At 67.5% G+C, this 55,884-nt stretch carries 55 protein-coding genes and 1 pseudogene (1 of these 56 cut by a window edge); 23 read left to right on the top strand and 33 right to left on the bottom strand.

The window, feature by feature from the left end:
• Window positions 1-111: 111 nt before the first annotated feature.
• Window positions 112-1,317 carry a glycogen synthase gene (gene glgA / locus AC1DGD_RS03430; protein ID WP_476850944.1) on the bottom strand — a complete coding sequence of 402 codons (1,206 nt, stop codon included), beginning with the start codon at window positions 1,315-1,317 and terminating at the stop codon, window positions 112-114.
• 102 nt (window positions 1,318-1,419) lie between these two features.
• Here glgA and glgC point away from each other — a divergent pair, with 102 nt between their 5' ends.
• The 3 genes from glgC to AC1DGD_RS03445 all read left to right on the top strand — a co-directional run bounded on the left by glgC (window position 1,420) and on the right by AC1DGD_RS03445 (window position 4,969).
• The gene (gene glgC / locus AC1DGD_RS03435; RefSeq protein WP_476850945.1) at window positions 1,420-2,835 is read left to right on the top strand and encodes a glucose-1-phosphate adenylyltransferase; all 1,416 of its coding nucleotides are present in this window, start codon (window positions 1,420-1,422) and stop codon (window positions 2,833-2,835) included.
• Between the two features lie 61 nt (window positions 2,836-2,896).
• Entirely contained in the window at window positions 2,897-4,405 is a 1,509-nt protein-coding gene (locus AC1DGD_RS03440) for an SDR family NAD(P)-dependent oxidoreductase (protein WP_476855899.1), read from the top strand.
• Between the two features lie 96 nt (window positions 4,406-4,501).
• Entirely contained in the window at window positions 4,502-4,969 is a 468-nt protein-coding gene (locus AC1DGD_RS03445) for a pyridoxamine 5'-phosphate oxidase family protein (RefSeq protein WP_079549614.1), read from the top strand.
• 34 nt (window positions 4,970-5,003) lie between these two features.
• Here the strand turns inward: AC1DGD_RS03445 and AC1DGD_RS03450 are convergent, their stop codons facing one another.
• Window positions 5,004-5,447 (bottom strand): universal stress protein, encoded by a 444-nt coding sequence (locus AC1DGD_RS03450; protein ID WP_476855900.1) that lies wholly within the window; start codon window positions 5,445-5,447, stop codon window positions 5,004-5,006.
• 309 nt (window positions 5,448-5,756) lie between these two features.
• Here AC1DGD_RS03450 and AC1DGD_RS03455 point away from each other — a divergent pair, with 309 nt between their 5' ends.
• Complete coding sequence (locus tag AC1DGD_RS03455) at window positions 5,757-6,488, top strand: response regulator (RefSeq protein WP_026538734.1); 732 nt, start codon at window positions 5,757-5,759, stop codon at window positions 6,486-6,488.
• A 33-nt stretch (window positions 6,489-6,521) separates the two neighbouring features.
• Here AC1DGD_RS03455 and AC1DGD_RS03460 read toward each other — a convergent pair whose 3' ends face one another.
• Window positions 6,522-8,222 carry a GAF domain-containing sensor histidine kinase gene (locus AC1DGD_RS03460; protein ID WP_476855901.1) on the bottom strand — a complete coding sequence of 567 codons (1,701 nt, stop codon included), beginning with the start codon at window positions 8,220-8,222 and terminating at the stop codon, window positions 6,522-6,524.
• Window positions 8,223-8,379: 157 nt separating this feature from the next.
• On the opposite strand from AC1DGD_RS03460, the gene AC1DGD_RS03465 reads away from it, so the two are divergent.
• A complete protein-coding gene (locus tag AC1DGD_RS03465) occupies window positions 8,380-8,877 on the top strand; it encodes a pyridoxamine 5'-phosphate oxidase family protein (RefSeq protein WP_476850950.1) in 498 nt (165 codons plus the stop codon).
• Between the two features lie 106 nt (window positions 8,878-8,983).
• Here AC1DGD_RS03465 and AC1DGD_RS03470 read toward each other — a convergent pair whose 3' ends face one another.
• From AC1DGD_RS03470 to AC1DGD_RS03480, 3 genes are read right to left on the bottom strand one after another with little or no spacing between them, the layout of a single operon-like run.
• Complete coding sequence (locus AC1DGD_RS03470; protein ID WP_476855902.1) at window positions 8,984-9,835, bottom strand: transglutaminase family protein; 852 nt, start codon at window positions 9,833-9,835, stop codon at window positions 8,984-8,986.
• Window positions 9,832-10,758 carry an alpha-E domain-containing protein gene (locus AC1DGD_RS03475; protein ID WP_026266338.1) on the bottom strand — a complete coding sequence of 309 codons (927 nt, stop codon included), beginning with the start codon at window positions 10,756-10,758 and terminating at the stop codon, window positions 9,832-9,834. The genes AC1DGD_RS03470 and AC1DGD_RS03475 overlap by 4 nt, the downstream gene beginning before the upstream one ends.
• Window positions 10,751-12,352: a circularly permuted type 2 ATP-grasp protein gene (locus AC1DGD_RS03480; RefSeq protein ID WP_476849648.1), complete on the bottom strand. Its 1,602-nt coding sequence runs from the start codon at window positions 12,350-12,352 to the stop codon at window positions 10,751-10,753. Before AC1DGD_RS03480 ends, AC1DGD_RS03475 begins: the two co-directional genes overlap by 8 nt.
• A gap of 142 nt (window positions 12,353-12,494) precedes the next feature.
• Here AC1DGD_RS03480 and AC1DGD_RS03485 point away from each other — a divergent pair, with 142 nt between their 5' ends.
• A complete protein-coding gene (locus tag AC1DGD_RS03485) occupies window positions 12,495-13,520 on the top strand; it encodes a YeiH family protein (protein WP_476855903.1) in 1,026 nt (341 codons plus the stop codon).
• Window positions 13,521-13,554: 34 nt separating this feature from the next.
• On the top strand, window positions 13,555-16,197 hold the full coding sequence (gene pepN, locus AC1DGD_RS03490; RefSeq protein ID WP_476855904.1) for an aminopeptidase N: 2,643 nt from the start codon (window positions 13,555-13,557) through the stop codon (window positions 16,195-16,197).
• Between the two features lie 142 nt (window positions 16,198-16,339).
• Here the strand turns inward: pepN and AC1DGD_RS03495 are convergent, their stop codons facing one another.
• The 5 genes from AC1DGD_RS03495 to AC1DGD_RS03515 form a co-directional block, all read right to left on the bottom strand.
• Window positions 16,340-17,449, bottom strand: a complete 1,110-nt coding sequence (locus AC1DGD_RS03495) for a lipoate--protein ligase family protein (protein WP_476855905.1) — start codon at window positions 17,447-17,449, stop codon at window positions 16,340-16,342.
• A gap of 133 nt (window positions 17,450-17,582) precedes the next feature.
• Window positions 17,583-17,840, bottom strand: a complete 258-nt coding sequence (locus AC1DGD_RS03500) for a type B 50S ribosomal protein L31 (protein WP_018772953.1) — start codon at window positions 17,838-17,840, stop codon at window positions 17,583-17,585.
• 169 nt (window positions 17,841-18,009) lie between these two features.
• Window positions 18,010-18,819: a TrmH family RNA methyltransferase gene (locus AC1DGD_RS03505; protein ID WP_476855906.1), complete on the bottom strand. Its 810-nt coding sequence runs from the start codon at window positions 18,817-18,819 to the stop codon at window positions 18,010-18,012.
• Between the two features lie 33 nt (window positions 18,820-18,852).
• Entirely contained in the window at window positions 18,853-19,638 is a 786-nt protein-coding gene (locus tag AC1DGD_RS03510; RefSeq protein WP_476849642.1) for a sulfite exporter TauE/SafE family protein, read from the bottom strand.
• An 18-nt stretch (window positions 19,639-19,656) separates the two neighbouring features.
• The gene (locus tag AC1DGD_RS03515) at window positions 19,657-20,442 is read right to left on the bottom strand and encodes an ABC transporter ATP-binding protein (protein ID WP_476855907.1); all 786 of its coding nucleotides are present in this window, start codon (window positions 20,440-20,442) and stop codon (window positions 19,657-19,659) included.
• A 132-nt stretch (window positions 20,443-20,574) separates the two neighbouring features.
• Between AC1DGD_RS03515 and serB the strand changes: the two genes are divergently transcribed.
• Window positions 20,575-21,507, top strand: coding sequence for a phosphoserine phosphatase SerB (serB, locus tag AC1DGD_RS03520; RefSeq protein WP_476855908.1), 933 nt, complete (start codon window positions 20,575-20,577; stop codon window positions 21,505-21,507).
• Window positions 21,508-21,605: 98 nt separating this feature from the next.
• On the opposite strand, the gene AC1DGD_RS03525 is transcribed toward serB, so the two are convergent.
• The 3 genes from AC1DGD_RS03525 to AC1DGD_RS03535 all read right to left on the bottom strand — a co-directional run bounded on the left by AC1DGD_RS03525 (window position 21,606) and on the right by AC1DGD_RS03535 (window position 23,964).
• Window positions 21,606-22,382, bottom strand: a complete 777-nt coding sequence (locus tag AC1DGD_RS03525) for an SDR family oxidoreductase (protein WP_476855909.1) — start codon at window positions 22,380-22,382, stop codon at window positions 21,606-21,608.
• Between the two features lie 148 nt (window positions 22,383-22,530).
• Complete coding sequence (locus AC1DGD_RS03530; protein ID WP_476855910.1) at window positions 22,531-22,950, bottom strand: Hsp20/alpha crystallin family protein; 420 nt, start codon at window positions 22,948-22,950, stop codon at window positions 22,531-22,533.
• Between the two features lie 288 nt (window positions 22,951-23,238).
• On the bottom strand, window positions 23,239-23,964 hold the full coding sequence (locus AC1DGD_RS03535) for a beta-ketoacyl-ACP reductase (RefSeq protein WP_230008961.1): 726 nt from the start codon (window positions 23,962-23,964) through the stop codon (window positions 23,239-23,241).
• 150 nt (window positions 23,965-24,114) lie between these two features.
• Between AC1DGD_RS03535 and AC1DGD_RS03540 the strand changes: the two genes are divergently transcribed.
• The 4 genes from AC1DGD_RS03540 to AC1DGD_RS03555 are packed head-to-tail and all read left to right on the top strand — an operon-like array spanning window position 24,115 to window position 26,231.
• The gene (locus AC1DGD_RS03540; RefSeq protein WP_028275536.1) at window positions 24,115-24,579 is read left to right on the top strand and encodes a DUF3099 domain-containing protein; all 465 of its coding nucleotides are present in this window, start codon (window positions 24,115-24,117) and stop codon (window positions 24,577-24,579) included.
• On the top strand, window positions 24,576-24,869 hold the full coding sequence (locus AC1DGD_RS03545) for a hypothetical protein (RefSeq protein ID WP_476855911.1): 294 nt from the start codon (window positions 24,576-24,578) through the stop codon (window positions 24,867-24,869). Before AC1DGD_RS03540 ends, AC1DGD_RS03545 begins: the two co-directional genes overlap by 4 nt.
• On the top strand, window positions 24,870-25,748 hold the full coding sequence (locus tag AC1DGD_RS03550) for an SURF1 family cytochrome oxidase biogenesis protein (protein ID WP_476855912.1): 879 nt from the start codon (window positions 24,870-24,872) through the stop codon (window positions 25,746-25,748).
• A 3-nt stretch (window positions 25,749-25,751) separates the two neighbouring features.
• The gene (locus AC1DGD_RS03555) at window positions 25,752-26,231 is read left to right on the top strand and encodes a YbaK/EbsC family protein (protein ID WP_476855913.1); all 480 of its coding nucleotides are present in this window, start codon (window positions 25,752-25,754) and stop codon (window positions 26,229-26,231) included.
• Window positions 26,232-26,301: 70 nt separating this feature from the next.
• Here AC1DGD_RS03555 and AC1DGD_RS03560 read toward each other — a convergent pair whose 3' ends face one another.
• Window positions 26,302-27,900: an ABC-F family ATP-binding cassette domain-containing protein gene (locus AC1DGD_RS03560; protein ID WP_476855914.1), complete on the bottom strand. Its 1,599-nt coding sequence runs from the start codon at window positions 27,898-27,900 to the stop codon at window positions 26,302-26,304.
• Between the two features lie 315 nt (window positions 27,901-28,215).
• Here AC1DGD_RS03560 and AC1DGD_RS03565 point away from each other — a divergent pair, with 315 nt between their 5' ends.
• The 3 genes from AC1DGD_RS03565 to AC1DGD_RS03575 are packed head-to-tail and all read left to right on the top strand — an operon-like array spanning window position 28,216 to window position 30,295.
• Entirely contained in the window at window positions 28,216-28,863 is a 648-nt protein-coding gene (locus AC1DGD_RS03565) for a biotin transporter BioY (RefSeq protein ID WP_476855915.1), read from the top strand.
• A complete protein-coding gene (locus AC1DGD_RS03570) occupies window positions 28,860-29,666 on the top strand; it encodes an energy-coupling factor ABC transporter ATP-binding protein (protein WP_476855916.1) in 807 nt (268 codons plus the stop codon). Before AC1DGD_RS03565 ends, AC1DGD_RS03570 begins: the two co-directional genes overlap by 4 nt.
• Entirely contained in the window at window positions 29,663-30,295 is a 633-nt protein-coding gene (locus AC1DGD_RS03575; protein WP_476849632.1) for an energy-coupling factor transporter transmembrane component T family protein, read from the top strand. The genes AC1DGD_RS03570 and AC1DGD_RS03575 overlap by 4 nt, the downstream gene beginning before the upstream one ends.
• 78 nt (window positions 30,296-30,373) lie before the next feature.
• Here AC1DGD_RS03575 and AC1DGD_RS03580 read toward each other — a convergent pair whose 3' ends face one another.
• The 7 genes and pseudogenes from AC1DGD_RS03580 to AC1DGD_RS03610 all read right to left on the bottom strand — a co-directional run bounded on the left by AC1DGD_RS03580 (window position 30,374) and on the right by AC1DGD_RS03610 (window position 36,269).
• Entirely contained in the window at window positions 30,374-31,363 is a 990-nt protein-coding gene (locus AC1DGD_RS03580; protein ID WP_476855917.1) for a cyclase family protein, read from the bottom strand.
• Entirely contained in the window at window positions 31,360-31,617 is a 258-nt protein-coding gene (locus AC1DGD_RS03585) for a hypothetical protein (RefSeq protein WP_476855918.1), read from the bottom strand. Before AC1DGD_RS03585 ends, AC1DGD_RS03580 begins: the two co-directional genes overlap by 4 nt.
• A gap of 12 nt (window positions 31,618-31,629) precedes the next feature.
• Window positions 31,630-32,967 carry a TRAP transporter large permease subunit gene (locus AC1DGD_RS03590; protein ID WP_476855919.1) on the bottom strand — a complete coding sequence of 446 codons (1,338 nt, stop codon included), beginning with the start codon at window positions 32,965-32,967 and terminating at the stop codon, window positions 31,630-31,632.
• Between the two features lie 81 nt (window positions 32,968-33,048).
• Window positions 33,049-33,837 (bottom strand): NAD(P)-dependent oxidoreductase, encoded by a 789-nt coding sequence (locus tag AC1DGD_RS03595; RefSeq protein ID WP_476855920.1) that lies wholly within the window; start codon window positions 33,835-33,837, stop codon window positions 33,049-33,051.
• A 77-nt stretch (window positions 33,838-33,914) separates the two neighbouring features.
• Window positions 33,915-34,196: pseudogene (locus AC1DGD_RS03600) on the bottom strand (tripartite tricarboxylate transporter substrate binding protein); the annotation flags it as partial.
• Window positions 34,197-34,260: 64 nt separating this feature from the next.
• Window positions 34,261-35,763 carry a tripartite tricarboxylate transporter permease gene (locus AC1DGD_RS03605; protein WP_476855921.1) on the bottom strand — a complete coding sequence of 501 codons (1,503 nt, stop codon included), beginning with the start codon at window positions 35,761-35,763 and terminating at the stop codon, window positions 34,261-34,263.
• Between the two features lie 2 nt (window positions 35,764-35,765).
• Window positions 35,766-36,269 (bottom strand): tripartite tricarboxylate transporter TctB family protein, encoded by a 504-nt coding sequence (locus AC1DGD_RS03610; protein WP_476855922.1) that lies wholly within the window; start codon window positions 36,267-36,269, stop codon window positions 35,766-35,768.
• Window positions 36,270-36,391: 122 nt separating this feature from the next.
• Between AC1DGD_RS03610 and AC1DGD_RS03615 the strand changes: the two genes are divergently transcribed.
• Complete coding sequence (locus AC1DGD_RS03615) at window positions 36,392-37,195, top strand: IclR family transcriptional regulator (protein ID WP_476855923.1); 804 nt, start codon at window positions 36,392-36,394, stop codon at window positions 37,193-37,195.
• Window positions 37,196-37,390: 195 nt separating this feature from the next.
• Here the strand turns inward: AC1DGD_RS03615 and AC1DGD_RS03620 are convergent, their stop codons facing one another.
• Entirely contained in the window at window positions 37,391-38,545 is a 1,155-nt protein-coding gene (locus tag AC1DGD_RS03620; protein ID WP_476856039.1) for a thiolase family protein, read from the bottom strand.
• Window positions 38,546-38,663: 118 nt separating this feature from the next.
• Complete coding sequence (locus tag AC1DGD_RS03625; RefSeq protein ID WP_476855924.1) at window positions 38,664-40,076, bottom strand: class I adenylate-forming enzyme family protein; 1,413 nt, start codon at window positions 40,074-40,076, stop codon at window positions 38,664-38,666.
• Between the two features lie 58 nt (window positions 40,077-40,134).
• Between AC1DGD_RS03625 and ypfJ the strand changes: the two genes are divergently transcribed.
• Window positions 40,135-41,022 (top strand): KPN_02809 family neutral zinc metallopeptidase, encoded by an 888-nt coding sequence (gene ypfJ, locus AC1DGD_RS03630; RefSeq protein ID WP_476849629.1) that lies wholly within the window; start codon window positions 40,135-40,137, stop codon window positions 41,020-41,022.
• Between the two features lie 69 nt (window positions 41,023-41,091).
• Here the strand turns inward: ypfJ and AC1DGD_RS03635 are convergent, their stop codons facing one another.
• The 7 genes from AC1DGD_RS03635 to AC1DGD_RS03665 form a co-directional block, all read right to left on the bottom strand.
• Window positions 41,092-41,688 carry a hypothetical protein gene (locus tag AC1DGD_RS03635; RefSeq protein ID WP_476855925.1) on the bottom strand — a complete coding sequence of 199 codons (597 nt, stop codon included), beginning with the start codon at window positions 41,686-41,688 and terminating at the stop codon, window positions 41,092-41,094.
• Window positions 41,689-41,869: 181 nt separating this feature from the next.
• Window positions 41,870-42,202 (bottom strand): metal-sulfur cluster assembly factor, encoded by a 333-nt coding sequence (locus tag AC1DGD_RS03640; protein WP_018772973.1) that lies wholly within the window; start codon window positions 42,200-42,202, stop codon window positions 41,870-41,872.
• A gap of 13 nt (window positions 42,203-42,215) precedes the next feature.
• A complete protein-coding gene (gene sufC / locus AC1DGD_RS03645) occupies window positions 42,216-43,013 on the bottom strand; it encodes a Fe-S cluster assembly ATPase SufC (RefSeq protein WP_026537381.1) in 798 nt (265 codons plus the stop codon).
• Window positions 43,014-43,101: 88 nt separating this feature from the next.
• Window positions 43,102-43,461, bottom strand: a complete 360-nt coding sequence (locus tag AC1DGD_RS03650; protein WP_223917407.1) for a non-heme iron oxygenase ferredoxin subunit — start codon at window positions 43,459-43,461, stop codon at window positions 43,102-43,104.
• A gap of 31 nt (window positions 43,462-43,492) precedes the next feature.
• Window positions 43,493-44,779 (bottom strand): Fe-S cluster assembly protein SufD, encoded by a 1,287-nt coding sequence (gene sufD / locus AC1DGD_RS03655; RefSeq protein ID WP_476855926.1) that lies wholly within the window; start codon window positions 44,777-44,779, stop codon window positions 43,493-43,495.
• Window positions 44,779-46,242, bottom strand: a complete 1,464-nt coding sequence (sufB, locus tag AC1DGD_RS03660; RefSeq protein ID WP_223917411.1) for a Fe-S cluster assembly protein SufB — start codon at window positions 46,240-46,242, stop codon at window positions 44,779-44,781. The genes sufD and sufB overlap by 1 nt, the downstream gene beginning before the upstream one ends.
• Window positions 46,242-47,105, bottom strand: coding sequence for a helix-turn-helix transcriptional regulator (locus AC1DGD_RS03665; protein ID WP_476855927.1), 864 nt, complete (start codon window positions 47,103-47,105; stop codon window positions 46,242-46,244). The genes sufB and AC1DGD_RS03665 overlap by 1 nt, the downstream gene beginning before the upstream one ends.
• Before the next feature lie 171 nt (window positions 47,106-47,276).
• On the opposite strand from AC1DGD_RS03665, the gene AC1DGD_RS03670 reads away from it, so the two are divergent.
• The 5 genes from AC1DGD_RS03670 (at window position 47,277) to AC1DGD_RS03690 (ending at window position 52,285) form a co-directional block, all read left to right on the top strand.
• Entirely contained in the window at window positions 47,277-48,245 is a 969-nt protein-coding gene (locus tag AC1DGD_RS03670; protein ID WP_028275511.1) for an ABC transporter ATP-binding protein, read from the top strand.
• Window positions 48,242-49,054, top strand: a complete 813-nt coding sequence (locus AC1DGD_RS03675) for an ABC transporter permease (protein WP_476855928.1) — start codon at window positions 48,242-48,244, stop codon at window positions 49,052-49,054. Before AC1DGD_RS03670 ends, AC1DGD_RS03675 begins: the two co-directional genes overlap by 4 nt.
• A 7-nt stretch (window positions 49,055-49,061) precedes the next feature.
• Window positions 49,062-50,006 carry a COX15/CtaA family protein gene (locus AC1DGD_RS03680; RefSeq protein ID WP_476855929.1) on the top strand — a complete coding sequence of 315 codons (945 nt, stop codon included), beginning with the start codon at window positions 49,062-49,064 and terminating at the stop codon, window positions 50,004-50,006.
• A 307-nt stretch (window positions 50,007-50,313) separates the two neighbouring features.
• Window positions 50,314-50,817, top strand: coding sequence for a hypothetical protein (locus AC1DGD_RS03685; RefSeq protein ID WP_476855930.1), 504 nt, complete (start codon window positions 50,314-50,316; stop codon window positions 50,815-50,817).
• A gap of 307 nt (window positions 50,818-51,124) precedes the next feature.
• On the top strand, window positions 51,125-52,285 hold the full coding sequence (locus AC1DGD_RS03690; RefSeq protein ID WP_476855931.1) for an acyltransferase family protein: 1,161 nt from the start codon (window positions 51,125-51,127) through the stop codon (window positions 52,283-52,285).
• Between the two features lie 59 nt (window positions 52,286-52,344).
• Here the strand turns inward: AC1DGD_RS03690 and AC1DGD_RS03695 are convergent, their stop codons facing one another.
• Both AC1DGD_RS03695 and AC1DGD_RS03700 read right to left on the bottom strand, forming a co-directional pair.
• Complete coding sequence (locus AC1DGD_RS03695; protein ID WP_476855932.1) at window positions 52,345-53,292, bottom strand: threonine/serine dehydratase; 948 nt, start codon at window positions 53,290-53,292, stop codon at window positions 52,345-52,347.
• Window positions 53,293-53,422: 130 nt separating this feature from the next.
• The gene (locus AC1DGD_RS03700; RefSeq protein WP_026266346.1) at window positions 53,423-54,385 is read right to left on the bottom strand and encodes a heme o synthase; all 963 of its coding nucleotides are present in this window, start codon (window positions 54,383-54,385) and stop codon (window positions 53,423-53,425) included.
• A 497-nt stretch (window positions 54,386-54,882) separates the two neighbouring features.
• On the opposite strand from AC1DGD_RS03700, the gene tkt reads away from it, so the two are divergent.
• Window positions 54,883-55,884: the 5' end (the start) of a transketolase gene (gene tkt / locus AC1DGD_RS03705; protein ID WP_476856040.1), read on the top strand. The gene runs 1,116 nt beyond the window's last position; only the first 1,002 of its 2,118 coding nucleotides appear in the window; its start codon is at window positions 54,883-54,885; its stop codon lies off the right edge, out of view.

Below are 55,884 nucleotides of genomic sequence, written 5' to 3' on the forward strand. Positions count from 1 at the left end.
GACGGCGGCGCCGCCCCCTCAGCCGGGGCGGCGCCGCCGTCGTAGTGCAGTGACTCTGTAGTGCAGTGACTCCGCGCTGCGGTGACGCTGTGGTGCTGTTCCGTCGCGGGGTCAGGAGCCCTGCTGGAGCACCGAGCGGTAGACCTCGAGCGTAGTCTCCGTGATGGATTCCCAGGAGAAGTGCTCCTCGGCCCGGCGCCGGCCGGCTTCGCCCATGGCGCGGGCCCGGGCAGGATCGGACACCACTTCGATGAGGGCCTCGGCAAAGTCGGTGACGAACTTCTCCGGGTCCAGAGGGATTCCGGTGCCGTCCGTGACCTGCTCGATCGGAACAAGCAGTCCGGTCTTGCCGTGCTCGACGACCTCCGGGATACCGCCGGTGGCGCTGGCCACCACGGCGGCACCGCACGCCATCGCCTCAAGGTTGACGATGCCCAGCGGTTCGTAGATGGACGGGCACGCGAACGCGGTCGCGTGGCTGAGCACCTGGATGACCTCGTTGCGGGGCAGCATCCGCTCGATCAGGATCACGCCGCTGCGCTGGCTCTGCAGCTCCTCGATCAGGCGTGCCGTCTCGGCCGCCAGTTCCGGGGTGTCCGCGGCACCGAGGCACAACACCAGCTGGACGTCGGCCGGGAGCTTGGCGGCGGCCCGCAACAGGTACGGCACGCCCTTCTGCCGGGTGTTCCGGCCCACAAAAACAACGCTGGGGCGCTCCGGATCGATTCCGAGCGGACGGATGATGTCATCAGCCTCGTCCCGGTTCCACTGGCTGACATCGATGCCGTTGTGGACCACCTTGACCTTGGCCGGGTCAACGTCCGGATAGCTGCGCAGGATGTCCTGGCGCATCCCTTCCGAGACCGCGATGATGGCGGCCGCGGCCTCGTAGGCGGTCTTTTCCACCCAGGAGGACACCGCGTAGCCGCCACCGAGCTGCTCGGCCTTCCACGGGCGCAGCGGCTCCAGGCTGTGCGCGCTGAGGACATGCGGGATGCCGTGGAGCAGCGACGCGATGTGTCCGGCCATGTTGGCATACCAGGTGTGGGAGTGGACCAGGTCCGCGCCGGCGATGTCCGGAACGATCCTCAGGTCCACCCCGAGGGTCTGGATGGCGGCGTTTGCAGAGCCCAGGTCTTCGGGCACGGGATACGACGTGACGGTCGCTCCGTGATACCCGGGCTCGCGGGGCGCGCCGAAGGCACGCACCTGAAGGTCCACGCGTTGGGCCAGCACTCGGCTGAGCTCGGCCACGTGGACCCCGGCGCCGCCGTAAATTTCCGGCGGGAATTCTTTGGTCACAATATCTATTCGCACATGCACCAAGGTAGTCGTTACGGTGGAACTGATCTAGTGTGAAGACGTTCGGGCATGCCGGACTGTATTGGGGAGTAACGAAGGCGTTCAGGAGCTATCACCATGCCGCATCAAAAGAGAGTTTTGGCAATTGTCCTCGCAGGTGGCGAGGGAAACCGGCTCATGCCGTTGACGGCGGACCGGGCCAAGCCTGGTGTCCCGTTTGCCGGAAGCTACCGGCTCATTGACTTTGCCCTTTCAAATCTTGTGAATTCCCGCTATCTGCAAATTGTGGTGTTGACGCAATACAAGTCCCACAGCCTTGACCGGCACATTTCCGAAACGTGGCGGATGTCCACCCAACTCGGCAACTATGTGGCCTCGGTTCCGGCCCAGCAGCGCGTCGGCAAGAGCTGGTTCCTCGGCAGCGCCAACGCCATTTATCAGTCGCTGAACCTCATTCACGACGCCAACCCCGACATCGTGGTCGTGGTCGGCGCAGACCACGTCTACCGGATGGACTTCTCCCAGATGGTGGCGCAGCACGTCGCGAGCGGTGCCAAGGCCACGGTCGCCGCGGTCCGCCAGCCGCTGCACATGGCGGACCAGTTCGGCGTGATCGAAACCGATGCGGACAACCCGGACAAAATTGCCGCGTTCGTGGAGAAGCCGTCGTCGACTCCCGGCCTCGCGGCCGACCCCAGCCAGTTCCTGGCCTCCATGGGCAACTACGTGTTCGACGCCGATGCCCTGATCGAAGCCCTCCACGTGGACGCCGAGCGCCTCGATACCAAGCACGACATGGGCGGGGACATCATTCCCTACTTCGTGAACCAGGGCGAGGCCGGTGTCTACGACTTCACCCTCAACGACATTCCCGGGTCCACCGAACGCGACCGCACCTACTGGCGCGACGTCGGCACCATCGATTCGTTCTACGACGCCCACATGGACCTGATCTCCCCCGTCCCGGTGTTCAACCTCTACAACTCCGAGTGGCCGATCTACACCCGCCAGACCATCTCCCCGCCGGCCAAGTTTGTCCGCGGCAAGTCCAACACCGTGGGCACGGCACTGGATTCCATCGTGGCCAGCGGCGTCGTCGTCTCCGGCGGCATCGTGGAAGGCTCCGTGCTCTCCAACGACGTCTACGTGGGCACCTCGAGCCGGGTCCTGGACTCGGTCCTGATGGACAAGGTCAATGTCGGCGAAGGCGCCGTGATCAAACGCGCCATCATCGACAAGAACGTCAAGATCCCGGCCGGGGCCACGATCGGACTCGACCCCGAACTGGACCGAGCCCGCGGGTTCAAGGTCACCGACTCCGGAATCACGGTCCTGTCCAAGGGCCAGCACGTCCCGGACCCCAGCGACGCGGAAAGGGCGCTCTCTGCGGCCAACCTGCGCCTGGTGCCCGACGCCGTCCGGACCGCCACCGAGAACTGGCCCGAGCTGCGGGAGTCCGTGGACAAGGTTGCCGACGTGCAGGCCGCCGCTGTGGGCACAGACGCACCGGTCAAGCACTCACCCACGGCATAGGCAGGCGGGGGCCCGGCAGGCACGTCCGGCCGGGCTCCCCGCACCCTGTAAAATTAGGGCAATGAGCTCCCCCGATCTGTCCTCCGACTTTCCCTCTGCCGAATCTGGTCTTCCCGGGTCTGATCTCGCCGGACTGACCCCGGAGGAAATCCAGGCCTGCCTGAAGGTCCTGAACACGATCCACGCCTATGACGAGGAGCACCCGGACTACGTCTCAGTGCGCCGCGCCACCGGGAAGATGTTCAAGGCCGTCAAGCGCCACCGGCGGGTCAGCAAGCGCGATGAGATCGCCGAGGCGGACCGCGCCGTGATGGCACAGACGGCGACGGCGGCCCCCGACAGGATCGACGACGAGACGCGCGGCAACAAGCTCGCCACGTCCGCCACCGGGGAAATCGCCGGCCACCTGATCAGGTCCCGGCCCTGCTACATCTGCAAGCAGCACTACACCCAGGTGGATGCCTTCTACCACCAGCTGTGCCCCGAGTGCGCCCTGTTCAGCCACAGCAAGCGCGACGCCCGCACCGATCTCACCGGCCGCAGGGCCCTCCTGACCGGCGGCCGGGCGAAGATCGGCATGTACATCGCGCTCCGGCTCCTCCGGGACGGTGCGCACACCACCATCACCACCCGGTTCCCGAAGGACGCCGCCCGCCGCTTCGCTGCGATGGAGGACAGCGCCGACTGGCTGCACCGGCTCCGGATCGTGGGCATCGACCTCCGTGACCCGTCCCAGGTGATGGCCCTGACGGATTCCCTGGATGCCGCCGGACCGCTGGACATCATCATCAACAACGCGGCCCAGACCGTGCGGCGCTCCGGCAACGCCTACAAGCCGCTCGTCGACGCCGAGGACGAGCCGCTGCCCGCCGCCCTCCAGGCTGCCAACGGGGGCCCGGAGCTCGTCACGTTCGGCCACGCCCACGACAAGCACCCGCTTGCCCTCGCCAGCAGCGTGCTCGACCATCCCGTGCTGGCCGGGGACGCGATCACGTCCCTGGCCCTGTCCACCGGGTCGGCGTCGCTGGAGCGGATTGCCTCCGGCACCGCGATCGACGCGGCCGGACTGGTCCCGGACCTCGCCACCATCAACAGCTGGACCCAGGTGCTGGACGAAGTGGACCCGCTGGAGATGCTCGAAGTGCAGTTGTGCAACGTGACGGCTCCGTTCCTGCTGGTCAGCCGGCTGCGGGGGGCCATGAAGCGCTCCACCGCGCGGCGGAAGTACATCGTCAATGTCAGCGCCATGGAAGGCCAGTTCTCCCGCGCCTACAAGGGCCCCGGGCACCCGCACACGAACATGGCCAAGGCGGCGCTGAACATGATGACGCGAACCAGCGCCCAGGAAATGCTCGACGCCGACGGCATCCTCATGACGGCCGTGGACACCGGCTGGATCACGGACGAGCGGCCGCACTACACCAAAGTCCGCCTCATGGAAGAGGGCTTCCACGCGCCCCTGGACCTAGTTGACGGCGCCGCCCGCGTGTACGACCCTATCGTGATGGGCGAATCCGGCGAGGACCAGTACGGCGTGTTCCTCAAGGACTACAAGCCCAGTCCCTGGTGACCGGCGCCGGCGGGCCGCGGCGTCCGTCACTTACGTGTCCGCTGCGGGACCTATGGCCCTAATCGGGGTCCGGGCCGGCCCGTAGTGTGGCTCGACATGGACTCAACCACGCCCTCGCCGGAATACTCGCTGACCATGGACCAGTGCTGGGCGCTGCTCGACACCGAAGTTGTGGGGCGCGTAGCGCTGATCGTAGACAACCATCCGGAGATCTTCCCGGTGAATTTCGTCCTCGAACGGCGGGCGATTGCCTTCCGCACCGCCGGCGGCACGAAGCTGTGGGGCGCGATCACAGGCAAGCCGGTTGCATTTGAGATCGACGGCTACGACGCCCGCGACGAGACGGCCTGGAGCGTAATGGCGCGCGGGGAAGCCGAGGTCATCGAGAGCCAGGAGGAGAAGGACGAAATTGACTCCCTGCTCCTGGAGCCCTGGCAGCCCGGCGAGAAGGCCTACTACGTGCGGGTGGCGCCCAAAGCCCTGACCGGACGACGCTTCAAGGTCAACCGGCCCGATGTGTGGACCACCCGGCTCGCGGATCCGCGCCGGGCCACCTTCGAATAGAACCCCCGGGCACCCTCCCGGCAGGATTGCGGCGTCAGCCGTGTTCTGGCGAGTGGACCACCAGCACCGGGCAATGCGCATGTGCCACACAGGCGGAACTCACAGATCCCAGTAACAGTCCACCGAATCCGCCGTGGCCGCGGCGGCCCAGAACAAGCATGTCCGCGGCTTTGCTCTCCTCGATCAGCACGCGGCGGGGGTGCCCCTGGATGAGGCGGGCCTCGACGTTGTCCGGAGTGTCCGGGCCGAAGGCCTTCGCCACCGCCTCGGCCAGGATTTCCCCGGCCCGGACGTCGAAGTCCTCGATGCCGACGGCGACATAGCCGTCGTACACCGGCGGGTAGTCCCAGCATGCCACTGCGACGACCTTGGCGGCCAGGGGCACCGCGAGGGCCTGCGCATGCCGCAACGCGGACACCGAAGCGTCCGAGCCGTCAACGCCTACCACGATCTTCCGGACGTCCCTGACTTCGTTCATCGCAATCCTTTGCCCTCGTACCGGCCGAGCTTCCCGCGCCAGATGGCGACGCTCCCATGATTTCCTTCGGCCGGCATGACGCCTAGGGCCAAAGGGCATGCACGCAGCCCGGCTGGCGGGCCACCCGAAAACGTTCCGGGCGACTGGCCGGAGGCGGCCTGTTGGGCACTATGACCCTTGTCCGCGCCGCCCCGGTGCACAAGAATGGCAGAGGCTGGGGTCAGCAGACGAAGGACAGCATCTCGTGACAAAGAGCATGGTGTCATTAACAGTATCGAGCGGTCGCGCGAGCGGCCGGACGGGAGAATCATGATTGCCTGGGCAGACGCAGGTCTCACTGCACCTGATGGCGGGCAGGCGGTGATCCGCGTCTTTATCCTTGATGATCACGAACTTGTCAGGCGCGGGCTGCAGGAACTTCTCGAAGGCGAGGGGTTTGCCGTCGTCGGCAGTTCCGGATCCGCGGTGGAGGCGACCCGGCGGATTCCCGCGCTGCATCCTGATGTCTGTGTGCTGGACGCCCGTCTGCCGGACGGAACCGGCATCGAGGTCTGCCGGGACGTGAGGTCGGTGGACCCGTCCCTGAACTGCATCATCCTGACGAGCTTCGACGACGAACAGGCCCTGCGCGGCGCCGTCCTGGCCGGGGCACGCGGATACGTGCTGAAGGAGATCGGCGGCACGGACCTGATCGGCGCCCTGCGGCGGGCAGCAGCGGGCGAGTCCCTCTTCGAGGAAGGCGTGGCCGCCGGCGTCGTGGACAGCCTGGTGGAGGCCGAAGAGGTCGACCCGCGCACCTCCTCCCTCACGCCCCAGGAACGCAAGGTCCTGGAGCTGGTGGGCGGCGGACTGACCAACCGGCAGATTGCCGCCGAAATGTTCCTGGCGGAAAAGACCGTCAAGAACTATGTGTCGTCCCTGCTGGCCAAGCTCGGATTCGAACGCCGCACGCAGGCAGCCGTCTTCATCGCCAGCCCGGCATTTCCGGCGGCCGCCGGCGGGAGGACCGGCGAAGTAATCCGGCCCCGCAGCGTCGGATAGGCTCCGCGGAAACCGGACCTTCGGGCGTGCCGGTTACAGGGGCACCGACCATTCCAGGCTGGTACCGGAGTCGGGCACGCTCGTGATGGTGCATTCGCCGTCGAGCATGCGCGCCCGGTCCTCGAGGTTGCTTAGCCCGTTGCGTTTTTCGGGTTGAGTGAATCCGGCGCCGTTGTCGCTGATCACCACCGTCACCCTGCCCTTAACGACCGCAACCGAGACCGAGATTGTATCCGCCCCGGAGTGCCGGATGGCGTTGCTGAGCCCCTCGGAAACCACGGCCACGACGTTGTCAGCCTTGTCCGGTGTCACGGCATCCACGGGTCCCGTGATGGTCAGGCGCGGCGGGAACGGCATGGACTTGGACGAACTGCGAGTGACCCGACGGATCCGGCCGCTCAGCAGTTCGATCTCGCCTGTGTTGCTCTTGAGCGAGTAAATGGTGTCGCGCAGGCTGCGTATCGCTTCGTCGAGTTCGCCGGTGATGTTGCGGATGCGCTCCAGCGCCAGATCCTCCTTGGTGAAACGGGTCAGGCTCTGTACGCTCAGCCCGGCGGCGAACAGCCGCTGGATGACGAGGTCATGCAGGTCCCGGGCGATCCTGTCGCGGTCGGTGAAGACCAGAAGCTCCTCGCGCAGCCGGTGCACCCGGGCAAGTTCCAAGGCGAGGGCCACGTGGGAGCCGAAGACGGCCCCCATTTCGATGTCGGTCCGGGCGTAGCGCACCGACTCCTTGTCCCGTGCCAGCAGCAGGAGGCCATGGTGGGCGCCCTGGGTACTCAGGGCCACTGCCAGCAGCGGGCCGGTGACTGCACCGTCGACCTCCCCCAACACTTCGGATGCGTCGTCGAACAGCACTGGCTCGCCGCCTTCGAGGACACCTTCCAGGAGATTTGACTCCAAATGCAGTGACCGTCCCGAAAACGCCGTGCCGCGCTCACCGGCAACGCCGATCACCACGTGGGCCATGGCGTTGGCGGCGGGGGCCACCAGGAGGGCGAGTGAGGACGCGGACTCCTGGAGCGCGCGGCCGGCTATCGGGTCCAGGCCGCCCGAGGTGTAGTCGCGGTCCGTGCTCAACATCAGCCCGGAGACGTCCATGCAGGCCTCCAGCCAGCGTGCCCGGCGGCGGGCGTCGTCGTAGAGCCGGGCATTTTCGATGGCGACGCCGGCCGCTGCGGCCAAGGCGACGGCCAGGGCCTCGTCTTCGGCGGAAAAGTCGTCTCCGCCTTCTTTTTCCGTGAGGTAGAGGTTGCCGAACACCACGTCCCGGACGCGGACCGGTACCCCCAGGAAGGACTGCATGGGAGGGTGGTGCGCGGGGAACCCGTAGGCCTCGGGGTGCTTATTCAATTCATGCAGCCGGAGCGGCCGCGGGTCTGTGATCAGGAGGCCGAGGACGCCGTGGCCGGTCGGCAGCGGACCGATCTGACGCGCCAGTTGGCCATCGATGCCGACAGTGATGAAGTGGCTGAGCGCGTGGTCATCACCGATGACGCCAAGGGCGCCGAACCTGGCGTGCAACAACCGGCAGGCCGATTCGACGACGCGTTCCAGGACGGCATCCAGGCTCAGGTCCTCGGCCAGGGCGACGACGGCTTCCAGCAGGCCGGTGATGCGTTCCTTGGATTGGAGCAGCTCTTCCGTCCGGGCGCCGAACCCCATCAGCAGTTCCTCAACGACGGGATTTGGTTCGGACACGGTATGGCCTGAGCCCTCACCCGCTGAATGCATGTCATTGCCCCCATTCGCTCCGGCCAATGTAGACGCTGACGGCCTTTTGCCAGAATACCGCGAACCACTCAGGAAAGCCTCAGAATTCGCAGATTAACCCGGCGGCTGGGTCCATTTGCCCTAGCCGCCGTCAGCCCGGCCGCGTACGCTCGCCGGCATGAGCACTGAATCGAGCCCGGGCCGTCACGAGCCAAAGGACCAGACCCACGCCGTCGAAGACCTCGACCACCACGAATGCTGGCGGCTGTTGCGCAGCGTCTCCGTCGGCAGGCTGGCGGTCTGGGTGGACGACCATCCCGACATTTTCCCCATTAACTACAAAGTGGACCACGGCACGCTGGTGTTCCGCACCGCGGAGGGCACCAAGCTGCAGGCGGCCACAGGCGGCACGCCGGTGGCCCTGGAGGCCGACGGCATCAATGCTGACACCGGAGTCGCCTGGAGCGTCGTCATCAAGGGCCAGGCCGCGCCGGTGCAGAACCCCCAGGAAGTCATGGACACGGTGGGCCTGTTGCTGTTCCCGTGGCAGGCCGGAAAGAAGGAACATTTCGTCCGGATTGCGCCGGACACCGTCACGGGCCGGCGGTTCAAGGTGGTGCCGCCCCAGACGTGGTGGACGCCGTTGGACGACGCCACGCGCTCCGGCCTCGAATAACCCCCCACCCCCCCCAAAAAAACACATCTTGCGCCATCAGATCGGGCTGCCCTGAGGGCCTCAGGGCAACCCGATCTGATAGCGCAACGTGGGGCGCGGTGTGCGGTCAGGCGACGCGGGTGATCTCCACGCTGACGCTGAGGGCCGATCCCCCGCCGCCGGACAGGATGCCCTTGAGCGGCGGCACGTCGCGGTAGTCGCGGCCCCGGGCCACGGTGACGTGGAAGTCCCCCGCGGGTTTGTGGTTGGTCGGGTCCCAGCTGCGCCATTCGCCGTCCCACCACTCGAGCCACGCATGCGACTGGCCGGCAACTGTCTCGCCGAGCTCCGCCGTCGAACGCGGGTGAAGGTAACCGGACACGTAGCGGGCCGGGATACCGCAGCTGCGCAGTGACCCGATGGCGAGGTGCGCCAGGTCCTGGCAGACGCCCTGCCGCTGGTTCCACGCCTGTTCGGCGTTGGTGGTGACGCCGGTGGAGCCCTTCATGTAGGTCATTTCACCGCGCATCCAGGCAAAGACCGCCATGGCGGCCTCGTGCGGTGATTTCCCCTCGACGACGCCGGGAATGATGGCGAGCACCTCGGAGCCGGGACCTGTCAGCTGGGACTGGGGAATCCAGTCGCTGAACTGGTTCAGGGTTTCCGGTGCGGCCAGGACGTCCCAGCCGACGATGTCGGCCTCGGTTGCGATCTTCTCGACCCGGTGCACCTCGACGGTGGTGGTGGACAGCACCTCGAGGTGCTCGTGCGGCATCTGCATGTCGAAGGCGGTCACCCGGGTGCCCCAGTAGTCGCGGTAGCTGCTCAGGGCCGCCTGTGAGGGCGAAACCTTCATGGAGGACTCCAGTACCACCTGCTGCGGGTCCGTCAGCGGGGTCATCCGGGCCTCGTTGTAGGACAGGGTCACGCGTTTGTTGTACTTGTAGGCCGTCTTGTGGACGATGTTCAGCCGGGTCATGAAACTTCTCCCACCCAGGCCAGTTCGTCTGCCTGATTGAAGTACTTACGGGAAATGGCGTCCGAGGCCTGCGACACGGCCTTTTGCACACGCTCCATGTGCTCCGGCAGCTCCGACATGAGGTCATCGGTGCGGTGGAACTCCAGGAAGGTGCGGGCCTGCCCGACGATCCGGCGGGCGTCGTTGATGAAGCCGACGCGCTGGGCCGAGGGGTCGAGCTTCGCCAGGCACTCGTCGGCGTCGCGCAGCGCGTAGACGATGGACCGCGGGAACAGCCGGTCCAGCAGCAGGAATTCGGCCGCGTGCTGGTCCCCGAACGCAGCCCGGCGGGTCCGCAGGAAGGATTCGTAGGCCCCGGCGCAGCGGAGCATGTTCACCCAGGACATGCCGGCCGAGAGGACATCGCGGGTGGAGAGCATGCGCGCGGTCATGTCCGCACGCTCCAGCGACCGGCCCAGGACCAGGAACTGCCAGCTCTCGTCGTGGCTGACGGTGGTGTCGGCGAGGCCGCTGACCATGGCGGTGCGCTCCAGGACCCAGTTGCAGAACCGGTAGGTGCCCACCACGTCCTTGCGGTGCTGGTTGAGCCCGTAGTAGGTCGTGTTGAGGCTTTCCCAGAGCCCGGAGGAGACGGTCTCGCGGGCTCGGCGGGCGTTTTCCCGTGCAGCACCGAGGGAACCGGCAATGGAGGTGGCACTCTGCTTGTCGTAGGCGAGGGCGTTGAGCAGTTCGGGCAGGCCGAAATCGTCGCTTTGTGCGCGGGCACCCATGACGGCGAGGAGTTCCTGCGCCACGCTGCGCTGTTCCTCCATGGGCAGATGGTTGAGCCGTTCGAGGTGGACGTCGAGGATCCGGGCGGTGCCGTCGGCCCGTTCCACGTAGCGGCCGATCCAAAACAGTGACTCGGCAATACGGCTAAGCATTCGCGGTTACCTCCTGCGCGTCAGAAATCTGCTGCTGCTGCTGTTGCTGCTCTTTCTGGCTGTCGCGCCAGTTGCTCTCCACCGGCCAGACCGAAACCCGCTCGCGGACTGCGATGGTGGGCCGTGGGATCACTTCGACGGGGACCTGCGGGGAATCGGCCAGGACCCACGTGTCCTTGGAACCGCCGCCCTGGCTGGAATTGACGATCAGCGATCCCTCCTTGAGCGCCACGCGGGTCAGTCCGCCGGGGAGAACCCAGACGTCCTCGCCGTCGTTGACGGCGAAGGGGCGCAGGTCCACGTGCCGGGGGCCGAACTTGTCGCCGCTGAGCGTCGGCACCGTGGACAGCTGCAGGACCGGCTGGGCGATCCATCCGCGGGGGTCGGCGATGATCCGCTTGCGCAGGGCGTCGAGTTCGTCCCTGGACGCGTCCGGGCCGATCACGAGGCCCTTGCCGCCCGAGCCGTCCACCGGTTTGACCACGAGCTCGTCCAGGCGGTCCAGGACGTGTTCCCGGGCCTCCTTCTCTTCGAGCCGGAACGTGTCCACGTTGGCGATCACGGGCTCCTCGTTGAGGTAGTACCGGATGAGGTCGGGCACGTAGCTGTAGACCAGCTTGTCATCGGCGACGCCGTTGCCCACGGCGTTGGCGATCGTGACACCGCCGGCGCGGGCGGCGTTGACCAGGCCGGGGCAGCCGAGCATGGAGTCGGCACGGAACTGCAGCGGGTCCAGGAATTCGTCGTCGATGCGTTTGTAGATGACGTCTACGCGCTGCTCGCCCGCGGTGGTGCGCATGTAGACCCGGTTGCCGCGGCAGATGAGGTCGCGGCCCTCGACGAGTTCGACACCCATGAGTCCGGCGAGCAGGGTGTGCTCGAAGTAGGCGCTGTTGAACACGCCGGGGGTCAGGACCACCACGGTGGGATCGTCGACGCCGGAGGGCGCCGTCTTCCGCAGGGCGGACAGGAGCCGGCGGGGGTACTCCTCGACCGGGCGGATGAGCTGCTGGCCGAAAGCCTCGGGCAGGCCCTTGGCCATGGCCCGGCGGTTCTCGAGGACGTAGCTGACGCCCGAGGGTACGCGCACATTGTCCTCCAGGACCCGGAACGTGCCCTCGGCGTCGCGGACGACGTCGATTCCGGAAATGTGGACCCGGACGCCGCCGGCCGGCTCAAAGCCGTGCACCTGGCGGTGGAAGTGCGCGCTCGTCGTGACGAGCTGGCGCGGGATGACGCCGTCGGACACCACGGTCATCTTGTCGTAGACGTCATTGAGGAAGGCTTCAAGGGCGCGGACGCGCTGGGCCACACCGCGTTCCAGGACGCTCCACTCATCGGCGGGGATCACGCGGGGGACGATGTCCAGGGGGAAGGGCCGTTCCTCACCCGCGAAGTCGAAGGTCACGCCGCGGTCCAGGAAGGTCCGGGCCATGGAATCGGCGCGGGCGCTGACGTCAGCCAACGAGAGTTCGCGCAGGGCCAGGGCCACCTGCCCGTAAGATCTCCGGGCCTGCTGGCCGGGGGCAAACATCTCGTCGTAGGCGCCGGTGCGGCCGGCGGCCTCGGAGTATTCCTGGAATAGGTCAGACATGGTCACTAGCCAACCACTTTTTTGTTGCGAAATCATTTCGGCGGCCGGCGGCGCGGCGCTCAGTGCTGGCCGCGCAGTCCGGGCCGCCTGCCGGGACGGCCGCGGTTACGGCTTTTAGGGCCGGGTACGGCAATGTAGGGGCGTGCCCCCCAAGAGATCCGCCACCGCCTCAGCCCTGAGAGACGCCGCGCCAGGCCTGGCCGGCGCCGCGGCGGCCGTCGCCGTCGCCGTCGCCGCCCACCTGCTCCTTCCCGCGCTGCCGGCGATGACAATGGCCGTGCTCCTCGGGCTGCTGGCGGCCAACCTGCCGGGCGTGTCTGGCTGGACCGCCGGGCCGGCGCGGCCCGGGCTGGACTTCGCCGGCAAGCACCTCATGCGGGCCGGGATCGTGCTGCTGGGCCTGAAAGTCAGCCTCGGCGATGTGCTGGGCCTGGGCTGGGCTGCGCTCCTGCTCGTGACCGCCGTCGTGCTGGCCGCTTTCGCCGGGACGTACGGAATCAGCAGGCTCTTCCGGCTGCCGCCCCGCGTGGCGCTGCTGGTGGCCACGGGATTCGCCATCTGCGGGGCGTCAGCGATCGGGGCGATGGCCGCCGTGCGCCGAATCCGGCAGGAGGAAACCGTGCTGCCGGTGGCACTCGTGACCCTGTGCGGCACGCTGGCGATCGGTGTGTTGCCGCTGCTCGCGCGGCCGCTGGGCCTGGGTCCGGAGATCTTCGGGGCATGGACCGGCGCCTCCGTCCACGACGTCGGGCAGGTGGTCGCCACCGCCCAGACCGCCGGCACCGCGGCGCTGGCCGTCGCCGTCGTCGTTAAACTCACCCGGGTGATCCTGCTGGCACCGATGGTCGCCGCCGCGGGCTTCCATCACCGGCTGGGCACCGCAGCCGACGGCGCCAAGCGCCCCCCGGTGGTCCCGCTGTTCGTCATCGGATTCGTGGCCCTGGCGGGCCTGCGCACCACCGGGTGGCTCTCCCCCGCGGCCCTGGACGTGGCCGCCGCCGTCCAGGACCTGCTGCTCGGCATGGCGCTGTTCGGGCTGGGCTCCGCCGTCCGGGTGGGCCAGCTGCTGCACACCGGCGCACGCGCGCTGCTGGCCGCGCTGGCGTCCTGGCTGCTGATCGCCCTGCTGGGCCTGGCGGCCGCCTTCCTGATGTTCCCGCCGGCGTGACCGGGCACACACGCTCCCGTGATTAGATAGCGGGGTGTCAAACCAGAATCTGAGCCGCGACGAGGCCGCGGACCGCGCCGCCCTCATCACCACTCACAGCTACGATGTCTCCCTCGACGTCCGGCAGGCAGCCGACCCGAACGTCGCCGGCTACACGAGCCGCAGCATCATCTCCTTCTCGGCCAGCGAACCCGGCGCGACGACCTTCGTGGATTTCATCGCCGGCAGCGTGCACAGCGTCTTCCTCAACGGCAAGGGACTCGCCGTCGCCGACGTCGTGGACGGTTCCCGGATCCGGCTCGAAAACCTGCAGCCGGAGAACCAGGTCACCATCACGGGAACCGCCCTGTACAGCACCTCCGGTGAAGGCATGCACCGCTTCGTCGATCCCGCCGACGGCCAGTGCTACCTCTACACGCAGTATGAACCCGCCGACGCCCGCCGGGTGTTCGCGAACTTCGAACAGCCCGACCTGAAGGCCGAGTTCACCTTCCACGTCATGGCCCCCTCCGACTGGCAGGTGTCCTCCAACGGCGCCGAGGTGCTGCGCACCCAACTGACGAGTGATCCCGCCACGAGCCGCTGGGACTTCGCGCCCACCAAGGCGATGTCCACCTACATCACCACCGTCCTCGCCGGACCGTACTTCAAGGCCGAGGACGCCTGGCGCGGCACGCTCGCCGACGGCACCGTTCTGGACGTACCGCTGGCGCTCTACTGCCGCGCCTCCATGGCCGCGTCCTTCGACACCGACGCCCTGTTCCGCCTCACCAGGAACGGGCTGTCCTTCTTCAACGGACTCTTTGATTTCCCTTACCCGTGGGGCAAATACGAGCAGGCGTTCGTCCCCGAGTACAACCTCGGCGCCATGGAAAACCCGGGCCTGGTGACCTTCACCGAAAGCTACGTCTTCACCTCCCGGGCCGCCGATTCGCAGTACCAGGCCCGCGCCAACACGCTCCTGCACGAGATGGCGCACATGTGGTTCGGGGACCTCGTCACCATGAAGTGGTGGGATGATTTGTGGCTCAAGGAATCCTTCGCGGATTACATGGGCACCCTCGGCGTGGACCGGACCACGGACTGGGACACGGCCTGGGTGAACTTCGCCAACAACCGCAAGGCGTGGGCCTACGTCCAGGACCAGCTGCCCACCACCCACCCGATCGTCGCCGACATCCCGGACCTGGAAGCCGCGAAGCAGAACTTCGACGGCATCACCTACGCCAAGGGCGCCTCGGTGCTCAAGCAGCTGGTGGCCTACGTCGGCTTCGAAGCCTTCATCGCCGGCTCCCGCCAGTACTTCCGGGACCACGCCTACGGCAACACCACCCTCGCCGAACTGCTGGCCGCCCTCAGCGCCGCGTCCGGCCGCGACCTCAGCGAATGGGCCCGCCAATGGCTCCAGACCTCCGGCATCTCCACCCTGTCCAGCGAGATCACCGAATCCACCGAAGACAGCAGCGCGCTCAGCTCCGTCGCCGTCCTGCAGGACGCCGTGGATCCCACCACCGGCCGGCAGGAGCCCCGCCCGCACCGGCTGCGGATCGGCCTCTACGATTTCGACGACGCCGGCGCCTTGGTCCGCACTGACAGCGTCGAGACCGATGTCCGCGGCGCCCGGACCGATGTGACCGCGCTGGCCGGCAAACCGCGCCCTGCGCTGCTGCTGGTCAATGACGAGGACCTCAGCTACGCCAAGGTCCGGCTGGACCCGCATTCCGAGGCCACTGTCCGCGGCTCCCTGGACAAGCTGGACGACCCCATGGCGCGGGCGCTGTGCTGGACGGCGCTGTGGGACTCGGCCCGGGATGCCGTCACACCGGCCGCACTCTACGTCGACGCCGTCGAGCGCTTCGGGCCCGCCGAGCCGGGCATCGGCGTCCTCCTCAATGTGCTGGGCAATGCCTCGACGGCGGTGGAACGCTACGTGCCCCGGGGCCAGCGCGATGCCGTGCGCCACGGCTTCCTCACCACGGCCGCCGAACAGCTGCACGCGGCAGCGCCGGGTTCCGACCAGCAATTGGCCTGGGCCCGGACCCTTGCCGCAACCAGCCGCTACGACGCCGGCCGGCTGGACCTGCTTAGGGGCATCCTGGACGGCAGCACGGTGATCGAAGGCCTCGCCGTGGACGCCGAACTGCGCTGGAATCTCTGGCATGCGCTGGCAGCCAACGGCCGGGCCCCGCAGGAGCAGCTCGACCAGAAGCTCGCCCGGGACAACACGGCGGCAGGCAAGTCCGGGCACGCCACGGCCCTCGCCGCGCGCCCCGAGGCATCCGTCAAGGCGGCCGCCTGGGAGGCCGCCGTCCACGGCACCGGCCTGTCCAACCAGCTCCTCGGCGCCACGATTGCCGGATTCAACACCGGCGCGGCCTCCCTGCTGGCCGGGTTCATCGACCCGTACTTCGAATCCCTCGAGGACGTCTGGGCGGACCGGAGCATCGAGATCGCCAGCCGGATTATCCGCGGCTTCTACCCCGCGGCACAGGACCTGGACGGCGGAACGCCCGAAACCCACGCCGTGATTGTCCGCACCGACCAGTGGCTGGCCGCCCACCCTGATGCGCCGCGTGCCCTGCGCCGGATCATCATCGAACAGCGCAGCCAGCTGCACCGTTCCCTCAGGGCGCAGGAACTGACGGCACCGGCCCAGGCACCATCGACTGCTCCGTAACGGCCCTTTTGGCGGCTGAAAACGGCGGCTGGGCCCACGCCGGCAGGGTTCCCTGGCCGAGCTTGCGAGGAGAGGGTGCCGGTGGGGAGCAACCGATGGGGATGAAGGCTGTTAGGGAGCGGGCTTCTTAAAGAACAGGCTCCTACGGGACCCGGTGCAGCCACTCCGTGGTGCCGAACTTGGTCTCCACGCGGCGGCGGGCGGCCTCCAGCTCGGCGTCGGTGAGGACGGACGGTGTCGCGCCGTAGCGTTCGGCGAAGACGTCCATCATCGCTGCAACGATTTCGGCGCGGGCCAGGCCGGTCTGGCGGCGGAGCGGATCCACGCGCTTCTTGGCGCTCCTGGTGCCCTTGTCGGACAGTTTCTCCTTGCCGATCCGCAGGACCTCCACCATCTTCCCGGCGTCGATGTCGTAGCTCATGGTGACGTGGTGCAGCATCCCGCCGTTGGCGAGCCGCTTCTGCGCCGCCCCGCCGATCTTGCCGTGCTCCGTAGCGATGTCGTTGAGCGGCACGTAGAAGGCGCTGATGCCGACCTTTTCCAGGGCCGCCATCACCCAAGCGTCGAGGAAACGGTACGAGTCCGCGAAGCTGATGCCGTCCACGAGGGTCTGCGGCAGGTACAGCGAGTAGGTGATGCAGTTCCCGGCCTCCATGAACATCGCTCCCCCGCCGCTGATCCGCCGGACCACGCTGATGCCGTGCCGGGCCACGCCCTCGGGATGGAGTTCGTTGCGGACGGACTGGAAGCTGCCGATCACCACGGAGGGCTCCTCCCAGTCCCAGAACCGCAGGGTGGGATTGCGCCGCCCGGCGCCGACTTCCTCGGTGAGGACCTCATCCAGGGCGACGTTGACGTGGGTGGGGAGGACGGACGGGGCGATGATGTTCCAGTGGTGGTCCGCCCAGCCGGTGGCCTTCGCCAGGGCGCGGCGGACGGTGACGGCGACGGCGTCGGCGGAAAAACCGAACAGCACGGTGCCTTCGGGCAGCGCCGCCGTCACGGCGTCCCCGATGTCCGCGGCACTGGTCTCGACGGGCAGCCCGGTGAGCGCCCGGTTAATCTCCGGCAGCGCCTCGTCGGGTTCGAGGAAGAAGTCCCCGCTCAGCGAGACGTGGGCCAGGACGCCGTCGACGACGTCGAAGTCGGCGACCACGAGCTTGCCGCCCGGGACCTTGTACTCGCCGTGGTGACGGCCGCCGCCGTCGTCGTCGTCGGGGCTGGGGGCGGTGGCCGCGGGATGGGATGTCATGACCTCCATCCTGCCGCATGCGTCCGGGAACCCGGGTCACCCGGGTCACCCGGTTAGCCGGAACGGCAGCAGAGACGCAGAAAGCCCGCACCGTTGCCGGTGCGGGCTTTCCATAAGACCTTGGGGAAGAAAGTTACTTCTTGCCGCCGAAGCCCTTGAAGCGAGCGTTGAAGCGCTCGACGCGGCCTGCGGAGTCCATGATGCGCTGCTTGCCCGTGTAGAACGGGTGGGACTCGGAGGAGATTTCGACGTCGATGACCGGGTAGGTGTTGCCGTCTTCCCACTCGATGGTCTTCGAAGAAGACACGGTGGACTTGGTCAGGAACTTGACGCCGGAAGCCAGGTCGTTGAAAACAACAGCTTCGTACTTCGGGTGAGTATTAGACTTCATAATTGGACCTTTGTTCGCACAACTGGATTTTGCCAGTTGCCAGGTATGAATGGGATGGCCGGCGGAAAGCACCGGACGGCCAGCTATCAATGATAGCCGATCCCCGGACCGCTGACGAACACCATTGGCGCACGTCAGCGCGGCGCGGCCGCCGCACGATGCAGGGGCCTCAGTCCTTCGGGCGGAGCTCCCAGAACGCCACCGCCGACGCCGCGGCGACGTTGAGCGAATCGACGCCCGGGCGCATCGGGATTTTCACGGCGAGGTCGACGGCGGCCAGGGTTCCTTCGCTCATGCCCGCGCCTTCCGTGCCCAGCACCAGGGCCAGCCGCTCCGGGCGGCGCGCCGCGAGCACGTCGAGGTCCACCGCGTCATCCGTGAGTTCCATGGCCGCCACGGTGAAGCCTTGCTCCTGCAGCGCGGCCAGGCCTTCCGCCCAGTCCTCCAGCCGGGCCCACGGAACCTGGAACACGGTGCCCATGCTGACCCGCACGCTGCGGCGGTAGAGCGGATCCCCGCAGCGCGGCGAGACCAGGACGGCATCCACGCCCAAGGCCGCGGCCGAGCGGAAAATGGCCCCGACGTTCGTGTGGTCCACGATGTCCTCCAGCACCGCAACCCGGCGGGCCCCGGCGAGCAGGTCCGCCAGCGGCACCGGGGCGGGCCGGTGCATGGCGGCCATGGCGCCGCGGTGCAGGTGGAAACCGGTGATTTGCTCCAGCAGCGCCGCGGGGCCGATGTAGGCCGGGACGTCCGGGTACTGCTCAAAGACGTCGGAGAGGTCCCCGGCCCACTTCTCGGCCAGGAAGAAGGACCGCGGCCGGTGCCCTGCGGCCAGGGCCCGGCGCAGGACGCGGGAGGACTCGGCGATGTACAGGCCCTCGGCGGGTTCCCGGATTTTGCGCAGGTGCACGTCCGTGAGCTGCGTGTAGTCCGCAACCCGCGGGTCGTCGGCGGATTCAAGAAAGTGAAAGGTCACGGGCAGGTCATTCCTGGGAGGCTGTTGGAAGGGCTATTTGAACAGGTTGGCGGTCATGAACCCCAGCGCCACCAGGCCCAGGGTGAAGATGACCCCGCGCAGGACCGCCGGAGAGAGCCGGCGCCCCACCCTGGAGCCAATCACGCCGCCGATCAGGGAGCTCACGGCGATCAGCCCGACCACACCCCAGTCGATCCGGTCGAAGGCGAACAGGAGGTAGGAGGCTGCGGCCACCACGTTCACGCCCAGGACCAGGAAGTTCTTCATCGCGTTGGCGTTCTGGATGGTCCCGGTCATGAACACGCCCAGGATGCCGACTAGCAGGATGCCCTGGGCCGCGACGAAGTAGCCGCCGTAGACGCCGGCGAGGTACACCAGCACCACGAGCAGGACACCGTGGCGGCGGTCCCGGATCGCGTGCTCGGGGTTCTCCTCGCGGTTCCTCACCCACCGCTGCAGCCGCGGCTGGAAGACCACCATCAGCAGGGCCAGCACGATCAGGACGGGGGCGGCGTAGTAGAAGACTTTCTCGGGCAGGTGCAACAGCAGATAGGCGCCGGTGACGGCACCCAGCAGGGAGGCCGGCAGGAGCCGGAGCAGCTGCTTGCCGCGGCCCTCGAGTTCTTTCCGGTAGCCCCAGGCGCCGGTGGCGTTGCCGGCCACGAGCCCCATGGCGTTGCTGATGGAGGCCGTGACGGGGGCGTAGCCCAGGGCGATCAGCACCGGGAACGTGACCAGGGTGCCGGATCCGACGACGCTGTTGATGGTGCCCGCCCACAGCCCGGCGAAGAATATGAGGGCGCTATTGAGGAGCTCCACGCGCGGTCAGCGGCCCCGTCAGCGGCTGGCGGTCGCGGTGTACCGGCCCGCGTTGACGCTGACGTCCAGCGGCAGGCCGAACGCTTCGCTCAGGTTTTCCGCCGTGAGGACCTCCTGCAGCGGGCCGGAAGCCACGACGCCGCCGTCGCGCATGAGCATCGCGTGCGTGAAGCCTGGCGGCACTTCTTCGAGGTGGTGGGTGACCAGGACGATCGCCGGGGCGGCGTCGTCGCGGGCGAGTTCGCTCAGGCGCTGGACCAGGTCCTCGCGGCCGCCGAGGTCGAGCCCCGCGGCCGGCTCGTCCAGGAGCAGGAGCTCGGGATCGGTCATGAGGGCGCGGGCAATCTGGACGCGCTTGCGCTCCCCCTCGGAAAGCGAGGCGAAGGGGCGGTTGAGCAGCGGGCCCATCCCCCACTCGTTCAGCAGCCCGAAGGCGCGCCGCTCGTCGTCCTTCTCGTAGCCCTCGCGCCAGCGGCCGGTCACGCCGTACGCGGCGGTGACCACCACGTTGAGGACCTTCTCGTGCTCGGGGATCTGGCTGGCCAGCGCAGCGGAGGACAGCCCGATCCGGGGACGGAGCTCGAAGACGTCGACGGCGCCGAGGACTTCCTCGAGGATGCCCGCCATTCCGGAGGTCGGGTGGATGCGGGCCGCGGCCAGCTGGAGGAGCGTGGTCTTGCCGGCGCCGTTGGGGCCCAGGATCACCCAGCGTTCGCCCTCTTTGACCTGCCAGTCGACCTTGTCCAGGAGCGTCTTCGCCCCACGTACAACACTGACCCCGGCCATTTCAAGAACATCACTCATAGGAGTAGACACTAGGACAAAAAAGCGGGCGACTGATAACCGGCGCCGCGCCCTGCCGTGGAGCGTCACGCGGCGCCCGCCCGGGCGCAACGAATTCGGGCCGCCCGCCGCCCGCTCGCTAGGATTGAGGCCATGAGTTCGAACGTGACCGCAGTGAGCTACGGCCTGAAACTGTCCCTTCCCGACATCCAGCGGCTGCGTTCGCTCCTGACGGCCGCCGGGCTGGGCGTCGGGGCGGAAACCCGGACCGGCGACGCCCGCTTCGAGGTATACGCCGTCGACTGCGCCCTGGACGCCTCGGGGGCAGGCTCGCCCGACGCCGCCACAGCCGCCGCGGTTGCGGAAGCCCGCCTGGACGGTGCGCGCCGTGCGCTGGCGGCCGCCGGCATCGAGGGCGTCGACACGGCCCTGGTTCCGGCAGCACTGCGCAGCGCGCCCCGGAAGTTCCTCATCATGGACGTGGACTCCACCCTCATCCAGCAGGAAGTAATCGAGCTGCTGGCCGCCTACGCCGGCAAGCGCGAGGAAGTGACGGCGGTGACCGAGGCGGCCATGCGCGGCGAGCTGGACTTCGCCCAGAGCCTGCACGCCCGGGTGGCGGTCCTCGCGGGGCTGCCCGCGGACGTCGTCGAGTCGGTCCGCGCCGAGGTCAGGCTGACCGAGGGCGCCGCCGAGCTGGTGGCGGCGTTCCAGGCCGCCGGCCATGCCGTGGCCGTCGTGTCCGGCGGCTTCAACCAGATCCTCCGGCCGATCGCCGAAGACCTGGGGCTGCACTACTGGATCGCGAACGAACTCGAAATCGTCGACGGCGCCTTGACCGGCAAGGTGCTCGGCGACGTGATCGACCGGGCGGCCAAGGAGAAGTACCTGCGCGAATGGGCTGCGGCCGAGGGCATCCCGATGGAACACACGATCGCCGTGGGCGACGGCGCGAACGACCTCGACATGCTGGGCGCCGCCGGGATCGGCATCGCCTTCAACGCGAAGCCGGCCGTCCGCGCTGCCGCGGACGCCGCCGTCAACCTTCCCTATCTTGACGCCGTCCGGTATATCGCCGGAGTCTGATGCATTAACCGGGAAGGCACGTCCCGGCAATGTTTAGTCAAACATTGCCGGGACGTGCCTTCTCTACGCGCCATCCCGGCGCGCGTGGCGGCCTGAGCCTAGCTGGAGCTCTTATCCGCTGCCTGGTCCGCGGTCTTACCAAAATAATCCGCACCGCCAACGTATTCCGTGTGGCCGGTTTCGACCTCGGCCGAGGCCATCTTGGCGACCTCCGCGGCAAACTCCTTGACCGAGTACAGCTTGCCGGCTTCTGCGCGGCGGGCCTCGATGGCGCCGGGGTTGGACCGGTCAAGCAGGGTGGCCGTGACGGTGCCCTCGATCATGTCGCCGGAGACGACCACGAGCGTGATCCCCTTCTCGGCCAGGTTCGGGACCAGTGCCCGGAGTGCATCCTCGCCGGCGCGCTTGCTGCGGGCCACGGGCTCGTACTCGGGCATGGTGGGCACCGTGTCGATGAAGTGGGCCTGGTGGCTGGTCACGAAGACCACGCGCGAGCCGTGGGGCATGAGCGCGACGGCGGCGTTGAGCATGTTCACCTGGGCGTCGCGGTTCAGCTTCAGCGCGTAACCCTCTTCCATGCCCGTCTCCATGCCGCCGGAGGCGTTGAGGACCAGGAGGTCGAGCGAGCCGAAGTTCTCCATCGCGGCGCTGGCGAGGGCCTGGACGCCTTCCTGGGTGGTGAGGTCCGCCCCGACGGCCGCGGCACGGCCGCCGTCGGCTTCGATTTCGGCGACGACCTTGTTGGCGCGCGGCGCCTTCTGGCGGTAGTTGACGACGACGGCCGCACCCTCGGCGGCGAGGATTTTGGCCACTTCGGCGCCGATTCCGCGCGACGAACCGGTCACGATCGCAGTCTTGTTCTCCAGCAGTCCCATACGAGCTCCTTTGTTCCAAACGTCCAAATACTGTGGGTCTGCAATCCATCATGCCAGCGGACCGCGCCATTACAGTTGTTCAGCATCCACAAAGAAGCCCCGGCGGCGTAGTTCCGTCGTCACGTGGCTTGGACGTGCCGGGGGTGGGTCAGCCGCGGTCGATCCGGATCTTCGTCGTCGCTTCACCGGTCACAACCTTGGGCGCCGGTGCGCGGACTTCCAGGACGCCGTCCTTGTACGTGGCGGTGATGTCGTCTTCCCTCACCCCTGCGGGCAGCGCGATGCTCCGGGCGGCCCGGCCGTAGCGGAACTCCGAGCGGTAACCGTCCTTGCTCTTGTGCTCGGACGACTCCCGCCGCTCCACCGCAATATTTAGCACGCCCTCGCCGACCGAGACGTCGACGTCCCGGTCCGGGTCGATCCCCGGCGCTTCCGCCCGCACCACCAGGGTGGTGCCCTCCTGGAACTGTTCGATCTTGATCCCTGGCGCTATGGACAGATCACCGTCAAGGAAGCGGCGGACCGGTTCCAGCATGTCCGAGGGCGTCCATTTGCTGAGATCACTCATGATTTCCTCCTGCGTCCACGCCCCTGCCGCGGCATGGTCAGGGGCTGTGAGCCCATTACACGCTCCAGGAGCCCCGGAGCCAAGGGCAAAAAGGCCCGCCGCGGAACCCGGCGCGGAACCCGGCACGGAAAAGTGTGCGTCTCCAGTGGCCCGGTCCGGGTTGCAATAGACAGCGGACACAGCACAGCGGACTCAGAACAAGCGGACACAGCACAGCGGACGACGGCGGAATCCGCCGTCGTCCGCTGTGCTCCGCAGGAGTCCTGCGTCGTCCTGCTGTGTCAGGGGCTAGTGGCCCATTCCGAGGCCGCCGTCGACCGGAATGACCGCACCGGAAATGTACGACGCCTCGTCGCTGGCGATCCAGCGCACGACGTTGGCGACCTCGGAGGCCTCGGCGAAGCGGCCGGCGGGGACCTTGGTCAGGTAGTCCTTCTGCGTGGCCTCGGGCAGCTCGGCCGTCATGTCGGTGTTGATGAAGCCGGGCGCGACCACATTCGCGGTGATCCCGCGTGCGCCGAGCTCGCGGGTGAGCGACCGGGCGATGCCCACCAGGCCTGCCTTGGAGGCGGAGTAGTTGATCTGGCCCGGCGCGCCGTAAAGGCCGGAGACGGAGGAAATCAGCACCACGCGGCCCTTGCGCGCCCGGATCATGCCCTTGGATGCGCGCTTGATCACCCGGAAGGCGCCCGTGAGGTTCGTGTCGATCACCGAGGTGAAGTCGTCTTCGCTCATCCGCATCAGGAGCGTGTCCTTGGTGATGCCGGCATTGGCCACAAGGACTTCCACCGGGCCGTGGGCGGCTTCGACTTCCGCGAACGCGGCGTCCACCGACGCTTCGTCCGTGACGTCCGCTTTGACGCCGAGGATGCCCTCGGGCAGCGACGATTCGCTGCGGAAGGTCACGGCCACCTTGTCGCCGTTGGCCAGGAAGGACTCGGCGATGGCCAGGCCGATCCCGCGGTTTCCGCCGGTGATCAGAACGCTGCGGCCAGTGGTGGATGTGTCAGTCATATGGGGCTCCGGGATTCTGCGGCAGGGAGGGCCGCGCTGGGGGCTGGAATTTTCCTGCCTCCGATCTTAGCGCCCGGTTCGCTTCCGTTTGGGCGGCTCCGCCGATGGTGAGAGAATCGAAGTAAGCCTTGGGAGCGTGATCTGACAGCCGTGACACTCAAAAACCGACCCGGTGCTCATGTGCCCGGGAGGCCGGACTCCGAGTCCGGCGGTACCGAGGTGCACAGCATCACCGACGCCGCTGCTGCGCACTCGGACGAGATGCACCAGCGGATGGTGAAGTATGCCATCGCCATGGGCATCCGCATGGTCTGCCTGATCCTGATTTTTGTCGTGGATGGCTGGTTCAAGCTCCTGCCGATCGCCGGCGCCGTCTTCCTGCCCTGGGTGGCGGTGGTGATCGCCAACGGCAGCGACAAGGCGGAAATCCACAGTGACTCGCTCCTGGACTATGCTCCGCTCGCAGAGCTGGACGCACCGGACACCGCGGGCCCCGCCGGGCAGGATCCAAACGGGCAGGATCTGAGCGACGGCGCAGACGGTTCAGGGACGCTGCTGCAGGGTGAGCTGATCGAAGATGAGAACGACGACGACCACGGACGGGCAGCTTCATGAATCTCTTTGACCTGGCCGGGACCGGTGGGGACAAGGCCGCGGCCCCGGGCACCGTCTGCTCGCGGAAAGCCTGCCGCGCGGCGGCGGAATGGCAGCTGCTGTGGAACAATCCCAAGATCCACACCCCGGAGCGGCGCAAGATCTGGCTGGCGTGCGGGGAGCACCGCGCGTGGCTTGAGGACTACCTCCAGACGCGCGGACTGTGGAAAGAGACTGTGGTCCTCGGCGCAGAGAACGTCCCCCTCCCGGCAGTGACCGCCCCTCTCGACCCGTCAGGCAGGATCGGCTGAATGTACCGCTTTCTCTTCTCCAGTAAATGGCTGGGGTACTTGTTGCTGGCCGCGATCTTCGCTGCCGGCTGCGTTGGGCTGGGCCGGTGGCAGATGGACCGCCGCGCCGAGACCCTGGCCGAAATCAACCGGGTGGTCTCGAACTATTCGGCCACCCCCGTGCCGTTCGCCGATGTCCGGGACCAGTTCAGCCGGCTGAATCCGGAGCGGGAGTGGACCCAGGTGGAACTGAAGGGCAGCTACGACGCCGCCGGCCAGCGCATCGTCCGCAACCGCCCGCTCAACGGCCAGCCCGGCTACGAGGTGGTGGTTCCCTTCAAGCTCCAGTCCGGCGAAACCGTGGTGATCGACCGTGGCTGGCTGCCCATCGGCAACAACACCCCGGGACGGCCCGACTCAGTGCCTGCCCCGCCGCAGGGGCCGGTGACGGTGGTTGCCCGCCTCAAGCCGGCCGAGCCCGAGCTGCAGCGCGGCGCCCCTGACGGACAGCTGGCCTCGATCGACCTTTCCGCCTTTTCCGGGCAGCTGGGCTATCCGCTGCTGACGGGCGCCTACGGACAGCTGGCCTCCGAGTCGCCGTCGGTGCAGGACGTGCCGTTCCCGTTCCCTAAACCGACCACTGATGAAGGCACCCACCTGTCCTACTCCCTGCAGTGGTTCGCGTTCGGCGTGCTGATGTTCGTCGGGTTCGGCTACGCGGCCAGGCAGCAGGCCCGCAACGCCGCGATCGACGCGGAGGACGCCGAAGCGGAGGCCGCCGAGGGCGTGTTCCTGCACTCCAGCGGCCCGGTGGCCCGCCGTCGTCCTGCTCCGCGGAAGCGCAAGAACGCGACGGCGGAAGAAGAGGAAGACGCCATCCTCGACGCCCAGGGGTTCTGAGCGATGAGCCCTGACGCCTTTCCCGGCCCGGTGGCCAACGTCAAGCGTGCCCTCACGGCCCTGGGCGCCCAGGACACCGTGACGGTGTTCGACGCGAAGGTGCCGACGGCGGCAGCGGCCGCCGCCGCGCTGGGCTGCGATGTCGCGGCGATCACCAACAGCCTGGTGTTCGAGCTCGAGGGCACTCCGCTGCTCATCCTGGCCAGCGGCGCGGCCAAGGTGGACGTCCGCAAGGTCGCGGACCGGCTGGGCACGGGCAAGATCCGTCGTGCCTCCCCCGAGTTCGTCCTGGCCCACACCGGCCAGGAGGTCGGCGGCGTCGCCCCGGTAGGCCACCCGGAGAAGATCCGGACCCTGCTGGATGAGTCGTTGTCGGCCCACCGCGTGCTCTGGGCGGGCGCAGGGGACCACAACTCGATGTTCTCGATCAGCTACGCGGACCTGCACCGGATCACGGCCGCGGAAGAGATGCCGGTCCGCTGACCCGGCTGCCTCGCTGCTGGGGCCGTTTTCCGTGCCGGGAACGGCCCCCGCTGCGGGTCGGTTGGGTGACTTACGCCAGGGTGATCAGGTCCAGGTAGTCTTCGTTCCAGTGGTCCTCGATGCCGTCGGGAAGCAGGACGACACGCTCCGGGTTGAGCGCCTCGACGGCGCCCTCATCGTGGCTGACCAGGACGACGGCGCCGGTGTAGTTGCTCAGGGCCCCGAGGATTTCGGCGCGGCTGGCGGGGTCCAGGTTGTTGGTGGGCTCGTCGAGGAGCAGCACGTTCGCGCTCGAGGCCACGATGGTGGCCAGCGCCAGCCGGGTCTTCTCGCCGCCGGAGAGCACACCGGCGGGCTTGTCGACGTCGTCGCCGGAGAACAGGAATGAGCCCAGGATATTGCGGACTTCCGCGTCGTTCATGTCCGGGGCGGAGGAGCGCATGTTCTGCAGGACGGTGCGGTCCACGTCGAGCGTCTCGTGCTCCTGCGCGTAGTAGCCCACCTTCAGGCCGTGGCCCGCAACGACTTCGCCGGTGTCCGGCTTGTCGACGCCGGCCAGCATCCGCAGCAGCGTGGTCTTGCCGGCGCCGTTGAGGCCCAGGATGACCACCTTGGACCCGCGGTCAATGGCAAGGTCGACGTCGGTGAAGATCTCCAGCGAGCCGTAGGACTTGCTGAGGCCGTCCGCGGTGAGCGGGGTCTTGCCGCAGGGTGACGGATCCGGGAAGCGCAGTGCTGCCACGCGGTCCGTCGCGCGCACGGCTTCGAGGCCGCCGAGCAGGCGCTCGGCACGCTTGGCCATGTTCTGGGCGGCGACGGCCTTGGTGGCCTTGGCGCGCATCTTGTTGGCCTGGTCGATGAGGACCTGGGCCTTCTTTTCCGCATTGGCCCGCTCACGCTTGCGGGCGCGCTCGTCCGTTTCGCGCTGGTTGAGGTAGCGCTTCCAGTCCATGTTGTAGAAGTCGATCTGCGCGCGGTTGGGGTCGAGGAGGAAGACCTTGTTGACGGTCGCTTCAAGCAGTTCGGTGTCGTGGCTGATGACAATCAGCCCGCCCTGGTGGTTCTTGAGGAACTCACGGAGCCAGGAGATGGAATCGGCGTCGAGGTGGTTGGTGGGCTCATCGAGGAGCATGGTTTCGGCGTCCGAGTACAGGATGCGCGCAAGCTCGACGCGGCGCCGTTGTCCACCGGACAGGGTCTTGAGCGGCTGGTTCAGCAGCCGGTCCGGCAGGGCGAGGTTCGAGCAGATCGCTGCCGCCTCGGCTTCGGCGGCATAGCCGCCGGCGGCCAGGAATTCGGATTCAAGCCGGTCATAGCGGTTCATCGCCTTGCGCTGGACCGTAGCGTCCTCGCTGGCCATCTCTTCGTGCGCCAGGCGGAGCTTGCCCACGGCAATGTCCAGGCCGCGGACGGACAGGATCCGGTCCCGCGCGAGCTGCTCCATGTCCGGGGTGCGCGGATCCTGCGGCAGGTAGCCGATTTCGCCGGTGCGGGTTACCTTACCGGCGGCGGGCAGGCCCTCGCCCGCAAGCACCCGGGTCAGCGTTGTCTTGCCTGCACCGTTACGGCCGACCAGACCGATCTTGTCTCCCTTGTCGATCCGGAAGCTCACCTGGTCCATGAGGAGGCGGGCGCCGGCGCGCAGTTCGAGATCCTGGACGGTAATCAATGCAGCTAAGGCCTTTCACAACAGGGAATGCCGCGGCACGACGGGTGGAGTCTGGGCGGGGCCGGGGCAGGGCGATGCGAGAGCACGGCCTCTGCAAGTCTACCGGCACCACCCCGGCTCCCTGACATTGGCACGAATGGCAGTAGGCAGCCGCCGTCGCGATGCTGGCCCGGCCGGCTGGCCGTGTTCATTGGCGGTGCCCTCCAGCAACCGGGCCGCGCGTTAGTGGGGCGCCTACAAAAAACAGTCCCCGCCGCGACCGTACAGTCGATATCACAATCCATATTTCCGCCGCAGCACCCCGACAGGAACATCATGACGCAAACCGACCGTCCCGCCGCAGCCAGGACCCCGCGCCGCCGGGTCCGCTGGAATGCCACCGACCTTGGCCTCATCGCCGTCTTCGCCGCCCTGGTGGCCGCTTCGGCACTGATCGCCGCCATTCCCGTAGGCGGCCTCGGCGTGCCCATCACGCTGCAGACCCTAGCCGTCATGCTCACGGGCCTGGCCCTGGGCCCTGACCGGGCCTTCGCCGCCGTCGGCCTGTACCTGCTCCTGGGCTTCGCCGGCTTGCCGATCTTCAGTGGCGGCCGCAGCGGGCTGGGCGTCCTCGCCGGACCCTCCGCCGGCTACATCATCGGGTTCCTGCTGGCCGCCACGGCCGTCGGCTGGCTGACCGTCGTCGTGCTCAAGCGCACCGCCAACCGCAAAGGCAGACTGCGTGCCATCCTCTTGTTCGCCGCCGCCATGGTGAGCAGCATCGTCTTCATCCACGGCCTGGGCATCCTGGGCATGATGGTCAACGCCAAGCTGGACTTCTCCAAAGCCTTCCTGGCCGATCTCGTGTTCTACCCCGGCGACATCATCAAGAACGTCCTGGCCGTCAGCATCGCCTTGGCCCTGCACAAGGCCTTCCCGGACCTGCTGCTGCGCCGTGTCCGGACGGTTGACACCCGCCCGTGAGCATCATCGTCCTGGACCGGGTTTCGGTGCGGGTGCCGGTTGACGGCCGCCCCGCACCCAAGACGCTGCTCCAGGAGTTTTCGCTCGACCTGACGGAACGGCGGATCGGGGTTATCGGGGCCAACGGCTCGGGCAAGTCCACCCTCCTGAGGCTCCTGAACGGCCTCGTGGCACCCAGCGACGGCACCGTGAGAGTCGACGGCGCCGATACCGTCCGGGCCGTCCGTGAGGTCCGCCGCCGCGTGGGCTTCGTGTTCACCGACCCGCTCTCCCAGCTCGTCATGCCCACCGGACGCGAGGATGTGGAACTGTCCCTGCGCCGCTCCATCCGCAACGCCACCGAGCGCAGGGCCCACGCGGAGTCGGTGCTGGAACGGTTCGGTCTCCTGCCGCTGGCGGACCAGAGCATCTACGAGCTCTCCGGCGGCGAACGCCAGCTCCTGGCGCTGGCCGCGGTCCTGGCCGTTGATCCGGAGGTGCTGGTTCTGGACGAGCCGTCCACACTGCTGGATCTGCGGAACCGCGAACTCCTGCGGCGCACCCTCGCCGGGCTCCGCCAGCAGGTGATTCTGTCCACCCACGACCTCGAGCTGGCCCTGGACATGGACCGCGTCCTGGTGGTGGATGCCGGGAAGGTGGTGTTCGACGGCGAACCGGCGGCCGCCGTCGCCCGTTACCGCGCCCTGTGCGCGGCGGGCCTGCCAGCGGCTAACGGCGTCCCAGCCGGCGGTGGGCTCGGCGGCGTAGCCGGCGGCCGGCTGGAGCGGGCCGTGCCCGACCAGGCCCGGCGGGAGCAGGCGTGAGCGGTCACGGCTTCCTGCTGGCGGCGTATGTGCCGGGCTCGTCCCTGGTCCACCGTGCGCCGCTGTGGCTGAAGTTCCTGCTGGTCGTTGGGTGCGGAATGACGTCGTTCCTGATCGCGGACTGGGCCGTGTCGGCCGTCATGCTGGTGCTGCTCTGCGGACTGTTCCTGCTCAGCGGGGCCGGCCCGGCCCGGCTGTTCCGCGCGGTGCGTCCGGTTCTTCCGGTACTCGTGGCGATCGGGCTTTTCCAGTGGTGGCAGCTGGGCGCACCGACCGCCGCCCGGATCGTCCTGAACGTCCTGGTCTGCGTCGTCGCGGCGTCAATCCTGACCGCCACCACTCCTGTGCAGGCACTCCTCGACGGCGTGGCGTCGCTTGCCCGGCCGTTCCGGCGCTTCGGTGCGGACCCGGAACGCTTCGCCCTGACCATCGCCATCATGCTCCGCAGCATCCCGTTCGTTGCCGGGGCCTACACGGACGTGCGCGACTCGGCCAGGGCGCGCGGACTCGAACGCAACCCGCGGGCCCTGGTGTTGCCCGTCTTCATCAGCACGGTGGCCTTCGCCCGGCAGACCGGCGAGGCCCTCGCCGCCCGTGGGCTGGGTGAGCCGGAGGACCCGGAAGACTAGCCCCGGATGGCCGGGCCGCGGTTCCGCTGCCAACCCAGTGGACATGCCCTCCCCTGGCCGCAGCCAGTGGACCTGCCCTCACGTCGCTGCGGTGGCGTTCGCAGGTGACCCGGTGCCGCCCGTGATGTTCAGCGGTTTGATGCTGACGAAGGCGTCCCAGGTTCCGGTCTTCTTCATGTGTCGGCTGAGGGGTCCCAGCTTCCAGAGTTCGCCGAGCGGCATGCCGAGTTTGGCCAAGAGCTGTTGGTGCATCATGCCGTGGTCGTTGGGCGCCGATAACAGAAAGGGGCTTTCGGGAATGACGGGCAGGCATTCGAGGGCGAAGTTGTCGGCGGCAATCAGCGCGAGGCGGTGGTCCCAGGCCCAGGCGACGAATTCCTGTGATTGGGCGATGCCGGTGGCGCGGCGGCTCTCCCGGGTCTGTTGCTTGTCCGCCATGGTCAGGGCCAGGAACCATTCACACCATCCGGTGTGAAGCATGAGGATGTCGCCCGGCTGGATGGTGAGGGATTGGGCCTGGATGGCTGCCTGGATCAGGTCAAGCCCGAGGGGCTCACCTGCTGTGTGGTCAATGGGAGTGCCTTCGCCGGTGCGGTAGCCGTCGAGGTCGACGAGCACTCCCCTGCCGACGATGGGTTTGTCAGCCCATTCCTGGATGCCGAGGTCCGGGGTGCCTTCCGTAATCCGGTCATCGCGGGTGCCGTTGTAGAAGCCGATGTCGTCTGCCCGGCGGTGCCGGAGCCCGTCGACCTGCGTGGATCCCTGGAGGTAATACCCGTCCAGGTAGTCGTCCCGGTGGGCCGGGTGGGAGGAGTAGATGGTGTGACGAGGGGCGCTGCGCTTGAGTGACATTCCGGGATCGAAGGCATCGGCCGGGTAGTCCAGGCCGAAGACCACGCCGGTCCTGATGCAGTTCCTGGCCTCCAGGGTGGTGTCCTGCGTGATGAAGGACGGCGTTCCGCGGTCAGGTTGGGGAAACAGCCCCCACGACGTCCCGGATAGCGCGCCCTCCCGTTCGAGAAGTTCGGCGAAGGACGGGTAGGTTCCGGATTCCCTGGTGTCGGTCATCGCGTCGCTGCCTTCTGGGGAGTCTGTTCTTTGTTTTCGTAGCGCTTGTAGTTGAGGAAGAACCCGGCGATCGCACAGATCGATGCCGCAAGGCACATCGGGGGCTTGACGGATTCGTTGAAGAATACGAGCCATTCGCTCTGGCCGGCGGCAAGGGCGATGGCCTGGCCCGTCACGAACAGGACTCCGCCGGCGAGGAGGGCGGCGAGGCTCACGATGAAGATGACTTCGATGGCTCGTCTGATCTTGTGCATGTCGCGGTTCCTTTAGATCGGCAGGATGCCGAGGATGATGAGCACGCCGATGCCCAGCAGGGGCAGGGCGTAGTGGGTGAGCAGTCGGGCGAAGGTTTTGATCGGGTCCACGTCCGCGATGCCGCAGGCGACATACAGGGGCGCGCCTCCGGGGGGAACGGCGGCTTCGCAGGATGAGAAGACGAGCACGGCGACGGCGGCGGTGGTCGCCGGAACACCGGCGCTAACGAGTGTGGCGACACCGACGGTTCCGACGGCGGCCATGGTGGCCGTGGCGGAGAGGGGCGCGGCGACGGCGATGACGATCAGCCCGATGAGGATGGCGAGGAGCCACAGGGGCAGGTTCATCCGGTTGAGCAGTGCCGTCATTTGCTGGGGCAGGCCGGTGGCGGCGAGGGCGTTGGCGCCGGCGAAGGCGAAGACGACAGTGATGCCGACGATCCCGAACCTCGGGGCGGACTCCTGCAGCAGGGTCCACCAGCCCCGGCCGCTGCGTGGGAGGTTTTTTCGGCCGAGGACGGCGCCGGTGATGATCAGGACCACCGGGATCCAGACGATGATGCTCAGGGACTTGGTGATGTCTCCGCCGGTCCAGTCCGACAGTGCGGTGGCGATGAAGCCGGAGGTGATGATCAGTGGGATGGCCACCACGACGAACAAAAGCAGCGTGGCCCAGCCGCGGCCGAACGCCGCCCGGACCGGCAACCGGTGCGCGGCATCCAAGGGTGTCATCCCGCTCTTGCGGATCAGCAGCCAGGTGACGATCAGCCGGTGCAGGAAGCACCACAGCCCGCCGATGAACAGCGGAAGCACGAGTTCATTGACGTTGAGCAGGGGCCCGACTGTGGCGGAGCCGACCAGGACGAACATCGAAGCGCTGAACGGGAAAGTGATGCCCATTCCGGCGTTTCCCGCGACGAGGGTCGCGGCCGCGGGCTTGTCGAGCCGGGACTTTTCCATCCACGGGATGGTCACGGAACCCACGGTCGCGGCGATCGCCGCCTGGTTGTGGACCACCCCGCCGAGGCCTGCCGACGCCACGGTGGACACCCAGGCGGGGCCTCCCTTGGTACCGCCGATCAGTGAGTTCAACAGGTCGATGAGCCGGTCCAGCACTCCGGTCTTGTCCAGCAGGTACCCCATGAAGACGAACGCCATGGTGGCGTAGACGATTTCATCAGTCACCGCCGTGTAAAGGGAGGACCAGCCGATCTGCGCCGCTGTGACCCCCGTGAAAGGCAGGACGACCAGGAATCCGAGGATCATGGCCTCTCCAACGCTGCGCTTGAGAAGGGTCGTCCACAGCAGGATGACGGCCAGATAGGCTGCCAGGGCCCAGATGCCGATCATGCTGCTGCTCCTGACGGGGTAGTGCTGGTTTGCGGATGGTTCATCATTGATTCCTGTAAACGATTCTGCCTGAGGTCGGGGTCAGCGCAAGGCCGGCGCCGCCTGTGCTGATTTCTCGGCGATGCGCGTAAGTGCCGCAGCGGAGGCTGTGGTCATTTCGGCGGGGACTCCGAGGTCGGTGAGGTAGCCGGCAGTGTCCTGCATCTCCTTGGAACGGCGCAGGGCGTGCTTGGCTGTGCCGGTGAGGAACCTGTCGATGACTGCCTGGCCGTCCCCCGCCAGCTGCCTGGCGATCTGACTCCGGATCCAATCTTCCAGTCCCGCGGCCCGTCCCGCCGTGACGGCTTCGACCACCACGGAGGCCAGGCCTTTCATCAAGACGCTGCGGAGCAGTTTGTGGGCCATCGCGGCCCCGGGCTCGCCGTCGGCGATTTCGACCTCGGCACCAAGCGGCGCCAGGAGATCGGCAACGGCCCGGGACCCCGGGCCACTGACCATCAGCGGGGTCTTCTCGCCCAGCGCGGCTACGGGCCCGAGGATGGCGACGTCAACGAAGAGTGCCGGACTGGGCAACTGCCCAAGTTCCCGCATGACGTGCGGTGAGGACGAGGTGAAGTCGGCATAGCAGCTGCCCTCCGGCAAAACGGGCAGGCATTCCTGGGCCACACTGCGGGCTGCGGCCGCTCCGGTGAGGACCAGGACAACGTCTGCGCCAAGGCACGCCTCGGCCGCGGTTGCTGCCCTGGTGACGCCGGCCGGGGTGGATGGTGCGACGGGATCAAATCCTGTGACGCTGTGGCCTGCCGCAATGAGTGCAGTCGCGTAGGTGGCTCCGGCTTCGCCGAGGCCGATGATGGTGCACGCGGTCATAGTTTTCTGTCTTTCTTGCTTTAGTGTCGGTCGGCGATGATGGCGGCCCGGCGGGTGGTTTCGTCGTCGAAGACTGCTTCGGCGCTGGTCAGTGCCGTGTAGCCGATCTGTCCGCCGGCGCCTGGCTTGTTGATGACCTCGACGTTGGTGCCGAGTTCCTTCTCCAGGATCGGCTGAACGAGGCGGGCTGCGGTGTCCACGGCTCCGCCGGAGGAGAAGGCAACAATCAGGTCGATGGACTTGCCCTTCTTGGGGAAGTCCTCCCCTGAGGTGTTGGAGGCGCTGGCGTTGGCGCCGCAGCCGGTGAGGGCGATAAGTGCTGCTGCTGCGAAGGCTGCGGTGATTTTATTGCGTGACAAGGGTCTTCTCCTTTGAAGAAATGCGTTGGTGGCTGGTGGGTGTTTGGACGGTGTATTAGGAGGGTCAGGCTTCGGGATCCTCGGTGAGGGCCTTGGGTTTGCGGAACTTGAGCAGCGGGCTGCAGATGATCAGCACGCCGGCGCCGATCAGGACGGCGGAGATGGGGCGGCTGGTGAAGACGCTGAAGTCGCCTTGGGAGATTTCCAGGGATTCGCGTAGTGAGCGTTCCATCAGGGGGCCGAGCACCAGGGTGAGGACCATCGGTGCCAGCGGGATGTCCAGGTTCCTCAGGGCCAGGCCGAGTAGGCCGAAGCCGATCATCACGAACACGTCGAAGACGCTGAAGTTGATGGTGTAGGCGCCGATGACCATGAAGAGCAGGATCAGTGCGGTCAGGATGGGCGTGGGGACGCGCAGGATGGAGGTCCAGAGGCCGACCAGGGGGACGTTGAGGAGCAGCAGCAGCACGTTGCCGATGAAAAGGCTGGCGATGATGGCCCAGGCGATCTCGGAGTGGTCGGTGAACAGCGCGGGCCCAGGGGTCAGGCCCTGTTGCAGGAACGCGCCCATCAGCACGGCGATGGTCGGGGATGCGGGGATGCCGAGGGTGAAGAGCGGGATCAGGGCGGCATTGGCGTGGGCGTTGTTGGCGGTTTCGGGACCGGCGACGCCTTCGACTGCGCCCTTGCCGAGTTGGTGGCGGAAGCGGGAGAACTTCTTTTCCGCGGCATAGGACAGCAGGGACGAGACTGATCCGGTCATGCCGGGAATAAGGCCGAGTCCGAAGCCGACGCCGGTGCCCCGGGCCATGGCGGGGGCGCTGCGGCGCCATTCCGTCCGGGTGGGGAGCAGCGAGCGGAGTCCGGGGGCATGAACCAACGGAGTCTCCGCGTTCTTGCGGTGGGACAGGATTTCGGAGAGCCCGAAGACGCCGACAATGACGGCCACGAAACTAACGCCGTCCAGGAGCCGCTCCATCCCGAAGGTGAAGCGCGGGGCACCCGCAACGGGGTCGATGCCGACCATGGAGATCAGCAGGCCTAGGGCTCCGGAGATGATGGCCTTGACCATGGATTTGCCAGCCAGGGCGACCAGCAGGGAGATGCCGACGACCATGAGGGCGAAGAACTCCGGCGGACCGACGAGCAGGCCCAGTTCGCCCAGGGGCTTAGCAGCAGCGACCAGTCCGATGGTGGCGATGGTTCCGCCGACGAAGGAACCTACTGCGGCCAGGGTCAGCGCCGCACCGGCCCTGCCGAGCTTGGTCATCGCGTAACCGTCGATGGTGGTGATCGCCGACGACGCCTCACCCGGAGTGTTCAAAAGGACACTGGTGATGGTTCCGCCGTACTGGGTGCCGTAGAAAATGGCGCACAGCATGATGATCGAACCGGTGGGGTCCAGGTTCAAAGTGAGCGGGATGAGCAGGGCTACACCGGCCACCGGGCCAACTCCGGGAAGGACCCCAATGATGGTGCCCAGCAGGCAGCCCAGGAAGGCGAAGATCAGATTTTGCCAGGTCATGGCGGCTGCGAAGCCGCCGAGCAGTTCGTTAAGTGTGTCCACGTCTATAGTCCGATCAGGTTCAGCGGAGCGAATGCCGAGACGGGGAGTGCGACGTTCAGCCCGTAGTTGAAGGCATAGAACGCACCGACGCTTCCGGCAAGGGCGATGATCAGGGAGGACACCCAGGTCCGGCGGCCCCGCAGTTTCAGGTGATAGAGCAGGAACAGGAACATGCTCAGCTGAAAGCCCAGCAAATCCATGACGGACGCCACAAGCACAAGGCTGACCACGACCGCGATCACCAGACCCCTGTCGATCCCCTCGGCCCTCTCGCTCGGCCGGCGCAGCTCCTGGACCAGCCAGAGCGCTGACATCGCGACCAGCACCCCTCCCATGGCGAACGGGAACAGGCCGGGGCCTGGCCCCAACGACGTCCAGAGGCCGAGGCCGACCGAACTGACCAGAACATAGACGCCGACGGCGGTGAACGTGCCGATGCCCGCAAGCACCGACGGAGCGACGCGGATGGCGCGCTCGGGTTTAGTCAGTAGTGACTCCGTTGTCATCGTTTTCCTTCTTACGTTTCGCGACATTCTATTTCATAGAATGAAAGAACATTTCGTCTGAAGAAATAGTGACAGGAGACACAAACGCTGTCAAGCGCAGTGCAGTTACATAGAATGAAACAATGACAGTGACTTCGACACATTCGGCCGGCTCCGCTGAAGAGGGCGGCCCCAAGGCCGGGAACATGCGCTCCCTGTCCAGGTCTATGGAAGTTTTCGCCGAACTCCAACGTGCGGAGCGGCCCCAGCGCCTCAGTGACCTGGCCAGGACCTGCGGCATGAGCCTGCCGACGACGCTGCGGATCCTGCGGGTCCTTCAGGATTTCGGCATGGTCAGCCAGACGGACAAGTCCTACCGGATCGGCCCCGCGGTCCTGCCCGCGGCCCGGAGCTACCTGGAGAACGACCCCCTCGTGGTTGCCGCGCGGCCGATCCTCCAACAGGTGGCCTCCCAGACGGGACTCACGGCATCGCTGTACACCAGGCTGGGCTTTGAAAGGATCCTCGTCGCACGTGTCGACGGCGACTCGCCCCTCCGCTATGACCTGCCGCTGGGTAAGCGGCTCCCCCTCACCGTCGGAGCGGCCGGGAAGATCCTGCTGGCCACCGTTTCCGATGCGGAACTCGGGCAAGTGGTAGCCGCGGCCGTCGCATCCGGCCATGAGGAGAGTACATTTACTGCCGACGAGCTCCGCGCACGCCTGCCTGAGCCCGGCGTCGATTACGCGTATTCGGCCGATGAGCGTGCCACCGGCGTGCTGTCGGTCGCCGTCGCTGTGCCGAACGGAACCCGACGCCCCAGTGAGTCCATGGCACTAACCAGCCCCGTTGAGTCAGCCACCGAAGCCGGCCTCGAGGCCGGCGTTCCTGAACTCCGGCGCGCCGCCGGCCGACTCTCAGAACTCTTGGAAGGGTCCGTCTACTAGGCACGGCCTCACCGCCGCCACGCCACCACGTGCCCGCTCCCCGTGCCCAAGAATGGGCATGTCCTTCCCCGAGGCCACGCCGGGGCATGCCCGCACCGGGTACAGGGACATGCCCTCCCCTGCCCGCAGCCAGTGGACATCTGGCCTATATGTCCATCCTGCGCCGCGAAGAATGGGCATGTCCCCCTCCCGGGGTCAGGTCAGGCGCGCGTACCCCAGCAGCGCGGCCGTGCCCATGCCGCCTGCGATGCTGATCATCGCCAGGGAAAGTTGCCCCGGCTCCGGGGACCTGCGGGCCTGGGCCAGCAGCCGGGTGACCAGTACCGCGCCCGAGGCTCCATAGGCGTGACCGAGGGCCAGGGCGCCGCCGTCGAGGTTGGCCTGGTCCGGGTCGATTCCCAACTGGTCAAAGCACGCGAGCGTCTGGGCCGCGAAGGCCTCGTTGAATTCCACCAGGCCCACGTCCGCAGCACTCAGTCCGTGCGCCGCCAGGAGCCGTTCGGTCGCAGCGGCCGCTCCGATGCCCAGCAGCTGCGGCGCCACCCCGGCAGTGTCGGTTCCCAGGACCAACAGCCCGTCGGCGGCGCCCAGCTGCCGGGCCCGCTCCATGGACGTGACAACGACGGCGGCGGCACCGTCGGCGTCGAAACAGGAGTTACCGGCCGTGACCGTGCCGCCGCTGGCAAATACAGGCGGGAAACGGGCCATCAGGGCCGGGCCAAGACTCGGCCGCGGACCGTCGTCGGCTGCCGCGGACTCGCCGGAGCCGGCGGCGAGGGGCACGATTTCGGCGTCGAACCTCCCGGCGGCGGCGGCTGCCAGGGCACGACGGTGGCTGCGGAGCGCGAAGGCGTCCTGGCGTTGCCGGCTGATGCCGAAGCGGGCGGCGACGTTTTCGGCCGCCACCCCCATGTCGGGGTCGCCGAAGCTCAGCGGCGCGAACTGGGCCCGGCTGTAGAAGTCCGGGCTGCCGTCGTCGTTGCGGTGGGCACGGAGCGGAGCCGTGCTGATGCTCTCCACGCCGCCCGCGAGGTACAGGCCGCCGCCGCCCGCCGCGACCAGCCGGGAGGCCAGGACGATCGCGTCCAGACCGGAGCCGCATTGCCGGTCCACGGTGACGCCGGGGACGGTGACCGGCAGGCCCGCCTCCAGCGCGGCGAGCCGGGCCACGTTCCCGCCGCCGCCCACGGCGTTGCCGATCACGACGTCGGTCACGGCCTCTGCGGTTGCGCCGGCGCCGGCATCGGCGAGCAGGCCGCGGAGCACCGGAGCCAGGAGTTCGTGGGCGCGGAGCTTCTTCAGGGCCCCGTTGGCGCGGCACAGCGGCGTCCGGCGCGCGGCGATGATCACCGGCTGCCTGTCCTCAGGCAGCAGCCCCGGGAACGACAGCCCGGGAACAGACCGCCCGGGGAACGACGTTCCGCGGGTCGGCTGCCCGGGTGCTGCCGGCCCGCTGCCCGCGCGCGGCTCAGCCAAGACGCCGGATCCTGGGATCGTTCCGGGCCACCCAGTCCAGCAGCAGCTGCCGGCTGATTTTGCCGCGGTCCGTCAGGGGCAGCTCCGTGAGCACGAAGTACTCCAGGGGGCGCTTGTTCCGGGCCAGCACATCGTCGATCCCGGACCGCAGCTGGGTGGCGGTGACCGCCCCGTGCGAGGGCACGACGCCGGCCACGACGCGCTGGCCGCGAAGATCGTCAAGCATGCCGGCCGCCACGGCCGCCGCAACGCCCGGGACGGAGGCCAGCGCCATCTCGACCTCATGCGGGTAGACGTTGGTGCCGGCGGTGATGATCATGTCGGAGCGGCGGCCCAGCATGTGCAGGGTCCCGTCGGAGAGGTAGCCCTGGTCCCCCACGGTGTACCAGCCGTCGAAACAGCGCAGCGCCTGACCGTCGTCACCCCACAGGTAGCCGTTGCTGACCATGCCGCTGCGGACGCAGATGTTGCCGTCGCTGCCGTCCGGGAGTTCGGCGCCGTCGTCGCCGAGGATGCGGATTTCGACGCCGGGAAAGGGCTTCCCGATGCCGGTCCCGCCCGGCTCGACGGGCTCGCCCGGGCGCAACCCGGCGCCCGAGACGAAGCTGAGCTCGGAGGCGCCGTAGTACTCGAAAATGGTCGCGTTGGGGGCCCAGCGCCGGGCCGCCTCCAGCGTCCGGGCGTCCAGCTTGGAACCGGCGCAGATGATGCTGCGGATGCCGGAGGCATCGACACCGCCGGTAAGGCCCCGCTCGCTGAGCAGCCGGAGCATGGTGGGCACCAGGACCAGGCGGGTGATGCCGTCGTGGCTGACGGCCGCGTGGGCGGCGCCGACGTCGAAGTGATCCAGGCTGTGGAACTCGGCGCCGGCATACAGGCATTCGGCGAGGGCGTAGAGGTTCAGGCTTGCCGCGAGCGGCCCGGGAGCCAGGGACTTGTCGTCCTGCGTCAGTGCGAAGAATTCGATGGAGGCCTCGAAGGATTCCTGCCAGGACCGCCGCGAGCGGGTGAACGCCTTGGGCACCGAGGTCGTGCCGGACGTCAGGCCGACCAGGAACGAGGTCTCCGGCGGCCCGTCGACCAGGAACGGGTCCGGCCCGGGAACTGCACGCGCCGGACCCGTTTCCGACCCGGCGATGCGGGCGGTGATGCCGTCCTGGAGTTGCTGGGGCCAGGCCGGGTCCAACACGGCGCACTGCCGCTCACCAGCCACGGCCGCGGCGAACGCTATGGCGAAGTGGGTTGAATTTTGTTCGGACAGCACAGTGATGGCCGGCGCCGAAGGCACCAGGGCCGCCGCTTTGTCCCGCAGGGCCGACCAGCTGAGGTGCTCTCCGGACACGACGACGGCTGTCTCGTCGGGACGGTCATCGGCCCAGCGCTGGAGTCTGTCGAGAAAAGGCATCGAACCAACTTTAGCGTTGCCGGGCGCCGCTGCTGCGTGTGCGGGATATTGTGACTCCATGAGCTTTAACGACAACGCCCCGCTGGACCCGTCACAAGTCCAGGACCGTCGCGGGATGGGCCGCGGCCCGATGATCGGCGGCGGGATCGGCGGTGGCATCATCCTGCTGCTGGCAGCCCTCTTTGGCATCAACCCCCAGCTTCTCGAGGGTCTGGCCGGCACCGTCCAGGAGCCCCAGTCGCAGAGCCAGGGCTCTGCCCCCGCCTGCCAGACCGGCGCCGACGCCGACGCCCGCCTCGACTGCAGGATCACCGGCACGGTCAACAGCCTGAACGCCTTCTGGCCGGCCTATCTGTCGCAGTACAACACCAAGTACCCGCGGCCGAAGGCCGTGATCTTCACCGGCGGAACCAACACCGGCTGCGGCGCCGCCACCTCGGACGTGGGGCCGTTCTACTGCCCCGTGGACACCACGGCGTACTTCGATCCAGGCTTCTTCCAGGAGCTGGTGGACCGGTTTGGCTCCTCAGGCGGTCCCCTGGCGCAGGAATATGTGGTGGCCCACGAATTCGGCCACCACGTCCAGAACCTGCTTGGCGACCTCGACCGGGCGCAACAGGATCCGCAGGGCCCCGGCTCCGGGGGTGTCCGGGTTGAGCTCCAGGCCGACTGCTACGCAGGGCTGTGGGCCCACTATGCAACGACGCAGGCGGATCCCAAGACCGGCCAGCCCTATCTCGACCCCTTCACTGACCAGGACGTGAAGGACGCCCTGTCGGCGGCCTCCGCCGTCGGTGATGACCGCATCCAGAAGGCCGCCACGGGCCGCGTCTCACCGGAGGCATGGACCCATGGCTCAAGTGCCCAGCGGCAGAAGTGGTTCTACCAGGGGTACACCACTGGGGACATCAACAAGTGCGACACGTTCGCGGTGGCAACGCCTTAGCCCCACCCCCTAGTCCCAGCCCCCTGGCCCCAACCCTTCGGCCCAACTCTCGGGCCTAAACCCGAGGCCTCACCCGCGCGGCCGGCGCCGGATCGGGACCTCGACGTAGCTGAGGAATCCGGCGTGGCCCAGGTGCCGGTGCTTTGCGTGCCACACGGGCCGGTATTGGTGCCCGAAGGGGTCGGTCACCAGTACCGATTCCAGCCGGTCGTTTCCGGCCAGGAGGCGGTCGACGTCGGCCAGCGCATTGCGCCGCGTCGCCAGACCGTCGATGTCCAGGCTCCAAAGCCCCAGCTCAGCATCGGTTCCGCGTTCCAGCTGCAGCGTCTCGAACAGTCCGGCCACGAGCCCGGCGAGCCCGACGGGGTCAACCCGTTGCAGCCGAAGGGACTCGGGATGCACGTCACCCGCCTCGGCGAGGGCCTGGCGCAGCCAGTGGAACTCCACCGATCCCAGGGGCGGTCCCATGCGCAGGTGGCGGTTCTCGTCCAGCTCCAGCCGGTAGGTAGTGGCGCTGCGGTCCATGATGCACGGAGCTTCGCCGACATATTCGAAGTCGGCCAGCAGGGCTTCCCGGGACCGGTAGTAGGAGAACTCGCCGCTGTCCTCGACAACCACGAAGTCCTTGCCCGCATCGGAGGGCCGCGGCGGTGGCGTGGCATCCATTCCCGTGTGCCTCCTGTTCGACGGCGTGCCCGGCCCGAAGCGTGTGGACCCGTTGTCTTTATCAGACCACCGCCGGGACGATATGGGAACGGCGGCGGGAACGCCGGAACGAAAAGACGACGGCGGCCCCGCCTCAATGAGGTGGGGCCGCCGTCGGCGTAATTAGGGAGGCGGTGGGGACCTAGATGTTGAAGCCCAGGGCTCGCATCTGGTCGCGGCCGTCCTCGGTGATCCGTTCCGGACCCCATGGCGGCATCCACACCCAGTTGAGCCGCCAGTCGTCGACGATCCCGTCCAGGGCCTTGCCGACCTGCTCCTCGATCACGTCGGTGAGCGGGCAGGCGGCGGTGGTGAGGGTCATGTCGATCAGCAGGGCGCCGTCGTCGTCCGAGTACTTCAGACCGTACAGCAGGCCCAGATCAACGATGTTCACCCCGAGTTCCGGGTCGATCACATCCTTGAGCGCCTCTTCGACATCCTCGAGGCCCGTGCGGGCCACATTGAGTTCGGTCATTGCGGAGTCCTAACTACGCCTGGGCTGCAGCCGAGGCGGCAGCGATGGTGGCCGCCCCTGCGCCGGTGGCGTAGCGGTCGTAGCCTTCGTCTTCGAGGCGGTCGGCGAGCTCCGGGCCGCCCTCTTCCACAACCTGGCCATCGACGAACACGTGCACGAAGTCCGGCTTGATGTAGCGCAGGATCCGGGTGTAGTGCGTGATGAGCAGGGTGCCCATGTTGCCTTCGCCGTGGGCGCGGTTGACGCCCTCGGAGACAACCTTGAGCGCGTCGACGTCCAGGCCGGAGTCGGTCTCGTCGAGGATGGCGAACTTCGGCTTGAAGAGCTCGAGCTGGAGGATCTCGACGCGCTTCTTCTCGCCGCCGGAGAAGCCTTCGTTGACGTTGCGCTGGGTGAAGTCGGCGTCGATGCGCAGCTGCGCCATGGCGGCCTTGACGTCCTTGGTCCACGTGCGCAGCTTGGGGGCTTCGCCGTCGATCGCGGTCTTGGCGGTGCGCAGGAAGTTGGTCATGCTCACGCCCGGGACCTCGACGGGGTACTGCATGGCGAGGAACAGGCCGGCGCGGGCGCGCTCGTCGACGCTCATGGCGAGGACGTCTTCACCGTCGAGGGTGATCGTGCCGGAGGTGACGTTGTAGCGCGGGTGCCCGGCGATGGTGGACGCCAGCGTGGACTTGCCGGAGCCGTTGGGGCCCATGATGGCGTGCGTCTCGCCGGTCCTGATGGTCAGGCTGACGCCCTTCAGGATTTCCTTGGTGCCCTGCTCGGTGTCAATGCTGACGTGCAGGTCCTTGATCTCAAGAGTCGACATGTGTCTTGTTCTCCTCTGCACCGTGCCCTCGGCACTGTGCGTTTTCTTGGCGATAAGTTTTCTTGTGCGGGTTGCCGGCTGCAGGCAGCTAGCTGAAGTTGGGAGCCTCGGCGCCGTTCAGGACGTTGGTGAAGTCCACGTAGACCTCGTCATCCAGGACGGTCACGGCAAACACGGGAACGGGATCATAGGCCGGCAGCTGGAGCGGCTCGCCGCTGCGCAGGTCGAACTGGGAGCCGTGGCCCCAGCACTCGATCTTGCAGCCTTCGACTTCTCCTTCGGAGAGCGAAATGTCCGCGTGCGAGCAGGTGTCGCCGATGGCGTGGATCTCCCCCATCGAGTCCTTCACGATCGCTACCGGGTAGTCGTCGATCAGGATCCGCAGCGCCTGCTTGAGTTGGATCTCGCTGGCGTTGCAGACTAGCTCGCCCTTTGGCTGTTCAGTCATTGATGTCGTCCGTGTTCTCTGGTGCTGCGCACTAGTGGTTGGTCGCCGCGAGTTCGCGCTCGACGGCTTCCGTGAGGCGCTCTTCGATGGCCGGAACGTTGATCTTCTGGATGATCTCGTTCAGGAACCCGCGGACCACCAGGCGGCGGGCCACCTCTTCCGGGATGCCACGGGCCATCAGGTAGAACAGGTGCTGATCATCGAATCGTCCGGTGGCGCTGGCGTGGCCGGCGCCGGCGATCAGGCCGGTCTCAATCTCAAGGTTCGGCACGGAATCGGCGCGGGCACCGTCGGTCAGGACCAGGTTGCGGTTGGCCTCGTAGGTGTCGGTGCCTTCTGCTTCCTTGCGGATCAGAACGTCACCGACCCACACGGTGTGCGCGTTGCGGCCCTGCAGGGCGCCCTTGTACAGGACGTTGGACTTGCAGTTGGCCACGGCGTGGTCTACGAACAGGCGCTGCTCGAGGTGCTGGCCGGCGTCGGCGAAGTACAGGCCGAACAGTTCCACTTCGGCGCCCGGGGCGGTGAAGCGTGCCGAAGGCGTGACCCGCACAAGGTCGCCGCCGAGGCTGACCACAATGTGCTTGAACTTCGCGTCGCGGCCGAGCTTCGCCTGCTGGGAGGAGGCGTGGACGGCGTCGTCGTTCCATTCCTGGAGCGAGATGACGGTCAGCTGCGCGCCGTCCTCAACGAGGATTTCGATGTTTTCCGAGACGACGGCGGTGCCCTGGTGGTCCAGGACGACGACGGACTTGGAGAACTTTTCCGCGACGATCACGACGTGCTGCGCGGAAGCTTCGGTGCCCTGGCCGGTCAGCAGCACGCTGACCTCGCCCTCCACCTCGACCTCGGACGGGACCGTGATGACGGTGGCCTCGGCGAAGTTCTCCCAGGCGTTCGCGGAGACGCGGTCCTCGGGGATGGCGGCGGAGCCGATCCGGCGGTCGTCACGGCCGACGGTCTCGACCCTGACGCTGTCCGGAGCGGTGACGCTCACGGCCGGCGCCGCACCGGTGAGGACCTCGGTGTGCAGGCCGCGGAGGCGCTTGAGCGGGGTGAAGCGCCAGTCCTCCTCCATGCCGGTCAGCGGTTTGAAGTCCGCCAGCTTGTAGGAGGTCAGGCGGCCGGCGCGTGAGCTGTCCGGTACGCCGACGCCGCCGCCGTGCGAGTGGCGCTTGACGGCTTCGCCGGCCAGCGGCGCCTTGGACTCCGCGGCGTTCAGCGGTGAGAGGCTTTCGCCTTCCTCGGTGAAGCCGTTGATGAACGGCTGGGCTGAGGGCGCGCCGATGCGGGCCTTTTCAGTAGTGATGTCAGTCATTAACCGACCGATCCTTCCATCTGCAGTTCAATCAGTCGGTTCAGCTCGAGGGCGTATTCCATCGGCAGTTCGCGGGCAATCGGCTCGATGAAGCCGCGGACGATCATCGCCATGGCCTCGTCTTCGCGCATGCCGCGGGACATCAGGTAGAACAGCTGCTCTTCGCTGACCCGCGAGACCGTGGCCTCGTGGCCCATCGTGACGTCGTCCTCGCGGATGTCGATGTACGGGTAGGTATCCGACCGGCTGATGGTGTCCACCAGTAGGGCGTCGCAGCGGACCGTGTTGGCCGAGTGCTTGGCGCCTTCGCGGACCTGGACCAGGCCGCGGTAGGCAGCACGGCCGCCGCCGCGGGCCACGGACTTGGAGATGATCGAGCTCTTGGTGTTGGGCGCGATGTGGACCATCTTGGAGCCGGTGTCCTGGTGCTGGCCTTCGCCGGCGAACGCGATGGACAGGGTCTCGCCCTTGGCGCCTTCGCCCACGAGGTAGACGGCCGGGTACTTCATGGTGACCTTGGAGCCGATGTTGCCATCGATCCACTCCATGGTGGCGCCCTCTTCGCAGATGGCGCGCTTGGTCACCAGGTTGTACACGTTCGTGGACCAGTTCTGGATGGTCGTGTAGCGGACGCGGGCGCCCTTCTTCACGATGATTTCCACGACGGCGGAATGCAGCGAGTCCGAGGTGTAGATCGGCGCGGTGCAGCCTTCGATGTAGTGGACGTAGGAGTCCTCGTCGGCGATGATCAGCGTGCGCTCGAACTGGCCCATGTTTTCCGTGTTGATGCGGAAGTAGGCCTGCAGCGGGATGTCCACGTGGACGCCCTTGGGCACGTACACGAAGGAACCGCCGGACCAGACGGCCGTGTTCAGCGACGCGAACTTGTTATCGCCCACCGGGATGATGGTGCCGAAGTACTCCTGGAAGATCTCCGGGTGTTCGCGCAGCGCGGTGTCGGTGTCCAGGAAGATGACGCCCTGGGCTTCCAGGTCCTCGCGGATCTGATGGTAGACCACTTCAGACTCGTACTGGGCGGCGACGCCGGAGACGAGGCGGCTGCGCTCGGCTTCCGGGATGCCCAGCTTCTCGTAGGTGTTCCGGATGTCCTCGGGCAGGTCCTCCCAGGTGGCGGCCTGCTTCTCGGTGGAGCGCACGAAGTACTTGATGTTGTCGAAGTCGATGCCGGACAGGTCCGCGCCCCAGGTGGGCATGGGCTTGCGGTCGAAGTACTTCAGGCCCTTGAGCCGGAGGTCGAGCATCCATTCCGGCTCGTTCTTCTTGGCCGAAATATCGCGAACAACGTCCTCATTGATACCGCGGCGGGCGTTGGCCCCGACGTCGTTCTTGTCGGCCCAGCCGTACTCATAGGTGCCAATTCCGTGGAGCTCGGGATTCTTTTCCAGAATCTCCGAAATCACAGTAGAGTCAGCAACCTTCTTCTCTGATAGTTGGTCCGTCATCACGGCCTTTCTTGGAGATGGTTGGATACTTCGTCCGGGTTGACCGGTGCAGCGGGACTGGGAGTCCCGACGGCGGCCGGACGGCCCGTAGGTATGTGGGTGGTGCAGACGTGCCCGCCGCGCGCCAGGGTGGACAGCCGGCGCACATCGACGCCGACCAGCCGGGAGAACACCTCAGTCTCCACGTCGCAGAACACGGGGAACTGGGCAGCCAGGTGCTGGATGGGGCAGTGCCCCTGGCAGAGCTGGACGCTGGAGAGCGCCGCCGGGAGCGGGGCCTTGGCTTCGATCGACTGCGCCGAGGCGACGAACCCGTCGCGGCTCAGCGCCGCGGAGAGAGCCTGGGCGCGGGCCGTGATGTCCGGTCCGGCCTGCTCGATCTCCGGTGCGTAGCGGCGCTCCATGTCGGCGAACCGCTCGACGGCGAACTGCCGCACGGCCTCGGGGCCGGCCGCCTCGCCGAGCCGGCGCAGCGCCACGGAGGCGATGTCGAGGTAGTCGTTGCCCAGGTTCGACTGGCCCTGGGAGCTCAGGACGTAGCGGCGGGCGGGCCGTCCGGCGCCGGCACCGGCGCGGGCAACCCGCTTGACCTCAATCACTCCGGTGCGCGCGAGGTGGTCCAGGTGGCGGCGCACGGCGGCCGGAGTGAAGCCCAGGAGGTCGCCGAGTTCGGCCGCGCTGATGGGTCCGTGCTCCAGCACCGCGTTCAGGACGCGGTCACGCGTGCGCTCTTCGGCGTCGTGCGTGTGGGTGCCGGCAGCCGCGGGAACGGCGTCCGGAACGGCCGCCACGTGTACCCGGGCAGGCCGGACGCGCGCGGCGCCGCGCCCGGACGGGACTGCGGACGTAGCGGCTCCGGACACAGGGCCTCCGGACACAGCTGCTCCAGACACAGCGGCTCCGGACACAAGGGGGCTCATGGAATACACAACACAATCATGTCGTAATTTAGTCCGGCATTCCAGTAAGGCATGGCTTGCCTGCGGGACGCCCCCTCCGGGGAGCCGACGTACTACATCGCGTAGAATGCTGTGGTGCGATCTCCCGAATCCCCCGTTCTGACCATCAGCGGGCTTGTCAAGGATGTTGGTCCACTGCCCACCCTCGACGGCAAGATGCTGCGCGTGGTCAGCGGCCTTTCCCTCATCGCCGAACGCGGCCAAGTCACGGCCCTGCTCGGCGCCAATGGCGCGGGCAAGACCACCACCATCGAATGCGCCCAGGGGCTGCAAAAGCGCACCGCCGGCGCCATCAGCCTACTCGGCCACGATCCGGATTCGGCCGGCGCGGGCCTCCGCGCCCGGGTGGGCGTGATGCTGCAGGACGGCGGCCTGCCGCCGTCGGCCCGGCCCATCCCCCTGCTGCGGCACATCGCCGGCATGTACCAGGACCCGTGGCCGGTGGATGAACTCATCGGCCGCCTGGGCATCGACTCCTTCAGCCGCACCAACGTGCGGCGCCTGTCCGGCGGGCAGAAACAGCGCCTCGCCCTGGCCGCGGCGCTGGTCGGCAATCCGGAGGTCCTGTTCCTCGACGAGCCCAGCGCGGGCCTCGACCCGCAGTCCCGCCAAATGGTCTTCGATCTCATCTCCGAACTGCGGAACAGCGGCATGGGCATCATCCTGACGACGCACCTGATGGACGACGCCCAGCGGCTGGCGGACTACGTCTACATCATCGACGCCGGCCGCAACGTCGCCGAGGGCACCGTCGCCCAGCTCCTGCGCCACCAGCTCCCGGCGGGCGACGCGTCGCAGCACATACGCACCTTGTTGTTCGAAACCGAACCAGGCCTGGACTTCGCCGGCGTGCTGCCCGACGGCGTCGACGTCACCGAGGCGCGGGCCGGCAGTTACGCCGTGACCGGAGCCCTGACCCCCGCCGACCTCGCCGCGATCACCGCGTGGTGGGCCCAGCGCGGAATCATGCCCAGCTCCCTGAGCCTTGAAGCGCGCAGCCTCGAGGACGTCTTCCTGGACATCTCCGGAAGGGAGATCCGATGAACCGCGTAACAGGTGGTGCCCCGCTGGAGAGCGCACGCCGTGCCGGCGCGCCCCCCGCCGCGCATGGCAGCGCGCCCGCTTCCCTGCTGCGCCGCATCCTGCTGCAGGGGCAGTACGAAACAGTCACCATGCTCAGGAACGGCGAGCAGCTGATCCTCGCGATCGTGCTGCCGCTGCTGGCCATGGTCGGGCTGACCGTGACGCCGCTGCTGGACGGGCTCGGTTCGAGCCGCATCAATGTCGCCGTCCCCGGCATCCTGGCCCTGTGCGCCATGTCCACGGCCTTCACCGGGCAGGGCATCTCCACCGGCTTCGACCGCCGCTACGGCGTCCTGCGCTTTCTTTCCACGACACCCCTGGGCCGCACCGGCCTGATTGCGGGGAAGGTCCTGGCCGTCCTGGCGGTGCTGTTCCTGCAGGTGCTCATCGTGACCGCGGTGGCCGTGCTGCTGGGCTGGCAGCCCAATCCCGCGGGCTGGCTGCCCGGGCTGGCCATCCTGATCCTCGGCGCCGCCGCCTTCACGGCACTCGGGCTGCTGGTCGCCGGGACGGTCCGGCCGGAGGCGACCCTGGCCATCACCAACCTGCTCTGGATCCTGCTCGGCGCGCTGGGCGGAATCGTGATTCCGGCCGAACGGCTCCCGGCGCTGGCCCAGGCTGTGGTGCATTTCCTCCCCTCCGGCGCGCTGGGCCAGGCGCTGAGGGATGCTTTCCTGTACGGCAGCGTCAATGGTGCCGCCATTCTTGTCCTGCTGCTCTGGACGGCGATCGCCGGCGGCGCAGCAACCCGTTGGTTTAAGTGGAATTGAGAAAACTGTGAGCACGGCGTCACGAACTCCCCGGATTGTCTCCGGAATCACCTCCCGGCTGCCAGTCCGCGTCGATAAGACGATCAGGCGGCTGGCCGTGCTGTCCCTCATTGGCCAGATCGTCCTGGTGGTGACCGGCGGTGCCGTCCGCCTGACGGCCTCGGGCCTTGGCTGCCCCACGTGGCCGCGCTGCACGGAGGGATCCCTGACGACCACCCCGGAAATGGGGATGCACGGAATCATCGAATTCGGCAACCGGCTCCTGACGTTTGCGCTGGCGGCCGTCGCCGTGATGATGCTGGTCTATCTGTGGAACCTCCGCAAGGAGCGCCGCGACCTCTTCCTGCTGGCCCTCGGCCTGCTCGCCAGCATCCCGGCCCAGGCCGTCATCGGCGGCATCACGGTGCTGACCCAGCTGAACCCATGGGTCGTGGGCCTGCACTTCCTCGTGTCCATGGCCCTCGTGGTCCTGGCGACGCTTCTGGTGAACCGGGCGTACGGCCGCACGGGCAAGGCCCGGACCGTGCAGCTTCCCGCCCTGCCGGGCGTTGCCCGCCCGGTGATGACCGCCGTCGCGGTCCTCTCCGCCGTCGCGGTCTGCCTCGGTGTGGTGGTGACCGGCGCCGGTCCGCATGCCGGGGACGCGAACGCCCCGCGCAACGACCTCGACTGGGACCTGTTCGCGCACATCCACGCCGTGCCCGCCTACCTGGTGACCGCCGGCGCGCTGTTCGCGCTGGTCCTTGTGGTCCGCGGGCGGATTCGGGGGCCGTTCCGCTCCGCGGTGTTCATGCTCCTGGGCGTCACGGTGCTGCAGGCCGCAATCGGCTTCACGCAGTACTACAACGGCATCCCGGCGCTGCTCGTCGGCGCTCACATGCTGGCGGCGGCACTGCTGATGAGCGCGGCGACCAACGCCGCGGACCTCGCCCGCTACAGCCCGGTGGACTAACCGGTGGACTAATCAGCCGCAGCACCCCTGAACAGAGCATCGCGGGGTCACTTACCGCCCTTCCGGCACGTCCGGACGGGCCGTAAGTGGCCCCGCGTTTGCTGTCTGTTGCTGTCTGGGCCCTCGAACGGGCGCTGCGGCAACAATGACCAGTAGCGCATTCACCTCCCGGGGGCTGGCCTTGACGGGATTTCCGGGTGGACTATGGGATGGCATGGATATGGATCGTCGCGGCCGTGGGCTTTCCTCGTTCGTTCCCGTGACGCTGACCGGAAGGCCTTCTCTGATGCAAGCGACAGAACCGACCGTGCCTCCTTCACCCTCAGCCCGCCAACGCGCGGCGAGCCTCAAAGAACGTGTATACATCATCTTCACGAGCCTGGCCGTGGTGTTGGCGCTTCGGAGTCACGCGGACGAGACCACGCCGCTGGCAGCGGCGGCGACGCTCAGCATCGTGGTGATCGGCTCCCTGCTGGGGATTTTCGTCGCCGACCTCCTGAGCCACCTGACTGTTCATTCGAAGCTTCCCACCGGTGAGGAGCTGCACCACATGATCGCGGTCAGCGCGGGCGGCCTCGGCGTCCTGGTCACCCCGCTGCTCCTCCTCACGGCAGCCGGCCTCGGTCTGTGGTCGACGGCCGTTGCCCTCGGGTGGGCAGTCGCTGTTCTGGTTGTTTCGCTCGGCATCGTCGGGTTCCTCGCGATCCGCCGCCTCGAGATCCCGCTCCGTCACAAGGCCGCCATCATGTTCGCCGAAGTCGTGTTGAGCCTGCTGGTAATCGGGCTGGAGCTGGTGGCCCACAATCTCTAAAGAAGCCTAGAGGCGTCGCCCCTCGACGCCCGGTTACCGGCCGGTCACTTGTCCAAACAGGAAAGATTTCGGAATACTGGAAGGTGTGGCCCCTTTTCGGGCCCGCCCTACAACCAACCGCAGAGCCGGGCAACTGCAGAGCCGGGCAGCCGCAGAACCGGCGTCAGGTTTCGTCCAGCCAAGGCGGGAATACTTGGATAGGGCGCAGGACTGGCGCCGCAATCGCATCCATGGATAGACGGACGGCGCGGTTTTGCCTTGATGCAGCTGGAATCGGAACCGGCCAGACAGAGGCACCGGAGGTTATGTGGCGTTACTAGTCGGCGAAAGGCCCGCACAGACGGTCCAACATACTGCAAAGCGCCCGCGGCAGGACGGCCTGGACGTTCTTCGCGGTGCCGCCGTGGGCGCCGTCCTGCTCGGTCATTCCTGGCCCGGCATATTCCAGGGCGCCGGCATCGTGGGTGTCATTGCCTTCTTCGTGTTGAGCGGTTACCTGATCACCAACGTGCTGGTCGGCGATATCGAACGGCACCGTAAGATTCGTTACAGGCGGTTCTATGCGCACAGGGCCTTTAGGCTGGTGCCGGCACTGGTTTCTCTCCTGGGCGTCTACGCGATCGTCGAATTGGCCACCGACGTCCTCGGTGACCGGTCCAAGGGAATCGTGGGCTACACCGTCCTCGCCGGTCTTGGCTACCTCAAAGACCTCCCCCTGCCGTTCGACGTCAGCATGGCGATCGGACCGCTCTGGACGCTGGCGGTGGAAGAACAGTTCTACCTGATCTGGCCCGCGCTGCTGGTGCTCGCCCTGCGGCGCAACCGCCAGGGAAAGCTGATTGGCTGGTCCGCCGCCGTCGCGCTGTTCCTCATGTCGGCCAGTGTGCTGGCAATGGTGACCCTGGCCCCGCAACTTCACTCCTTGGTCTACGCGCTGCCGACCACGTGGGGCCTGGGCCTGATCATCGGTTCGGCCTTGCGGTTGTACAGGGTCCATGTGTTCAACTGGTTCAGCGGCCGCTGGCTCAGGCGCGCGGCCCTGCTCGGTTCCGTCGCCGTCCTGGCCGCGCTGATCTACTTCCCGAAGGCCAACGAAACGCCGGCCTTCATGTTCATTGGCGGCCCGCTGGCCATGGCCGCCGCGGCCGTCCTGGTCGCACTGGCCGCCTCCCGAACCGCGGCGATGCCGAAGTGGACGCGCCCGGCGCAGCTGCTGGGCACTGTCTCCTACGCAGCGTACCTCTGGAACTACGCCGTCATTCTCTGGCTCAACGGCGGCTCCACGGCCGATCTGCCGCCGCTCATCGCGGTGTCGGCCATTGCGGTGACCCTGCTCATTGCGGTCATCAGCTGGCACACTGTCGAACGGCTCGGGCGGATCGCGCGGGCCCGCTTCGACCAGCACTATTCGGCCCGCTACCCTCCGGACCGGCAGCAGGCCGGCAGCGCCGCGTCCCGGCACGGTTAGTCGGCACTGTTCAGTCGGCACTGTTCAGGCGGCACCCCTCAGTCGGCAGTCGGCGCTATTCAGTCGCTGCCAGGGTCGTTCTCCAGCGTGCAGGCATCGGTGTTCGCCCCGCAGACGATCACCGCGACGCGTTCCCCGTCGGCGGGTGTGTACGCCCCTGAAGTGAGCGCCGCGAACGCAGCCGCAGCCCCGTATTCGGCGGGGATCCGGTAATCGCCCCACAACTGTGACCGGGCCGCGATGATGGCGGCGTCGTCCACCAGCACAGAGGTCGGCGGGACGCGTGAGGCGATGCTGAAGGCGATCCCACCCACGCGCCTGGCCCCGAGGGAGTCCGCGGCGACGCCCGAAACGGCCACATCGACCGGGCGGCCGGCGTCGAGGGCCGCGTGCAGCGTGGGGATGGTGAAGGGCTCGACCGCGACGACGCTGGCCCGGCCCTCGGCAGCTGCCGCCACGCCCGCATAGAGTCCGCCGCCGCCGACGGCGACGACGATCGTGTCGATGCCGGGCTCGTCCTCGAGGATTTCCTCGGCCAGGGTGCCCGCGCCTGCCGCAATTTCCAGCTGGTCGTACGCATGGCAGAACAGGGCGCCGGTATCTTCCACGTAGTGCATTGCTGCCGCGAAAGCCTCTGCGTACTCGGCGCCGGCCTGCCGGACCGTGGCGTTGTACGCGAGGAGACGCTCGACCTTTACCCGCGGGGCGTTCTCCGGGACGAACACCGTCGCCGGCACACCGAGGACCGCGGCGGCGTACGCGTTCGCCAAACCCGCGTTGCCGCCCGACGCCGCCACCACACCGACGGCCGGGTCAAGCTCCCCGCGCTCCCGGGCGGCGAGCTGGCGGTTGAAGGCGCCGCGTGCCTTGAAGACGCCCGTGTGCTGCAGGAACTCACATTTGAACCAGAGCGGGGCGGCAGCGGTACCCCCGCGGAGCAACGGCGTGCGCCGCACGTGGCCACTGATGCGGTTCTGTGCCTGAAGTACATCGCTGCGGTTGATCACGGGCTCCCCCTGGGGTTGTGTCGCCTGGCCGGTTCGTAAGGATACCCCGGGACCGAAAAGGACCGTCCCCCTGATACAGCTGACGCTCCCCCACCACTGGTGAGGGAGCGTCAGGCAGATGAACGGGGGATCAGCCGCCCATGATGGCCGAGCCGACGAACGGGTCGACGGCCAGGGCAATGAAGAGCAGGGTCAGGTAGCTGATGGAGCCGTGGAAGACCTTCATGGCTCCCTTGTTGGATACGTCGCCGGCCTGGGCGCGGTTGTACAGGGCGTGCGACTCGTACAGGAACCAGGCACCGGCGCCGACGGCGGTCACCGTGTAGACCCAGCCGGCACCACCGGCCGGGATCATCAGCAGCGAACACGCCACCATGGCCCAGGCGTAGAGGACCACCTGCACCGAAACCACCTTCGCCCCGGCGATGGCGCCCAGCATCGGCACGTTGGCGTTGCGGTAGTCCTCGCCGTAGCGCATCGACAGCGGCCAGTAGTGCGGCGGGGTCCAGAGGAAAATCACCATGAACAGTACGACGGCGGGCCACTCGACGGTGTTGGTGACGGCGGCCCAGGCGATCAGGACCGGGAAGCACCCGGCGGCGCCGCCCCAGACAATGTTCTGGGCCGTGCGCCGCTTCAAGATCATGGTGTAGATGACCACGTAGAAGACGATGGCGCCGAGTCCGAGCCACGCGGCGAGCGGGTTGGCCCCGAACCAGAGGATGGCGATCGCCGCCGCGCCCAGCAGCCAGGAGAAGATGAGGGCTTCGCGGGGTGTGACCTCACCGGTGACCAGGGGCCGGTTCTCCGTGCGGTGCATGAGCTTGTCGATGTCGCGGTCGATGTAACAGTTGAAGGCGCCTGCGGAACCTGCCGCGAACGCGCCGCCCACCAGCGTCGCCAGGATCAGGCCGATCGACGGGAAGCCGCGTTCGGCATAGATCATGGTGGGGAGCGTGCTGACGAGCAGAAGCTCGATCACGCGGGGTTTCGTGAGCGCCAGGTAGGCCTTGGCTTTGCGGCCGAAGCCCATTCTTCCCGAGGCCGGGGAGGCGTTCAGCGGCGTATTAGTTGTGCTCACGGTGGCAGTCACTCTGTTCTGTCTGGCTGTGCAGTTCTGTCTGGCTGGGCAGCCCCGGGTGGATTTCGCAACGCACTGTGCTGCAGACCGGGCTCCGCGCTCGGCGCACACCCGTGTCCTTGCCCCAGTCGAAGGCCACCACCCATCATACCGTGGAGCTCCGGGCCGGAGGGCCGCCGAATGCCGCGCCATGATTCCGGCGCGTTAACGCCGGCTCACCGGCCCCGCGGCGGACGGTGATTCATATAAGCGAAATCAGGTCCAATTGGTGAGATATACGCTGACCACAAAGTGGAATGGGACTAGGCTGTCATTAGATCAGCGCACACGGGCACGCATTTAGGCACTTGCCGGAACACGCGGCTCTGCATCTGCGTCTGAATGATAGATCAACGTTTCGATGGTGAACGGCTGGTACGAACCGCAGCGGGCACCGAACTGTGCCCGGGCGGGAAAAGAGCGTACCGCCGGCCGTCAGCACAGAGAGGGGCCCGGTTTTCGTGCCACATTTGGAAGAGCAAGAACTGTCATGGACTGACTTGGACCAGCGCGCAGTGGACACCGTCCGGGTGCTGGCCGCTGATGCGGTGGAGAAGGTCGGAAACGGCCACCCGGGGACGGCGATGAGCCTGGCTCCGGCCGCGTATTTGTTGTTCCAGAAGCTGATGCGCCACGACCCGGCGAATCCGGACTGGCTGGGCCGCGACCGGTTCGTCCTGTCCCCCGGTCACACGTCCCTGACCCTGTACATCCAGCTGTTCCTCTCCGGCTACGGCCTGGAACTGAAGGACCTGGAGGCGCTGCGGACCTGGGGCTCGCTGACCCCGGGCCACCCGGAGTACAAGCACACCAAGGGTGTGGAGATCACCACCGGCCCGCTGGGCCAGGGCCTGGCTTCCGCGGTCGGCTTCGCCTATTCCCAGCGCCGGATGCGCGGCCTGTTCGACGCCGACGCTCCCGCCGGCACGAGCCCGTTCGACCACACCGTCTGGGTGATCGCCTCCGACGGCGACCTGCAGGAAGGCGTCACCTCCGAGGCGTCCTCACTCGCCGGTCACCAGGAACTGGGCAACCTCGTGGTGATCTACGACGAGAACCACATCTCGATCGAGGACGACACCGATGTGGCGTTCACCGAGGACGTCCTGGCCCGCTACGAGGCCTACGGATGGCACACCCAGCGGGTCGACTGGACCCGGACCGGCGAATACGTCGAAGACGTCCAGGAACTGCACGCAGCACTGCTCGCCGCGAAGGCCGAAACCGGCAAACCCTCCATCATCTCCCTGCGGACCATCATCGGGTACCCGGCGCCGAAGAAGCAGAACACCGGCAAGATCCACGGCTCCGCCCTCGGCGCTGAGGAAGTCGCAGCCCTGAAGAAGGTCCTGGGCTTTGACCCGGAACGTGCCTTCCAGGTCGACGAGGACGTCCTGGCCCACGCCCGCGCCGTCCAGGACCGCGGCGCGGCCGCCCGCGCCGACTGGCAGGCCTCGTTCGAGGCGTGGCAG

Source organism: Arthrobacter sp. 05T45, from assembly GCF_056395875.1.

Excerpts from the sequence above, each read along its gene's own strand:
- glgC (WP_476850945.1), top strand. The coding sequence starts at position 1,420 with ATGCCGCATCAAAAGAGAGTTTTGGCAATTGTCCTCGCAGGTGGCGAG.
- AC1DGD_RS03440 (WP_476855899.1), top strand. The coding sequence starts at position 2,897 with ATGAGCTCCCCCGATCTGTCCTCCGACTTTCCCTCTGCCGAATCTGGT.
- AC1DGD_RS03445 (WP_079549614.1), top strand. The coding sequence starts at position 4,502 with ATGGACTCAACCACGCCCTCGCCGGAATACTCGCTGACCATGGACCAG.
- AC1DGD_RS03450 (WP_476855900.1), bottom strand. The coding sequence starts at position 5,447 with ATGAACGAAGTCAGGGACGTCCGGAAGATCGTGGTAGGCGTTGACGGC.
- AC1DGD_RS03455 (WP_026538734.1), top strand. The coding sequence starts at position 5,757 with ATGATTGCCTGGGCAGACGCAGGTCTCACTGCACCTGATGGCGGGCAG.
- AC1DGD_RS03460 (WP_476855901.1), bottom strand. The coding sequence starts at position 8,222 with ATGCATTCAGCGGGTGAGGGCTCAGGCCATACCGTGTCCGAACCAAAT.
- AC1DGD_RS03465 (WP_476850950.1), top strand. The coding sequence starts at position 8,380 with ATGAGCACTGAATCGAGCCCGGGCCGTCACGAGCCAAAGGACCAGACC.
- AC1DGD_RS03470 (WP_476855902.1), bottom strand. The coding sequence starts at position 9,835 with ATGACCCGGCTGAACATCGTCCACAAGACGGCCTACAAGTACAACAAA.
- AC1DGD_RS03475 (WP_026266338.1), bottom strand. The coding sequence starts at position 10,758 with ATGCTTAGCCGTATTGCCGAGTCACTGTTTTGGATCGGCCGCTACGTG.
- AC1DGD_RS03480 (WP_476849648.1), bottom strand. The coding sequence starts at position 12,352 with ATGTCTGACCTATTCCAGGAATACTCCGAGGCCGCCGGCCGCACCGGC.
- AC1DGD_RS03495 (WP_476855905.1), bottom strand. The coding sequence starts at position 17,449 with ATGACATCCCATCCCGCGGCCACCGCCCCCAGCCCCGACGACGACGAC.
- AC1DGD_RS03500 (WP_018772953.1), bottom strand. The coding sequence starts at position 17,840 with ATGAAGTCTAATACTCACCCGAAGTACGAAGCTGTTGTTTTCAACGAC.
- AC1DGD_RS03515 (WP_476855907.1), bottom strand. The coding sequence starts at position 20,442 with ATGAGTGATGTTCTTGAAATGGCCGGGGTCAGTGTTGTACGTGGGGCG.
- serB (WP_476855908.1), top strand. The coding sequence starts at position 20,575 with ATGAGTTCGAACGTGACCGCAGTGAGCTACGGCCTGAAACTGTCCCTT.
- AC1DGD_RS03525 (WP_476855909.1), bottom strand. The coding sequence starts at position 22,382 with ATGGGACTGCTGGAGAACAAGACTGCGATCGTGACCGGTTCGTCGCGC.
- AC1DGD_RS03530 (WP_476855910.1), bottom strand. The coding sequence starts at position 22,950 with ATGAGTGATCTCAGCAAATGGACGCCCTCGGACATGCTGGAACCGGTC.
- AC1DGD_RS03535 (WP_230008961.1), bottom strand. The coding sequence starts at position 23,964 with ATGACTGACACATCCACCACTGGCCGCAGCGTTCTGATCACCGGCGGA.
- AC1DGD_RS03545 (WP_476855911.1), top strand. The coding sequence starts at position 24,576 with ATGAATCTCTTTGACCTGGCCGGGACCGGTGGGGACAAGGCCGCGGCC.
- AC1DGD_RS03550 (WP_476855912.1), top strand. The coding sequence starts at position 24,870 with ATGTACCGCTTTCTCTTCTCCAGTAAATGGCTGGGGTACTTGTTGCTG.
- AC1DGD_RS03555 (WP_476855913.1), top strand. The coding sequence starts at position 25,752 with ATGAGCCCTGACGCCTTTCCCGGCCCGGTGGCCAACGTCAAGCGTGCC.
- AC1DGD_RS03565 (WP_476855915.1), top strand. The coding sequence starts at position 28,216 with ATGACGCAAACCGACCGTCCCGCCGCAGCCAGGACCCCGCGCCGCCGG.
- AC1DGD_RS03580 (WP_476855917.1), bottom strand. The coding sequence starts at position 31,363 with ATGACCGACACCAGGGAATCCGGAACCTACCCGTCCTTCGCCGAACTT.
- AC1DGD_RS03585 (WP_476855918.1), bottom strand. The coding sequence starts at position 31,617 with ATGCACAAGATCAGACGAGCCATCGAAGTCATCTTCATCGTGAGCCTC.
- AC1DGD_RS03590 (WP_476855919.1), bottom strand. The coding sequence starts at position 32,967 with ATGATCGGCATCTGGGCCCTGGCAGCCTATCTGGCCGTCATCCTGCTG.
- AC1DGD_RS03595 (WP_476855920.1), bottom strand. The coding sequence starts at position 33,837 with ATGACCGCGTGCACCATCATCGGCCTCGGCGAAGCCGGAGCCACCTAC.
- AC1DGD_RS03610 (WP_476855922.1), bottom strand. The coding sequence starts at position 36,269 with ATGACAACGGAGTCACTACTGACTAAACCCGAGCGCGCCATCCGCGTC.
- AC1DGD_RS03615 (WP_476855923.1), top strand. The coding sequence starts at position 36,392 with ATGACAGTGACTTCGACACATTCGGCCGGCTCCGCTGAAGAGGGCGGC.
- AC1DGD_RS03625 (WP_476855924.1), bottom strand. The coding sequence starts at position 40,076 with ATGCCTTTTCTCGACAGACTCCAGCGCTGGGCCGATGACCGTCCCGAC.
- ypfJ (WP_476849629.1), top strand. The coding sequence starts at position 40,135 with ATGAGCTTTAACGACAACGCCCCGCTGGACCCGTCACAAGTCCAGGAC.
- AC1DGD_RS03635 (WP_476855925.1), bottom strand. The coding sequence starts at position 41,688 with ATGGATGCCACGCCACCGCCGCGGCCCTCCGATGCGGGCAAGGACTTC.
- AC1DGD_RS03640 (WP_018772973.1), bottom strand. The coding sequence starts at position 42,202 with ATGACCGAACTCAATGTGGCCCGCACGGGCCTCGAGGATGTCGAAGAG.
- sufC (WP_026537381.1), bottom strand. The coding sequence starts at position 43,013 with ATGTCGACTCTTGAGATCAAGGACCTGCACGTCAGCATTGACACCGAG.
- AC1DGD_RS03650 (WP_223917407.1), bottom strand. The coding sequence starts at position 43,461 with ATGACTGAACAGCCAAAGGGCGAGCTAGTCTGCAACGCCAGCGAGATC.
- sufD (WP_476855926.1), bottom strand. The coding sequence starts at position 44,779 with ATGACTGACATCACTACTGAAAAGGCCCGCATCGGCGCGCCCTCAGCC.
- sufB (WP_223917411.1), bottom strand. The coding sequence starts at position 46,242 with ATGACGGACCAACTATCAGAGAAGAAGGTTGCTGACTCTACTGTGATT.
- AC1DGD_RS03675 (WP_476855928.1), top strand. The coding sequence starts at position 48,242 with ATGAACCGCGTAACAGGTGGTGCCCCGCTGGAGAGCGCACGCCGTGCC.